We start from the raw sequence: 42,336 nt of genomic DNA, 5'->3' as shown, positions 1-42,336 counted from the left end.
GCGGAGTGTCAGTCGACATCAATGTTGACTGACACTCCGCCTTCGCGAGCAAGCCCGCTCCCACATTAGATCCCCCGCCGCATTCGGGCAGTTTTTTTTTGCCGGCAAATCTTGATATCGATCAATTGCAGATCAGCACTTTGTCCGTAGCCTTCACTGCATGTTGTGGTTTCAAGCTTATTAAAGTCTATATGTAGTGTCTGGAGGCCAAATGCAGAGCACGCTGATCGCAGTAGGATGTAACCGCTTGCACAAACGCGATGGCAGTCAGGTCGCCTTCGATGCCGACAAGATCCGTCAGGCATTGATCGCCGCCGGCAAGGCGACGGGGGAGTACGGCGAGGTTGAGGTTGAAGGCTTGCTCAACGCGGTATTGGCCAGGCTCGAAGGGTTGCCGAGGCTGCATGTCGAGCAAATCCAGGACCGTGTTGAACGGGTGTTGATGGACGCCGGTTTTTTCCTCGCCATGCGCGCCTACATCGTCTACCGCGAACAGCACGGGCGCTTGCGCCGCGACCGCCGAACCATGGTCGAAGTGGCGACCTCGATGAACGAATACCTGGACCGTGAAGACTGGCGGGTCCAGGCCAACGCCAATCAGGGTTATTCCCTGGGCGGTCTGGTGTTGAACGTGTCGGGCAAGGTCACCGCCAATTACTGGCTGGACGAGGTATACAGCGAGGCCATCGGCCAGGCTCACCGGGAGGCGGATTTGCATGTGCACGACCTCGACATGCTCGCCGGTTACTGCGCCGGCTGGTCGCTGCGCACCCTGTTGCACGAAGGGCTCAACGGTGTGCCCGGGCGTGTCGAAGCCGGTCCGCCGAAGCACTTGAGCAGTGCCCTGGGACAGATGGTGAATTTCCTCGGCACCCTGCAAAACGAATGGGCCGGCGCCCAGGCGTTCAGCTCGTTCGACACCTACCTGGCGCCCTATGTGCGCAAGGATCAGCTGAGTTTTCAGGAGGTGCGCCAGGCGATCCAGGAGTTCATCTACAACCTCAACGTCCCCTCGCGCTGGGGCACCCAGACGCCGTTCACCAACCTGACCTTCGACTGGGTCTGCCCGCAGGATTTGCGGGAGCAGATACCCGTCATCGGCGGTGAGGAAATGCCGTTTGCCTATGGCGACCTGCAAGTTGAAATGGAGCTGCTCAACCGCGCCTACATCGAGGTGATGCAGGCCGGCGATGCGAAAGGGCGGGTGTTCACCTTTCCGATCCCCACCTACAACATCACCCACGACTTTCCGTGGGACAGTGAAAACGCCGATCGCCTGTTCGAGATGACTGCGCGGTACGGCCTGCCGTATTTCCAGAACTTCCTCAATTCGGACCTGCAACCCAATCAGGTGCGCTCGATGTGCTGCCGTTTGCAGCTGGATGTGCGCGAGTTGCTCAAACGTGGCGGTGGCTTGTTCGGCTCGGCGGAACAGACCGGATCGCTCGGCGTCGTCACCATCAACTGCGCGCGGCTGGGCTATGTGTTCAAGGGGGATACCAGCGGTTTGCTGCAGCGCCTGGACACGTTGATGGAACTGGCGATGGAAAGCCTGGAGGTCAAGCGCAAGGTGATCCAGCACCACATGGATGCCGGTTTGTACCCGTACACCAAGCGCTACCTCGGAACCCTGCGTAACCATTTCTCGACCATCGGCCTCAACGGCATGCATGAAATGCTGCGCAATTTCACCGGCGACGAGGAGGGCATGCACACCGAGCACGGCCGGCAGTTTGCCCTGAAGATGCTTGATCATGTGCGTGCCACATTGCTGCGATTCCAGGAAGAAACCGGCCACATGTACAACCTGGAAGCGACGCCCGCCGAGGGCACGACCTACCGCTTCGCCAAGGAAGACCTCAAGCGCTACCCCGACATCCTCCAGGCTGGCAGCGCGCAAGCGCCGTATTACACCAACTCCTCGCAACTGCCGGTGGGCTACACCGAAGACCCCTTCGAGGCCCTGGAACTTCAAGACGAGCTGCAATGCAAATACACCGGCGGCACGGTCTTGCACCTGTACATGGCCGAGCGGATTTCCTCGACCGAGGCCTGCAAGCAACTGGTGCGCAAAGCCCTTGGCCGCTTCCGCCTGCCGTACCTGACCGTGACCCCGACGTTCTCCATTTGCCCGGTGCACGGCTATCTGGATGGCGAGCATGAGTTCTGCCCCAAGTGCGACGAGGTCCTGCTGCTGCAAGAGCAGAAGCTCGGCACCGTTCATTGATTTCGATCCACTCAACTGCAAGGAGCTTCACCATGACTGCATCGCAAACATTGCCCCAGGCTCAACGTCAACGCTGCGAAGTCTGGACCCGGGTAATGGGCTATCACCGCCCTGTGTCGGCGTTCAATCCGGGCAAACAGTCGGAGCACCGCGAGCGCGTGCACTTCACTGAAGGCGCGGCACTGGCCGGGCGCCAATGAGTCGAACGCTTCGGGTCGGGGGCATGGTGCCCCTGACCACTATCGACTATCCGGGACAGCTCGCCTGCGTGCTGTTTTGCCAGGGTTGCGCCTGGCGTTGTCGTTACTGCCATAACCCGCAGTTGATCCCGCCTCGTGGCACAGACGAGATGGATTGGCGGCGGGTGTTGGCGTTTCTGCAACGGCGTCAGGACCTGCTCGATGCGGTGGTGTTCAGCGGTGGTGAGCCGACCTTGCAGGACGGTTTGCTCGGCGCCATGGATGAGGTGCGGGCGATGGGGTTTCGCGTCGGTTTGCACAGCGCCGGGATCAAGCCTGCTGCATTTGCCAAGGCGCTGACCGGGGCCGATTGGGTCGGTTTCGATGTCAAGGCGTTGCCCGAGGATTGCCAGGCGATCACCCGGGTCGAGGGCAGCGGAACCGCCAACTGGCGCAGTCTTGAGCATCTGCTGGCCAGCGGTGTCGACTACGAATGTCGCACCACCGTGCATTGGCATCTGTTCGAGCCGGCGCGACTGCTGATCCTCGCCAAGCGCTTGAGCGAACTCGGCGTCAAGCGCTTCGCCGTGCAGCTGGTTCGCACCGAGCGGATGTTCGATCCGCTGCTGCCGAGTGTTTCGGCACAGGCCTTGCTTCCTGACTTATGGGAAGCCATGCGCGAGTTGTTTCCAGCCTTCGTGTTACGGGGGTAACCAAGGCTGAGGTTTAACGTTTAGCAGGGACATCCACCATTAGGTTTTCAAATGCGCTGCCAATCGGCAGGTATCAAACGGGGAGCATTTGATATGGCCAAATTAACCACAGCACAACGTATCGTCATCGGCTTTGCAATCGCGCCGCTGGCATTGATGGGCATGGCGTTTTACGCGTTGCACGATCTGGCAACGCTCAAGGAGCAGGCGGTCGTCATCGTCAAGCAGGACTGGCCGAAGATCGATCCGATCATGGTCATTGCCACCGGTGTGCGCGATAACGCCAGGAACACCCGGGATTTGTTGATCGATAAAGACAATCAGCAAGTGCAGCAGTCAATCGACACCACCAAGAAACGGATCACCCAGGCACTCGAAACGCTTGAGCCGTTGTTCTATTTGCCAGAGGGCAAAAGCGCTTATGCCGCGCTGAAGAAGAATCGCGAAGCCTACGTGGCGGCGTTCACTCAAGTGCAGGTGTTGATCCGGCAAGGGGCCTTCGATGACGCCATGGCACAGCTGAAGCAAAAGGTTGTGCCGGCCGAACGCGAGGTTTATGGCAGCCTGGATCAGTTGATGGCGCTGCAAGGCAAAATATTCGCCGACCGGGAACAGTCGGCGCAGGCACTGTACAGCGATGCCCGGCGCAATATGCTCGGGTTGTTTTTGTTCTGTGTGGCGCTGGTCATCGCCGCCGCGGTGATCGTCACGCGCAGTGTGACCCGGCCATTGGGTGGCGAGCCGGATGATGCCGCACGGTTTTTGAGTCAGATCGCTCAGGGCGACCTGACGATTCAGGTACCCGTGAGCTCAAGTGCCGGCGGCAGCGTGATGATGAACATGCATCAGATGCAGCAAAGTCTGAATGCCATGGTCAAGCACATCGCGACTTCGGTGGACCAGGTCGCCAGTTCCTCCGAAGAGCTGAGTGCGGTCAGCAGCCAGACCAGCAGCAACCTGCAATTGCAGGGGCTGGAGATCGAGCAGGCAGCCACCGCAGTGAACCAGATGACCGCGGCGGTCGATGAAGTAGCGCGCAATGCGGTGAGCACCTCCGAGGCATCGCGGCAGTCCGAGCAAACCGCGCAGCGCGGGCGTGAACAGGTTCAGGAAACCGTGGTTTCAATCGGCGCACTGGCCGATGGCGTCACCGACACCTCACAGCGCATCGAGCAACTGGCGGGCCGGGTGCAGGACATCAGCAAGGTGCTGGAGGTGATTCGCAGCATCGCCGAGCAGACCAATTTGCTGGCCCTCAACGCGGCCATTGAAGCGGCCCGTGCCGGGGATGCCGGACGCGGTTTTGCCGTGGTCGCCGATGAAGTGCGCGCCTTGGCGCATCGCACTCAAGAGTCCACCCAGGAGATCGAGCAGATGATTGGCAACATCCGTCTTGATACCGGCCATGCAGTGACGGCCATGCAAAGCAGTAGCAACCTGGTTCGAGCCACCCTGGAAGTGGCGCAACGCTCGGGGGATGCATTGGACGAAATCACTCGGTCGATCTCGCAGATCAACGAGCGCAACATGATGATTGCCAGTGCCACTGAAGAGCAGGCATTGGTGGCGCGGGAGGTGGATCGCAATCTGATGGGCATTCGCAACTTGTCCGAGCAGGTCTTGCTGGGTGCCCAACATACTCAAACTGCGGGTCACGATTTGGCGCAGATGGCCGGGGCGCTGCACCAGACAGTGGCGCGTTTTAAGGTCTAGTTGATCCGGTGGGTGGTTGTGTCGGAGGCTCAGTTCCAGCCCCAGAATTGCAACCACCAGCCGAACCCTACCAAGCCGATGGCGAGTAACAGGCAAGTGCTGTCCGCGCAGCGACGGACCCGGGAAATGCCTTCGCGATCCAGCCGTTTCCATCCCAGCAACAGGCTCCAGCCCATCGCGGCCAGTAACAAACAGGCCCTGGCCGGTTGTACCCACTCCAGCAACAGCCCTTCATAGCGCAGCAATTTCACCGTTGTGGCCGACAACCCGAGAAACAATCCCGCACCACCCAAGGGCGTGAGTGTCAGCGCCAGGGGCCAATACAGTGCAGGATCTTGCGCCAGTCGAGCCGTCAGTCGCAGAAGAATCATCAGCGCCGTGCCCAACACCATCGAACTCAAACCCAGATAAACGACGATGCTGAAACCGTCGAGCCAGCTGAAGCTGTCGTTGAGCTGCGGGTAATGGGTGAGCAGCCACCAGGGTGCGTTGTCCTGCAGGGCCCAGAGTTGGTCGTGCTCGATTAGCCATTGGGCGAGGGTTTGTTTGAGGGCGACGAACCATGGGCTGACCGTCCACTGAAACGCGCCCATGGCCAGGCCGATCACGCCGAACAGCAGTAAGCGCGCATCCCACGGTGACAGCGTCTGCGCCGTTGCGTGAAGAACCTCTTGGTTGCTGGAGCGAGCGATCAGCTGAACAGCGCCGCGTTGTCCGCTGCAGCGTCCGCAGGCATGACAGTCACTGGCGCCTTGCATGCGACGGATATCGAGCAAGGGTGCGCAGTTGGGCGGCGGCAGGCGCGGCGCGGTGTTGTCCATCCAGCGTTGTTCGTCGACCTGAAAATGCACGGGAGCCAGGCGAGCGAGCAGGGCGAAGACGCCGCTGACCGGGCACAGGTAACGGCACCAGACGCGTTTGCCCCGGGCGAACAGCAACCCGACGACGACCGCGGCGACGGTCGAGCCACCCAGAATCAACAACGCCGCCTGGGCGTAGTCGTAGACGCTGATCAACTGGCCGTAGAGGGTCGTCAGGCAGAACGCCAGGGTTGGCCAGCCGCCCCAGCGCAACCAGCGCGGCACACCCAAGCCTTTGCCGTAATGGCTGGCCCATTCGCTGAGTGAGCCTTCCGGACAGAGAACGCCACACCAGAGTCGTCCGAACAGCACAATCGACAGCAGCACGAACGGCCACCAGATCCCCCAAAACAAAAACTGCGCGAACAGGGTCAGGTTATCGAGCATCCGTACCTGGCTGTCCGGCAGCGGCAACACCGCCGGTACCACCAACAGCAACGCGTAGAACAGTACAACGGCCCATTGCACGGCACGAATGACACGTGCATGGCGACGCATGCCGTCGCCCAGGCGTTGGAGTAAACGATTGTGGCGACTCAGCTCAGGCATGGGACTTTTTCCGCAGCGCGTTGACGCAGCCAACCGCCGACGGCCAGCCAATAACCGGCTAGCACCAGTAACGTCATGCCGCTGGGCGTCGCGCGATAACCGGCAAAACCGGCAAGGAAACCACCCAATCCATGGCTGTCGCTGAGTAATGCGCTGCTGTCCCAAAGCGCATCGCCAACGAGGCTGTACATCACTTCCGGCAAATCCATGGCAAGTAATTGACCGCCGATTCGCTCGGTGCCGCTGACTAGCAATGCCGCGCCGAGCACCAGCAAAACAGCTTCGCTGATAGCAAAGAATCGCTGCCACGAAATGAACCGGCGACTGCTGTTCAGCAGGGCAATGGTCAGCGCAGACAGCACCAGCCCCATTGCGCCGCCGGTGGCAAACAAACCGAGCTGCGGACCCCGTAACTGAGCGCCAGCGCCATAGAGAAAGACCACCGTTTCACTGCCTTCGCGGCTGATGGCGAGCATGGCCAGGAGTAACAGACCTGCGCCACCTTGCCGGGCCAGGTGGCTATCGGCGTGTCGTTGCAAATCGTGCTTGAGCGTGCGCCCGTGGTGGTGCATCCAGCCGACCATTTGCACGATCAGCAGGCTCGCCACCAGCGCGAGTGCGGCCTGGAACCATTCACTGGCTGAGCCGCTCATGGCCTCACCGGCAAACAGAATCAACACCGCCAGCAGGCCCGAAAGCATCAACCCCAGCACGACGCCTGCCCACAAGTACTTCGCCAGTCGATCTCCCTGAGGCTGTTGGCTGACCCAGGCCTGGAGAATGCCGATCACCAACAGCGCCTCAACGCTTTCGCGCCAGACAATGAACATTGATTGATTCATGAAAACTCCGTGTTTGAACGGGTTATTTCGCGAGGATGCCGCCCTCGGGCAGTTGCGGATTGAATTCGTCGAAGAAGGGGTAGTGGCCGGGCCTGAGGGGGTGAATGACCACGAAGGTTGTCACGCCCGGCGACAGTACTTTTTCAACCCGCAATGGCGTGCTCTCGAATTCGGCTGGGCCTTGACCGATATTTTTCAGGATGACCTTGAAGCGCTGACCGGCCGGAACCTCCAGCAAGGCAGGGGAGAAGTGGCCATCGCGCAGGCTCAGCTCATAGCTGGGTAACTCGGCATAAGCCGTCAACGGCGCAACTGCTCCGGCAAGCAACAGCCAGGCAATCTGCAGGCGCTTCATTCAATAGCCGCCTTTTTTACCGATACCGGCGTAGATGAACTCGTAGTGCAATTCGCAGCGTTCAAACCAGGGGGCTACGCCGGTTTCCTTATCGGTATGGCGGCCAAGGGAACCATGACCGCCGGGCGGCAGGACGGTAAAGGTCAGCTGGTATTTGCCCGGACCGAGCAGCTTTACATTGTCGCCATAGTGCGGGCCGTCATTGGCGACCATGGCGTGGAAATCGCCTTTGAGTTCGTTCTCGCTGCCCTGTTTTTTCAGGTTGAACGAGACATTGAGGTAAGGCACGAAACTGCCTTCCTGAAAGCCCTGTCGATTGTCCGCCGTGGCGCGAATGTCGGCTTCCAGATGCACATCGGAATCCGCGGTGGCCCGCATCATTCCGGCAGGCGCCATCTCGATCGGCTGCAAATAAACCGCCCCGACTTCCAGCCCCGGACACAGTTGGGGTTCCCCGATTGGGTATTCCTTGGCCTGAGCCAACGGTGTGAGCAAGAGCAGGGCGAGTGACAGCGAAAAGGTCGTACGCATGATGTCTTCCTGGGCACTAACGAGTAAGAACCCGAGTGTAGGAAGCTTTCCTGCGAATAATAATGATTGTTATCAAGTTTTCAGCGATTAAGCCTATGACTGGGAGCGCTTTCGAAATCGCTCGGCGCGGTCGACGCAATCGTTCATCTGCGCAGCGGCGTGAATCGTCAGAGGATGCTGGGTGAAACCGGGCCGGGGTGAAATGTAGTCGGCCATTTCGCGGGCGATGGCCAACTGCTGATCCGAACCTTGCGTCAGTAACGCGATGACCAGGTTTTCCAGGGCAATTACGCGGACACGAAGGTGGACCAGTTCTGCATTGGTCAATTCGGGGGGAGAGGAAAATGCTTCAGCATCGAGTGATTTTTCCGCGACTTCATCATCCCAGGTCGACAATCGAACAGGGCTCTGTTCTCCGGCAGGTGTTTTTTTACCAGGCATAAGAAGCATCTCCAGGTGTTTTTATGTGGCTGCCCAAGGGCCGGAAGAACGCTATGACGTAACCGATTTCCCGGCAGAACAAAGCTTAGCCGTACCTTGATCCGTATCAAGGTCACCTTTGCGCGAGGGGTGTAGGTTGGAGGCACATCCTAGCGACAAACCGGGGATCGACATGGCCAAGAATTTTCCCATCAGCCCCAAGCATCCCGAGCGCATTTGCTGGGGCTGCGACAGATACTGTCCAGCCAACTCCCTGGCGTGCGGCAATGGCTCCGACAGGACAATGCATCCAGCCGAAATGATCGGAGACGATTGGTATCTGCATGGCGACTGGGGTATTGATCCGTTGATCGCGGTAAAAGACGTGACGGACGATCCCGGCCTAAAGGGCTGAGCACCCCTTTAAACATAGAAACCACCTGACGGAATTTTTTTTGAAATCAAGGGGTTGCCAGCCTCGGGAAATCAGTACATAATTCACGCCATCGAAAGCACTGACCGCTGAAAAAGCTCTATGTTTTCAAGGAGTTAGATCACGAATCTTGCTCCAAGTTTGTACGCGTTTGGTGTTGTGCTACATGACATCAGATGTTTGAGGCCGAGTAGCAAAATGGTTATGCAGTGGATTGCAAATCCACCTACGCCGGTTCGATTCCGACCTCGGCCTCCACTTTAAACGAGCTCCGTAGATCTATGATTTACGGAGCTTTTTTATTTGCACTGTCCTGCAAGATTTAGTCTTGAAAAGGCCAGTCGCAAACTTGCTTCACCGGAGCGGGATGTATATATTTCCCCCTCTGCTGCACAGGCGTCAGAGCTGCCAGATCGTTATTTGACAGTCTTCAGACTGCTTCACCGCGCTACCGCCCGAATGGCGAAACTGGTAGACGCATGGGACTTAAAATCCCCCGCTCGTAAGGGCGTGCCGGTTCGATTCCGGCTTCGGGCACCAATAGTATGATTTCAGATGTTCCCGTAAACACCTGAAACCTAGAGAAACCGGCCTTGTAGCCGGTTTTTTTGTGTCTGAATATCCCCGTATGTTCCTGTACAGCCCCACGATTTAGGTATAGGTTTAGGTATATATCGGTTCGATATCGAGGCGTATACCTATGGCGCGCACCGTAACCCCCCTTACTGACCCCAAATGCGAGGCCGCCAAACCCCGCGCAAAGGACTACACCCTGTTTGACGGGCAAGGGCTTTTTTTGCTTGTAAGGGCCACCGGCACCAAGGTCTGGCGCTTCAAGTATAAAAAGCCAAGCGGTAAGCCTGGTCTGGCAACGTTCGGCAACTACCCGGCTCTCGGTCTGAAAGCCGCCCGCGCGCGTCGAGCCGATGCACTCGAGTTGCTGGCGCATGGCCAAGACCCCATCGAGAGCGCTAAGCAAGCAAAGATCGAGGCGGCCAATGAGGCGGGGAACACCTTTGAGGCGCTGGCCCTGGAATGGCACGCCAGCATGGCCGGCAAATGGTCGAAGGATCACGCGGTCAGGGTGCTGAAAGAGATTGAGGTTGATCTTTTCCCCATGCTGGGCAAACGCCCCGTATCCGACCTGAAAACCCGCGACCTGCTGGCCTGTCTGAAGACGGTAGAGAAGCGCGGCGCGCTTGATGTGGTTGGGCGACTGCGTCAGCGCATCGCCGGAATCATGCGAATCGCCGTTCAGCGCGATTTCATCGAATACAACCCGGCGCTTGATCTGGTGGGCGGGACTGCCACCCGCAAGACCAAACACCGCCCGGCCTTGCCCCTTGAGCGGTTGCCGGAGTTGTTGCAACGCTGCGAGGCTGACACCGGACGACCGCTTACCTGTCTTGCTGTAAGCCTCGCTCTACTGGTGTTCATTCGTTCTAGTGAGCTGCGCTTTGCCCGCTGGTCTGAGTTCGACTTTACCCGGAGCATGTGGACGATTCCGGGTGAACGGGCACCAATCGAGGGTGTCAAGCGGTCGCACCGAGGAGCCAAGATGGGGACTCCGCATCTTGTCCCGTTGTCACGCCAGACGCTTGAGGTGCTGGAACAGATACGCCGGCTGAGCGGTCGTTTTGAGCTGGTACTGCCAGGAGATCACCACCACTGGCGGCCAATGTCAGAGAACACCGTAAACAAATCACTGCGCCGCATGGGGTACGACACCAAGATAGAGATTTGCGGGCACGGTTTCCGCACTATGGCCTGTTCCGCGTTGGTCGAGTCCGGCCTGTGGTCGCGTGACGCGGTTGAACGGCAAATGAGCCACCAAGAGCGCAACGGCGTGCGCGCGGCCTATATCCACAAGGCTGAGCACCTGGAAGAGCGTCGACTGATGATGACGTGGTGGGCTGACTACCTGGACGCCAACCGGGAAAAGCACATCACGCCCTACGAGTTTGCGCAGCATAAGGTCAGTGTTGGTGAGCCCAGAGCTCTAGGGGCGGTGGGAACATGATAAAACCTGACATGCTGCCGATCATTGAAGCGCACCTTACGCAATGGGATTGCGGGGAAAGTGAGTACACGCGGGACTTTCTGGCCGGGGTCATCCTTCGTGCTGAGATTGAACGAGCGCCAATTGATATTGACCTCGCATTTGAGTTGCCTTGTCAGGAGCTGGCCGGGCGAGCTCTTGACTGCTTGGTAAAGACCACCGGGTACAGTCCTGACTGGTTCGAATCATTGAGCGATTGCCAACACATGAAGTTTTCCAGCTTCGGCTTTCATTTGCCCAAATATGTCTGCTCGCTGCTGGATGTCCGATCATCTTGTCTATTGGTGCTAGGCCATATCGAAGAAGCGCGACAGTTTGATCCAGACAGCCATGCCGAGTGCGCTGTTGAGGAGGTTCGAGAGCTGATCAATCGGTTGGAGTCACTTGAAATGGCAGTAGCGGAGCGCCATTTTTTGCAAAAGGACCTGCACTCCACCGTTGAAGCTGAGCAGGCAGTCAGGTCTGAGATTGCCCAAAAGTACAGGCAGAAGATGGAGACGGCCCGCGCCGGACGAACCGCCCTTCACGATTGGGCGGCAGTCGCCAAGCTGGAAGCGGAGTTGTTGGCTACCGGCAAGTCGCGGCGCGAGTTCGCAAATATCATCGAGCGGCGTTTAAAAATCCCGAAATCAACCTATCGAGAGTGGCGGCGTAAACAAACGACGGGGTAATTATTTGGCCGTTGTTTCGATAACTATCTTGTGAGCGTCACCCATACGGAGGCGCTCAAATGCACCCTGCAACGACTCCCGCAAAAGCTCTAATCCGCCAGCCAGCGCTGTGCCGCTGGTTGGACCTATCCCGCTCGGGCTTGGACAAGCTCCGCAAGAAAGACCCGACCTTCCCGAAGCCGATCAAAGACGGCGACACCCGCCAGGCTGCTGCGTATTACGTCGTGGCTGAGGTGGAGGCATGGCTGCGCGCCAAGATCGAAGCGAGGGACGCAGCATGAAAATGGCCGCCTTTGCGAAGAAAAATGGCCTCGAACTGATGCAGGCTCAGTCAAACCGAAATGCGCGCTCGAGTGCCCGGTTGGTAAACCGTCGCGCAGCTGTCTTCAAATCTCCATTCGGAGCACCGCCCTTGAAGCACGATGCTACGTGCAACTCGTCCGCACTCCACAGTCGCGCCACTGACTTGCGCTGCAACGAGTACGCCGTCGGCCTGCTGCCCCACTTGGTCCTGATCTCTCTGTGCTGGTTTTGCGAGGTACAACTATGATGCCCGCCGACAAGCTGTTGTCGCGTCTAAATAAGGTGCACCCCCTTAAACCAAGCCAGTGGGTCGCCTGTTGCCCGGCTCATGATGACCGCAATCCGAGCCTGAAGATCACGGAAACGGGAGACGGCACTCTATTGTTGAAATGCTGGGCTGGCTGTTCGGCGGCGCAAATTGTCACGGCTATTGGCCTGGAGATGCGCGACCTGTTTCCTGATGGCGGCCAGCGCTCCTCCCGACAAGGGCCCAGTCGTGCGGCAGTTGAGCACGAGCGTTACATCGTCGCGATTGGCCTGTCCCTGCAATCTCGAGGCGAGAAGCTGCCGAAGTCAGATCTAGACCGCTTGGAGTTGGCACGTCGCCGTCTGGCTCAACGGGAGGAGCGTGTATGAATGCAAAGGCACAAGACCGTTATGGCGACCAGTGGGCCGAGGTTGACCAGCGTCTGCACAGCACAACGCCGTTCCGGTTCGTCGCCGCCTGCGACATGCCGGTGAAGCCTGTCGCGTGGCTAGTTCGCGGATACATCGAGGAGGATGCGCTTGCTGTAGTGTACGGCCCTCCCGGCAAGGGCAAATCCTTCTTGGCCCTGGATTTGTCGTGCTGCATCGCTATGGGTATCCCGTTCCACGGGCATGATGTGAAGCGGGGAACAGTGTTCTACATTGCGGGCGAAGGCCACAACGGGCTGGCGCGACGTTTGCGAGCATGGGCACAGCACAATGGCACCGACATGCCGGCACTGTTATTCGTGTCCGATGCCCCCACCGACCTATCCAGCGCTACCAACGTGGCGAAGGTAGCCGAGTCGGTTCAGCAACTCGCAGACGCAACCGGCGAAGCCCCGGTTCTGATCGTTATCGACACGATGGCCCGCAACTTCGGCGGCGACGAAAACAGCGCAACGGAAGTTGGGCTGTTTGTGCGCAATGCCGACGCGCTACGTCGACACTGGAAGGCTACTGTGCTGATTGTCCACCATAGCGGTAAGGATGGGGAAAAGGGCGCGCGAGGGTCTTCCGCACTGAAGGGGGCCGCTGATGCCGAGTACGAAGTAAGTCGGAGCGACGTAGACAAACTGATCCGACTGACTCCGCGCAAGATGAAGGACGCAGAAGAGCCGCTGCCGCTCGCCTTCGAGCTAGTGGGGGTGCCGGTGTACGACGATAGCGGAAGTTTGGTTGGCGGCGCGGCGTTGAAGTTGACTGAGTACACCGCACCAGCTCCTGCGACGAGGCCGCAGGGGAAGAACCAGCAGAAGGCTCTGGACGTCCTGAACGAGATGTGGGGGGAGGTCACCACCCGGCTTGCCAAGCAGGGCCGAGAAGATCATCCGATCAACATCCTGTTCGATGACTGGAAGGTGCGCTGCGAGGTTGCCGGGCTGGAGCGCAACCGCGCCAAGGAGGCGTGTGAAGGCTTGCAGAAACGTGGAATAGTTGAGCGGGACGGACCCCATGTCCTGGTAACTGAGTCTGTCCGAAGAAAACGAAACCCTTAGGGACTTCGGACTATTCGGACGCCTACAAACCTTTGCCTTTCGGGCATATCGGACAGTAATCGGAGGTGTATCGAAGGGGAGTCGGACAGGTCGATGAATTACACGACCTCGAGGAATTTTGACTATGACCACCTTGGACTATTTGCGTCGGGACCTCCTAAAGGTAGAAGCCAATGGCGAAAACGTGCGTTGGCGCCCCGTCGAGCACATCTGCTCTGCCAGAAGCGGCCAATGGATAAACTGTCTAGCATGTCGGCAGCGTTGTTTTATTTACCGCATACACTCATCTAACAATTTGGCCTTGCCATCCGCATCGTGTTTCTTCTCGAATAATGTCGTGTCCGCCGTGACCACCGTCAGGAAAATACGGGGACTTTTTATTTTTTATTCAGATCAATAAGAGATATTTCATATTTTTTCTCCATATGCCTTATGACTTTTATCAGTGCCTTGTAAATATATAGATGATTCGCGCCAAACTTATACTTCCCAAGGATCAGGTTATCTGTAGTAAGGTGATCTGGAATATGTCGCTCCTTTTTCTCTAATAGTGGGGATGAAAAAGTAACTGGGTATCTGAAAAATCTACCTTCGCCGTCCCATACACCCCATGAACTATAATTTTGAATATTGCCGTTGTAGCACTCGGAAGCGATTATCTCTTCCATTTCTATAAGTAAATCGCGAAATGGTTCAACTTCACGAGAAATGTTCCTTATGGTTTTTATTTCGCTTAAATACTTTTGGAAAGTGTCCCAGATGTATAAGTACTCGCTACTAGAAAGCTCTGAGGTAACATCTGTTTTGGCGGCATTAATTAATCGTTTTACCGTTATCTCGTCAATTTCCTCATCGTGATAGCTTGTTATGGATTTGTATGCCTCTATCTCATCTTCGCAGAGATCAAAAGTATCACTCCATGAGGAGTTGTCGTCATGATTGCAGTAACCCTGTATTTCCCTTGCTATATCGTCCGGAATGCCATCGAAAAGATGTATATATTTATTGTACGCTTCTATTTCTGTTCTTATCTCCATCTCTTGGTCGTGTGTTGAATAGCCATTATCAATATCGTAATACCAGTAAACGTATTCATGTATCTTTTTTAGTATTTCGTCTGGTGGCATCGTGTAAGTCTCCATTGAGGAAAAGCTACAGTTGAGCGGCATGCAGCGTTTATTGCGGATGTAGTTGCATTGAGAAAGTGATAAGCTCACGTTGCTTGATTAGTATAGACGACAAATCTAACAGTGCACGTAGATATGAACTTTCTTGACTGCTTCTGGCCGATTACTGCCTGTCACGAAGGGCAGCCACCGCCCCATAGTTGTCCTTCGCAGAGGGCAGTTCACGACCAGAAGCAGGCACTGGTGATTAACAGTTAGCGCCCCCCCCCCAATGGTCCCAACTGCTGACAAGCGACCGTAAGCGCAGCTTTGGGACGTTCAGTTCCTCTAGAGCGGCGTCGAGCCTATTACTGACGGTGGCTAAGAAGATGGTTATTCCAGGACAGTTCAGCAGACCTGTGCTGGCTTAATCGAAACTTCCCTAGTACACCTCAGCCAGATTAAAATTACATATACCGCCTTTTGCCTGCCTTACCTATATCTAGCGACACCACGTCGTTGAAGGCCAATTCTAAAGCGACACTGCTACCTTGCTGATCGATTAAATATGAATAGGGATTCAAGCCAATTCGAAAGATCTCTTGATGATGAAAAAACACCCTTCGTGGTCACGACTTTTTATTGACATCAATATGATATCATATGTATGTTGAACCGCCGACCAACCGACGAATGGTGTTTCGTGAACACAGAGCATAAGTTAAAGAGCTTGACTGAACTGGAAGTCCAGATCGGAAGGCGCATTGCAGAGTTTAATGAAAAACGCGCTAAAAACCAAAAGAGCAACCAGTTGTATTCACTAGGTCAGATACTCCTGAGCTCTCTGACTACTCTGCTGATAGCCGTCAATACTAAAACATCCATTTTCTCTATCACTGTAGCCACTCTGATAACTAGCTCGTTGGCTAGTCTGGCCGGCCAGCTTCTGAGCAAATATATGTATGAGGAAAGGATGGCTATGAATATTGCTACAGTTTGCGCTCTGTACGAACTAAGTCACACAATTACCATGGATAAAAAGAAGGAAGAAGATGATGAAGAAAATCATAAAATAACACTTGATAAAGTCGAGTCATATCAAGATCGATACCAGCGGATTTTGAACGCAGCGAATGGACAGTGGCAAAAGCACATACAGAAAAGAAAAAGCAAAAGTAAATGAAAAAATTTTCTAAAGTACTTACGCTAAACAAACTGCATATTATCGATAATGTTATTGGCTCTGTCGGTAATGGCAGCCCGCAGGCTGACTATTTCAATATTGGCTCCCCCATTGGGAATCCGCCTCTTCTCAGGGGATCAATTGTTATAGATATGAATATGCTGTTCTTAACTGATAATCGTCAGTATTTCAAGGCGGGTAGTCCTGTTGATACAGGGAGTCTTAAGTTCGGGTTTCTTAAGCCAAATTTTGACAGGGACCTCTTCCTGCAAATGGTAAGTTGCGATTATGAGAAGTTTCACGCGCTGACAGTAGATCTATTCAGCCTGCCCAGCCCATCACTGGAAAAACTAAATTCTCACAGAGCCTGTAACTCTTTAAAACCTGTCATTGAAAAATATTTTTCTACTGCCGTAATAGATTTCATGTACAGCGAAACAAATCCTCATGCTTGGCTCTTTGAGTTCTGCCTAGATGGCGGCTACGCACTTACAGAAAAGCATATAAAGAAAATGTTTATACCTAATACATACATGTTCAACTCCACAATTAGAAAGCTAAGCAGTATACTGAAGGGTAAGATCGTTACGTATAATCCAAAATATGGAATAGAGGGGCGCGAGACTTGATGCCAAGATTTTATGTGGTTGGTGCCTACGAAGATTTCAAGCTTAATATTTTTCCTTCACATATATCTCCTATTGTTGCGGAGCGCCATATGGGGCAGTATCGCCGATGGGCGTATAAAATTGAGGCGCCCTATAAAATTATACCTACCCACGCAGTAGGGAGATTTTATAGTACGCCTCAGGAAATGTTTCCCTATATGACCTATAGCCTCATTTCGCCAGTTTTGCTAAGGCAGGATTCCCAAATAGTCGCGATTTCGAAAGATAAGTTACTTGTTGAGAGTAGCAGCTTTAAGCTATGTCGAAAGATATTTGTCGAGGCCGTAAAAAACATTAAAGAACCGGGGTTTTTATATCGATCTCTTCTGTCAATGAAAAATTCTTTTAATTAAGCTCGGGTTGGTTTTGGCTTGTGTGTAGCATGTTTTCGCAACTGACTGTTGGGTTTTCAGCAACAAGCAAAAGTAACCAGGAACGGGTAGGGGGTTCGAGGTGAAATCTGGGGTTTAGCAACAGAAAGTCATCCCCCTCTCCAAGCCTTGCAAGTAATAGACAGGCTTGTTGATGGGCAATCCACACATATCGATGTAGCCACTCGCATATTTAACAGGTGTTCTGATAATGGTGTGAAATATTATATCGGTAAAGCGCTAAACTTTTGCTCAAGCGTCCGCTTTTGGCCGATTCTGTTGAAAAAGTCGGCCATGGTTTGCGCATCAGAAAAGTACGCATCCGAGATTGAAATCTTTACTTTTGGCAGAGACATCTGGACTCGGATTCCACGTAGCAGCGTGCAAAATAGGCGTTTTCACCAGTCAATGATCAGGCAGTTTGGGCAGACCGACTTTTTCAACAGAATCGGCCGGTTGCTGCCTGTCGCGATGAGCGGTAAACGACCCAGTGCGGCCGGTGACGACAGGCAGAAATCGGCAAAAAACAGATGTCGGCGCGTATTTCGTTGATGTGTTTTATATGGTTTCAGGCATTGCGCAAACCGGACTCATCGAGGCCGGCTGCCGACTTCAGCATCTTCAAAATCACCAAGGCAAATGCCCGGCTCTTAGTCTCGTTATCCAGCACTTCCAGCGACAGTTTCTCGTGGTCGGTCATGGCATCCAGCACGGTGTCCAGAACACGCTTGGGGAACAAGCCGTGCATTACTTGATCCACCGAGTGGTTGTTTACCTGAGCCATCACATCTTCCTGGCGGCTGATGCGCTGGGCGATGCCGGTAAGGAACTGCAGCTGGTCGTCATCGCTCACCTCGGCACCGAAGATATCGTTCAGAGCCTCGATGATTTCCGACAATCGCTTTTTCTCCGGGTCATGGGGCTTCCCGCTGCCCACGTCACTGCCAGGTTTGAGGGTGTATTCGCCTGTTTCCTCGTTCAGGCGTAGCTGGTGCTCGGCGCGCTTGCTCAAGCGGTAGTGACTCAGCTGCAGCTCGCCCACGTCCACGTCGTCTTGTTGCAGGCGATCCACGCGCAGCAGGGGGTGCAGGTGCTTGGCGTACACGCAGAGCTGCTCCAGTTCGCGGTCTTCATAGGGCACGATCTGCGAGAGGAACTCATACAGGCGCACAAAGCTCTGCAGATTCTTGCGGAACAGGTCGAGCTGATCGATCTGCTCACCGGCCTCTTTCAACGCATGCTCGGCTTTTTTCAGGCCGCTAGTGTCGCCGTTAGCTTCGGCTGTGCGCTTGAAGTCCAGCGCCTGTTGGCGCGACTCCACCGAGAAGGCGTAGCGCTTGGCAAAGCGCTCCTTTGCCGGAGTGCAGTAGTAGCTGAGCTTGCTAGCAGCCGCCTTGGGGTCGAAGAAGGCTATGGCGAATGCCTCGACCTCCTGCCACTGATAGATTCCCTCTGCATCCAACTTCTTTTGCAGGTCATAAATGATCTGCGGGTCGGTTACATCGGTCAGCTCGGCTTTGGTGTAGTACGGCAGGAAGGCGTCAAGAATGTCCTGCGGCTCGTTGAAGAAGTCGAGAATGAAGGTTTCCTTGCTGTCACCGAAAGTGCGGTTCAGCCTCGACAGGGTTTGCACGCAGTCCACGCCTTGCAGCTTCTTGTCCACGTACATGGCACACAGCTTGGGCTGATCGAAGCCAGTCTGATACTTGTTGGCCGCGATCATCACGTTGAAGTCTTGGGTGTCGAATGCCACTGCTAGGTCGCGGCCATTCAAGCCGGGGTTGAGCAGGCTGCTGCTTTCCGTCACCTCTTCGGGGATCACCTCATCCGATAGCACGCTGCCGGAGAACGCCACCAACGGGTGCACATCGTTGTAACCCATCTGCTGTACATAGGCTCTCACCGCCAACTGGTAACGCACTGCTTCCTGTCGGCTGCTCGTCACCACCATAGCCTTTGCCTGGCCATTAAGCAGATTACGGATATTGGCACGGAAGTGCTCGACGACCACCTCAACCTTTTGACTGATGTTGTATGGATGCAAACGCACCCAGCGCGCTAGCTTGATGCGCGCCTTCTTGCTGTCCACCTCGTCGTCTTCGCCATCCGGGTGGGCGATCTTCCAGGCGGTACTGTAGGTGGTGTAGTTGCGCAGCACGTCGAGGATGAAACCCTCCTCGATAGCCTGGCGCATGGAATACAGATGAAAAGCCTCCGGCTTGTTGCTGGAACTGGCCGGCAGCGTGGAGTCGGCCGGGCGACCGAACAGCTCCAAGGTCTTGGCCTTGGGCGTGGCGGTGAAGGCGTAGTAACTGATGCGCTCATTCGGTTGGCGCGCCTGTACGGCTGCGTCCAACAACTCTTCGGCGCTGACTTCCTCGGCGTCCAGCGCATCGCTGCCCAGAATCTGTTTCAGCTTGCTGGCCGACGAGCCAGTCTGCGAGGAGTGCGCCTCGTCGGCAATCACTGCATAACGCCCACTAGCCAGCTTCGGGTACTTGTCTAGGGCATCGAACAGAGCAGGAAAAGTCTGGATGGTGACGATGATGATGCGCGTCTGCTCAGCCAGCGCCTCAGCCAGTTGTTCGGACTTGCTCTGGTTACCGACATCACGACTGATCGGTTTGACCACGCCTTGGGCGTGCTCGAACTGGTAGATGGTGTTCTGCAACTGACTATCCAGCACCGTGCGGTCGGTGACCACGATCACCGAGTTGAACAGGCGCTGGCCGGCGGCGTCATACAGCGAGGCCAGTTGATGCGCCGTCCAGGCGATGGAGTTGGACTTGCCCGAGCCAGCGCTGTGCTGGATTAAATAGCGCTTGCCTGGGCCTTCGGCGCGAGTGGTGTTAACCAACTTGTTGACCACTTCCCATTGGTGGTAACGGGGGAAGATGATCGTTTCCTTGGTAACCAGCGTGCCGTCGAAGCCTTCGCTGGTTTTTTTGTCCAAATGTAGAAAGCGCCCCAGCACCTTGAGCCAGGCATCTGGCTGCAAGAGCCGTTGCCACAGGTAGCCGGTGGCGTACTGGCTATCGTCGGCAGGCATTGGATTGCCGGCACCGCCTTCCTCACTACCGAGGTTAAAGGGCAGGAAAAAGGTGTCCTTGCCCGCCAGTTTGGTGGTCATTGCCACCTCATTCTGCCCTACGGCAAAATGCACCAGCGCGCCACGCTTGAAGGTCAGCAACGGCTCGGGCTTGCGCGTCAGCGGGTCTTTTACCGGGCGGTCGTAACGGTACTGGCGCTTGGCGTTTTCCACCGACTGCTTGAACTCGCTTTTCAGTTCCAGCGTGGCAGTGGGGATGCCGTTGACGAACAGCACCAGGTCCAGCCGTGGGTTGTAGCTTTGCCCGCTGCTGCCAGCCTCACGCGCATGCGGCGAATAGGACACCTCAGGCACCACCCGCAAGCGGTTGCACTGGTAGCGCTTGAGGGTGTCCGGGTTCATGCCGTGGTCGGGCTGAAAGCTGCACAGTTCCACTTTTACCGCCGGCAGCTTGAAGCCGTGGCGCAGCACATCCAGAGTGCCGCTCTGTTCCAGCTCGCGCACCAGTTTCTGCACCAGCACGTTTTCCGGGTTGTTCGGATTGGCCTTGGCGAACTTGTCCCAGCGCTCCGGCCAGGCATCCTTGAAGTAACCCAGCAGGTCTTCGGTGTACAGCGCCGTGCGACGGTCATAGCCACTGGCAGGGCCAGTCAGCCAGCCTTGGGCGACCATTGCGTTGAGGATGTCCTGCTGGAACTGCGCTTCCTTGCTGTCAGCCATATACGGCCTCTTGTTCTAGGGCGGGGGCTTGCGCGCTGGCCGCTGGCTGCCAGCCGCGCACATCGATTTTGCCGGTAACGGCGGCGGAGATTAAGGCGGAGCGGCGTTCTTGGAGTAACTGTATCGACTCTAAAGACTGCGAAAGTAACGCATCAAACCGTGCATTCGCTTCATCGACATATACACAGATCGAATCTTGCTCGCTTGTGGAAGGGAGTAAGACCGGAAGATTCTCAAATCCCTGCTGATTCACATACACCAATGTGGCCGAAGTACCAATTAGCTCAAAATACTCCCTCGACAGAGAGACAATGCTCCTTAGATACTCCGCCCTAATTTTTCTAGGCACAAAAGCCTGGAGTTGCTGGTTTATCACCACATCAACAGAGTTAATTGCAACTATTCCAAAGCGCCCAACACAGCTAGCAATGACAGCCCCTTTCTTTAGCACCTTAGAGCCCGCCTCTTCAGCTGCCAGCTGTGTGACTTTATGATTTGTCGCTGAGATGTATCCGCCGTTCATGTCCTCCATCGTTACCCACGCAACACCGTCGCTGTCATTGAGCTCGGGCTTGTTTCGTTGAGGTACAAATATGTCAGCTACAAGTTTCGCCCTGCTTACCACCCAATGTGCCGGCACCTCGCCCAGCCACTCCACCCCGGAGTCTTTCATCGGCACCGTCGGGTCGAGGCCTTTGGTGACGGCGTGGGAGATCACGGCCTGACGCTTTTCCTTGAGCAGGTCGATTAGGCGCTTCTGCTCTTCGATTAGCGCGTCGATGCGGGCGGTTTCGTGGTCGAGAAATGCACTGATCGCAAACTGCTCGACATTAGTGGGAAAGACAAAGCTGAACGCATTCAAATCCGACAAATTAAGGACACGCTGCGCGGTACCTCTGCACACCAAATCAATAAAATGGGTAAATGCGCGGGACTGGAAAATCCAACATAGATATCGAGGGAGAGTATTGCTATCGAGCTGGATTCGAGCAATGGCTCGAGATAAATTCACACCGACGAGCTTTGGGCCAATCTCAAATGCCTTTCCTATTGTTCCGACCAGCGACAGTACAATGTCACCCTCCCTGACAATAGTGCGCGAATATTGAGAAGAGAGTTCTGTACTTATGGTTACAAGGCCTGAAGTATCAATGAATTCATGCTCCATGTCCGTAATTCGCAACATTGGAACGCCATCAGGATCGAAATCAGGCACCAAAACTCCATAGCATGGAGGCTCTCGAAAAAAGTAACCCAACTTCGAAACAACCCAGTCGGTTGGTACCTCTCCCAACCACTCAACCCTCGAGTCCTTGTACGTGGGATACGCAGGAATACTCATGCGGACAGCCCCTCGATCATTTGCTTGATGCGATCGGTGCAGGCTTTCAGGTCACGGTCGATCTCGGCCAGCGGGCGCGGCGGCTGGAACACGTAGAAGTGGCGGTTGAACGGAATCTCAAAACCGACGATTCCGACCTCGCCGTCCTGGGCATCCGTCTTGCTCTCATCGATCCATGCGTCCGGCATATGGGGAAGAACTTCGTGCTGGAAGTAGTCGTACACCGACTCGCCTAGCGGTACGTTCTCGTTGTCGCGCAGTCCGGCGTCTGCTTCCGGTTGGCCCTTAGTGGTACAGATGTCTGCCTCGGGGTCACGCTCGCTCAGGGCGTTAAGCAGGGCTTTCAGCTCTGGCGCGCTTAGATTGACGTTGTGCTCTGCCAAGGCTTTTTTCAGTATTTTGCTGAACCGTTCGCGGTTGCGGTGCAGCACACTGGCATCCATTGATTGCAGTGCGCCTAACAGTTGTAGCTGGGCGGCGCTGTCAAGCTTCTGGATAGCCTTTTCTTCCAGCACTTTTTCGAGGCGCTCGATGCTAGTTTGGAAGTTCAGGCGCAGCGGCCGCTCGACGGTGATGCGGCGGTAGCCGAAGGCGTCGATGGCGAAGATTTTGCTCTGCGCGGTTTGCTCGAAGCAGCCATACAGGCGCACCAGCTCGCTGATTTGATCCTCGGTGATGTACTGGCGCTTGCTGCCCAGCGACTTGCGCATTTTGGCGAAGAGCTGGCTGCCATCGATCAACTGAACCTTGCCCTGGCGCGCGGCGGTCTTGTGGTTACTGAGTATCCACACATAGGTGGAGATGCCAGTGTTGTAGAACATGTCCGTGGGCAGCGCGACGATGGCTTCAACCAAATCGTTCTGCAGCAGGTAGCGGCGAATCTCCGACTCGCCCGAACCGGCACCGCCGGTAAATAGCGGTGAACCGTTGAGGATGATGCCGATGCGCGAGCCACCGTCGCGCGGGTCACGCATCTTGCTGACCAGATGCAGAAGGAACAGCAGCGAGCCGTCGGACACGCGTGGCAGACCGGGGCCGAAGCGGCCGTCGAAACCTTTGTGACTGTGCTCGTCGGTGATCTGCTTTTGCACCTTCTTCCATTCCACGCCGAACGGCGGGTTGCTGAGCATGAAGTCGAAGTGCTTGTTGGCCAGTTGGTCATTGGACAGTGTGTTGCCGAGCTTGATGCTGGCCACATCCTGGCCCTTGATCAGCATGTCCGCTTTGCAGATGGCGTACGACTCGGGATTCAGCTCCTGGCCGTGCAGGGAGACGCTGACCTTTTCGCTGATGGACTGGATGTACTCATCACCCTCGGACAGGAAGCCACCCGTACCTGCCGTTGGGTCATAGATTGTGACGATGCTGTTGGGCGCGAGTTTGTGGTCCTGATCGGTGATCACCAGCGAGGTGGTTAGGTGCACGATATCGCGCGGGGTGAAGTGTTCTCCGGCGGTTTCATTAGAGCTTTCGGCGAACTTGCGAATCAGTTCTTCGAAGATGATACCCATACCGAAGTTGCTGATGCGCTCGGGGCTCAGGTCGGTGGCAGCAAACCTTTGCACCACCTGATAGAGCAGGTTAGCGCTGGCCAGCTGCTGAACAAAGTCTTCAAAGTGGAAGTGTTCGAATATCTCGCGGGCGTCCTTGCTGAAGGCCTGCACGTAGCTCATCAGGTCGGCTGGGGTCTGCGTATCGGACAAAGTGCCGAGGGTCAGCGGCGAGGCGTTGAAGAACTGCAGGCCACCTGCTGCACGCAGCATATACATTTCACGTACGGTGTCCGGGCGGCCTTCCTGGGCGTAGAACTCGTGAATCACTGCGTCCTTGGTTGGCGCCAGCACACACTCCATGCGCCGCAGCAAGGTGAATGGCAGGATGATGCGACCGTACTGAGACTGCTTGAAGTCACCGCGTAGCAGATCGGCAATCGACCAGAGAAAGGCGGCCGTCTGGGAATGATTTTCCGTATTCACGCAACAACTCCTTGGAGTAGGGACAAAAGAGTAAGTCTAACACCCGAGTGTGCCCATCAGGAGCGTCCGCTTTTGGCCGATTTTTGCCTGTCGTGAAGGGCTGCATCCGACCCAAAGTGTTCGGTTAGGGTCGACTGAAAACGGCCAAGCGCTGCCATCTAGTGGTATCGAAATGTCGAGCCTTGCTCTAGACGATCAGATAGCAAGCAGTCCGGTGCCTGAATTTGGATAAATGACGAGTGCGGCAGACCGCACTAAGTGGACTGCCGCACTCGACTAACACGTTACGACTTTTTCGGAGGGTAGTTACCGCGGCCATCACCTGACTTTTTGCCGGTCGTGCTCGGTAGATTGGGGACTACCGGGCGTGGGGCGGGGGAGGGACGGCTGGGGGCTTGTGGTTTCTTGCTCATCTTGAGTTTCTCCAGAGCTTGGTTGGCTAGAATTGCCCGCTTACTTGCAGGCACCTTCGACTCGGCAGGCGCAAGTGGTGGGGACGTGGCATGGGTGGTCCTTGCAGCGCATGGCCTGTGCCTCGCAGCCGCCTTCGGGGTAGGCGCCGAAGTGTTGCTCGTACAGCGCCACCGTGTGAGCGAAAGCGCTCTTCAGTTCCTGGTAGTCGTCTTGGCTGTAGATGCCGAAGTACGGGTAGTGGTCGATGAAGCGGCCGAAGACCTGGAAGCAGTTCTCGCGGTAGGCACGGGTGTCCAGAATGTGTGCATGCCAGACAGCATCGACCTGCTTGCTCGGCACCAACGCGACCGTCGGATACAGGCACTTGAGTGTCAGGAAACGGCGATATTCCAGCTCCGACGCGTCCCATTGTTCTGTGCTCATTTCGGCTTCGGACGAAGCGGTGTACTTATGCTTGAGACGCAGGAAGTCCAGTTGGCTGACCTGCATTTCCAGGCCGTTGGCGGCGAGCAGAGGTTGTTTCAGGGCAATAATTGCAGTCATGAGTGTGTCTCCAGTGAATTAAAGGAATCAGGGCTTAAGAGCCCGCCTTCGCTTCAGTTCACGCTCGAAACACTGGCGACTGACCAAGCTATACGGCGAGTAGCCGTACATGCTGGTCAGGTAGAGCAGGCGCCAGTCGCAACCGAGCTTGAAACGCACCAGTCCGTTGCGGCAGCGCACGCGCTTGCCGCCAAGAGCGGTGAAGGGAATGCCGGCCCGCAGGGCCTGATCAATTTCGATGGCCTTACCTTGATGGCATGGACTGACCTGGTGTGGGCAGTTCGCGAGGATGTGTTCGATAGTGTTCATGGTTGGCTCCTGTCTGATGACGGAGCCAGTATTTATTTGTTGATTCCACTACCAAGTCCTTTCATCGCCAGGTGTCGAGCAGGTCGTCGAAGGCCCTTGCCTCCTCATAGGCGGTCAGGATCATCTGCCGATATTGCAGCAGCAGCGGGTTATCGGTTTGTAGGGTCGCTGCCACGGTGTGCGCCTGCCCCAGATCACCGTTGAGGTAATGCACCATCATGCTGTCGCCCATCGACAGTGCGGCCGTCTGGCAGGCCATGGCCTTGAGCAGATTGCCGCCGTAGTCGCCCAGGCCCATCTGCGGCAGCGCGTTGTCGAAAGGGTTGGGCAAACGCTCCAGCTTGAGGTCGGCCGCCGATTTGAGCATACCGAGCAGGTCCACAAGTTGCTTGTTGATCAGCCCCAGGCTGGCCACCGACTGCCGTTCCAGCAGCAGGCTTCCAGCCCAATCGGCGTGCTGTCGGCGTAGCGCCGGTTGATTGAACAGGCGGATCACAGTCTTGGGGTCGCCGAAGATGCCATGCAACACAATGGCATTATGCAGGCCGTCCAGCTCACTGCGCGGTAGTGACCAGCGCTTGCGTCCGCCTTCCGTGAAGCTGATATCTTCCTCGTTTAGCTGGAGCACCCCAGCCTGCTTCATCGCCTTGACCAGCGTATTAACCGCGTTGCGTAGGGCCTTGTGGTGGGCGAGTTGGATGCCAAACAGGCGCTCCACCGCCTGTGGCAGGGTCAGCCCTTGTTCAATAGCCACAAGCTGTTGCCAGTAAGTGGTCGACATCCTGTACACCGGGCTGTTCATGCGCGCGCTTAGCGATGGTGTTGGCCTGCTCGCGCCAGTCGCGGTTTTTGCACTGGTAATTACGTTGGTACTCGTCGAGCACGCCGCGGCAATAGCCGGCACGCATGGCTTCGGAAAGCGAGGTTGTTTGCGCGGCGGCAAAGCGCAGTTGGTCGTGCTTGTCGTAGATATTCACCAGCTCGGTACAGCTCTCAATCAGCCGGGCCGGATCGGTGCTGGCAAGGCTGAGTTGAATGGGCAGGCTCAGCAGCGTTAGGGTCAACAGGGGCGTGAGGGTTTTCACGGGCTGACCGCCTTGTCGGGAGTCGGGGAAGTGCTGGGCACCTGGCGCGCGTTCTCCGTCAACGGTTTGGGCTGTTCGGCAATACGTGGTTGCGTCGGTGCGCCCAGGTACAGGGCCAGTAATGCGAAGGCGAGACTCAGTATTTCTTCCTCCTTGTTGGCTAGATTCAGCGAGTCAAGTGCCTCTGCGGACCCCGTAAACTCCAGGTTTGCCCAGACGATCATCCCTACGGCGAGCAGGATGCCCTGCGCGGTCAGCCAGCGCCCCAGGCCAAGCCAGAAGCCATAATCGAAGTGCCGCGCGTAATGGCAATGTCGCCAGGTCAGCGCCAGCGCCAGTAGCATAAAGGCCCATTCATGCAGGGCCATATCGGCCAACCCTTCGCCATACTCGAAAATCAGAGCGAAGTAGTCGGCTATGGCGATTAGCCCCAGCAGCCAGAGCCCCAGGTGCTTCAGCCCTTCGAGCAGGCCACAGGCAAAGCGTGCCAAGCCAGTATCGACCCGGGCGAACAGGGAGAGTTTTGGGTTATCCCGCATGGAACATCCTTGTCGATTAATGGAGATCAGGCATGGTCTGCTCGACCATGGCATTGACTAGGTGCTGATGCATCTGACGAGTCTGGCTGAAGCGGGCCTTGAGTTGGTCTCAGAGTGGCATCCTCAATAATTTGAACTACTCCGAAAAGCATCGGGCAGCTCACCAGTGAATACCGGCATCAATCTGCAAAGCGTGTTGGTCAAGTCCGATGCAACGGCGGATGCACATGCTAGATAATCTAGTACTCGAGCGGCCGGTCTGCCACCCCGCCGTACTTCTGGAGGTCCACATCTTCGGTCAGATCAAAGCAATCTAACTATTGGTCTTTGGCGTGGCAGTGCTTAAAGCGCTAGCTAGTGTTTGTATATCTCTTCTCTTCTCTTCTCTTCTCTTCTCTTCTCTTCTCTTCTCTAGTCCGCTTTTTGTCCATATCGGGTGCGGACAGATTGCGGACGTTTCGCTTATGGCCTGATCCGTTGTCCGGCACTTGGCCCGTAGCCCGCTATTGTCCTATAAGTAAGGCAGGGCAAGGGTTCCGGTGGTTTCGATTAGTCAACCAACTTCGATCATGGCGCGCCCAGAAAACTGATCAGATTGTCGACCATCTCGACGCTGTAGCCTTCTAGATTTCCGTCAACCAAAAGCGTATTGAAAAGACACTAAACGGAATGTAGTCAGCCAACCGTCGGAAGTCGGTCCGCATGCAATGCGGACAAAATGCGGACAACCTCGCGGTATCGAACTCTTCGCTATGAAAAGCAGTGGACCACTACGACCGGATCGAACATTACTTAACAGTGAGCTCCTGTAGGCATACGACGTCAGCCCTCGATAGAGACATGTGCCGAGCTATCTGACCAGTCACTTCAGTGCGAGCTGCGATGCTATTCGCCTCCAAGCGTCAGACGGACTGGAAGCGGATGAGCGGCCTGCTGCTTGATAAGGTCATTAGGGAGAGGGGGGACCAAAAGTCTGGAGCGTAGATCTCAAGGACCGTTCTCTGCCCGTTTCAATCATTAATTCGTAGTTTTTTAGGGAATCGCCGTCTTGGGCGAATTTGGAGGAATGCTGGAGGTGCTGCGTAAAAAGAATTAGCGTTCGCAGTATCGGCGCCCACACGCCCAAACTATTTTTCCATCTCTTCCATCCCAAAACGGGGTGAGTAATGATGATCACAAGCGTCACCCGGTGACGGCAAAACGGGGGGGGCACGATAGGCGACCGGCGGGAGGCGGAGAAGATAAGGGTACTTCCCGTTTTAGGTATACGTTTAGGTATACGTACTGAGATTAATAATAGATGAAGCCAGTAAAATAGCGGCCTGTAGATGGTATGTTCGACCCCGGCTTCGGCACCATGAATATCAAGGGCTTGCGCTTAACGGCGTAGGCCTTTTTCGTTTCTGATTGGTTTTTGTCCGGGTTGTTCTTCGTGTGCCACTCAACGGCTGCTGGCCAATGGTTGGCTACCCAGAGTACTTTGCAGGCCGGCATCAACCCCGCCTCGGGTCCATCCGCCAAACCCGGAAAAAAATCGATTACTGTGAACATAAGTGATCCTCGCCGGCTGGCGTGATTCGTTGAAGTGGGGTATTTGTGTTCGGCCCGGCATGGAGCCGGATCAGGAGATCGAAATGGTGTTAGTGGATAGGCCATACCCAGTTGTCTATGAGCATCGAGGCGTTAAAGCGAAGATTGATTTCGAATGGGATAGCGACAGTGATTCTGTGCCAACAGGACTTAGAATCGCTGTAGAGAACAAAGAAAGCCGGGTTGAAGCAATCCGTGAAAATGCAAAGTACAACAGCTTCAATGAGGCGTTAGCTCGCGGTAAAGCATTGGCGAGGCTAGACATCGATTTGACTCTTGGGCCTGATCTTTCGGCTTGAAAACAGTACTCAACGCAATAGGTGAGGGTGGGTCAGGCGGTGATCCGCTCGCCGATCACCGTGGTGGTGAAGCTCACCGAGTACTCGGTCACCAGTTCGAAACTGCCGCCGCAGGTATCGCACTCCATTTTTTTATCGCCGTAGTCCTCCGATTCAATGTGGATGACTGTGGCGCAGTGCGGGCACTTACACTCGTCTTGGCAGCGATAATCCCACTCGTTGTGTTCGCCCTCGGCGACCTTTGCCAGTGCCAGTGCCGCGGCTTTGGCCTGGGCATCTTCCGCATCTTGGCAGGGCTTGCAGGTCCAGCCATCAGGGGGGCTCCATGGCGTTTCTGTCAGCTTTGACCGGTGAATGCTGCACAGCCGGAAAACGTCGTGCTTATCGCAAACGCTGTAGTTCCACTGTTCGCCTGTGCCGTTGCACTTCGCGCAGCCAGAAACCCAGTACCAGGCGCTGTCGATACGCTCGGCGTACAGACCTACCTCGGGCGGGGCCAGGCGCACTTCAGGAAGACCATTGCGATGTGGCTTGCCGTGCAACGCGTGATTCCAGATGTCGGTGCTGCCGGAGCGCAGGCGCTCCGTCCATTCGCCGGAGATTTCCGGAATCAGGATCTTCGTGTTCTTGTCCATGGCGTATCTCCAGTCAGGCGTCGCCCTCCGTGACCGGATGCGACAGTGGTGGGGGTATCTATAGTGGCTGGTTGCTATAAGATTCTCGGCCATCACATGGCCATGGCCGCTAATCAAAAAGGATTTATATGAAGCTGAAAATTACCGCGCTTAGCCTTCTGGCTGTCTTGGCTGGCTGTACCACCGCAGGACCCTACGTCACCAACATTTCCAGCGATGGTCGCAACGGCCTGAACATCGAGAAGTGTGCGGTGAAGATGAACGCATTCATGGGTACTGTTAGCACCGCAGAGTGCACTACTCAAAATTTGCAGCTAAGTCGCAGTAACTGAAGTCGGATCGACGATTTCGTCTTCGGGCTCGCCAGGGTCTTTTGCCAGCGTGCGCAGGCTCTGGGTGCGGAGCGAGCGCGACACCTTTTCGGTGCGGCGGTATCGAAGCCGGCGGCGACAGATTTCGCAGCAACCGCTGATGGATGTCCTGTTGATTGTCCCACTGCACCGGGATGTGCCAGCAGTGTCCGAAGCGCGACGCACATGATCAAGACCCAAACGACAGGCGAAAAAAAACCGCCTTTGCGGGGCGGTTCTTTTGTAAGCCTCAGGTTGCGGCTGAGGCTTGGTGCAGCTCACGGACAACACTAGCGTGGGCGCATAATATTAAGCTTTGCTTATCCGTGCAACGTTATTTTGCTTTGGTTGATTTCCGTCATCTGAAGGTATCGGTAGCGAATTTTGGTGCTCAACGCGTTAGCTTGAACCTGACAGAAATAACGTTTTAAGAAAACGTCATCCCTTTGCCTTGGAACGTTAAAGATCAGCCATAGCGCTTGAGTTTCTAGGTTAATATGCCGGCGCTCACATGCTGGTGCGGCTGTGAGGTTTGGCCGGTGTCATAACAGTTTCACGCCCTCTGACACGGTTTTGCACCCGTGCCGGAATGATGGTTTGGGGGGGGGGCTCAACCGGCCGCCTCACGGACAACATTAGCGTGTATGTCCGAAGGCACGCGTGATCCGGTAAGTACACTGGAGGTTTGGCCGCCAACCTGGAGGCCAAAACGTATGAAGCTTTTGCTGCGTACGCTGAGCCTCGTATGGAGATTGTTGAAAGCGTTTCGCTTTTACGAGTTCCTGCGAGACCACTTTGACGACCTGAAGTAACGGTCGTTAATGTGGGGAAAAGCCCGTTTCAGTTTCGGCTGAGGCGGTTTTTTTGTCTTGAATAAGCTGTCAAAAATATGATTTATGACCCGGATCATTCTCTGATGCCTGTAAGTCATTTCGTCGGCATCTGTAGGCGTTGACGTGGGCATGCCACTAGAGCCGGATCCGTTACCGCATCTTCTAGACGCAACACTCGCAGAGATGGCGGTTACCGGCTTCGTTCCGGGCACAATGCTCTGGCAACCCTCAAGTACAAGCACGGATATCCCGCGCATCCTGATCATCAACGCTTACAGGGTGGCACGAGATTGAATCTGTGCCCTAAGTCTCGGAGCGCTGGTGACGTGCTGAAGCTGATCCCCCGTTACCGTTCTCATCTCCGCCGGTAATTTCTCCAATGGGCTCGATCAGTTCGGGGCCTTGATTTCGAACATTGCCTACAGCTCGGTTCACTGGGTACCACTCAAACGCCTCGGTGGGCTCGCCCTGGAACAGCACAATTTCCTCGGCGCGCTCCTTCGGCATGGCGGGGACCAGCCATTCGCGAGCGAGCTCGGGAGACAGCGTCACCGGGCGGCGGTCATGAATGTCCACCATACCGCCGGCGCTGTCTGCGGTGATGATAACGAAGCCGTCATGCTCGCTCGGTTCATGCTCGGCGACGGGGTACTGACCGATTGCGGCACACAGGATTGGCGTCTGGTCACGGTGGCGAATCAGGTAGGGCTGTTTCTTTGGTCCGCCTTCATAAACCCACTCAAACCAGTTGTCGATGGCGATGATCGCCCGGTGGGGCCAGATCGCTTTAAAGAATGGGCCATGGGCTACTTTCTCAACTCGAGCATTGATCGGTGCGATGCGATCTTTGGCCCAGTGTGGGCGCCAGCCCCAGCGAACCATATCGGCCCGCAGAAACTGACCTTCTTGGTGAAAGAGGGCCAGTTGCGTAGTCGGTGCGGCGTTATAGTGCTCGAAAGGCTTGTCGCCGGCATAGTTGATCAGTGCGTTGGGAATGCTGAGCGCCGCGACGAAGTCGTGAATTCCCCGGTACTGTGAAAGGCGTCCGCACATGGTTGAACCCTCCGGCTGTACATTCAGGGTAGACCAGTGGCCGCCGCCTTCGTTACAAACCCTCAGCCTGCGCAAGTCGGGCAATCTTCACGTCTCACGTCTCACGTCTCACGGATCACGGATCAGGCGCACAGCGCCAACCGCCAGCTGGAATGAATGTGCCAAGTGAAGACATGACGGCTTCATTGGCGAAAATATCCGCGGCAAACGGGTCCACCGATGCTGGCAGCAGGCATTGGCCAGTTTTGGCGGGGAGCGTTGAGCACTCGATTTTCCATGGGGTTTCCCCGGCGTGATGCCGGCCAAAAGACAGTTCGCAGGCGAACAGGGAAGCAAGGTTTATTGAGCTATCGGATAGGCTGAACGTTTCGCGCAAATGAATGCCCGGTGTCAGTGGTGTGGGACGGCTGGCGGCGAACAGAAAATAGTCCCCGGCCAATAACAGACAGCCCTGACGCGATGGCTCATCCATCGCTTGCAACCATTGGCCACGACAAGCGCCGAGGGAGTCAGGCAAGCGTTCCCATATTTCGTAGTAACTTTCGTCCAGAGCGGTTTCGATCAGGCGCTCACTGGTTTCAAAGTGCATGCGGCCAATGTCTTCAGCGCCACTAGCCGGCTGATAATCCATTTTGCGATGCCATTGGCAAATGTCGGCGTCTATCTGGGTTACCCCGGCAAAACCTTTCTGTTCACACAACGCCCGATGTTGAGAGTGGCTGAGTTCTTCGAGCGCCAGACTTGGGAGCGGGTAGGGGGGGATTCGCAGGTCGGCAAACAGTCGCGGTGTCTGTAGCCAATGCACGACCGTTTCGCTGTCCGAAAGCCCCGAGCGGTGCTGGATCAAACGCCGCTTCCATACGCCAAGATAACATTGTGCAACCTGATGCATTGATACTCCCTGTGTTACGCGTCGCGTTTGGGCAGACGCCTTTAAAAAGCCCCTGAGAGCGACAATGTTTTCATCGACTCAGTGGTGTCTCCCTCACTTCGACCATGACGTCGACCAACGATCGAGTAATCCGAAGAACCACTGATGCATACGGGCGTAATAGGCTTCATCCGAAATTGAGGGCATAGGCAGTGGCGACTCGGCAGCAAAACGGCGGTTGAGTGCATTCACAATTTGCGGCGTCCATTCCGGGTGAAACTGCAGTCCAATCATCCCATCGCTGACAGAGTAAGCCTGGTTCTCCCAGTCTGATCCCCTGGCCAGATGCCTGGCCCCAACCGGCAGCGCAAAACCGCGTTCGTGCCACTGCAGCACCTGCATGTTTTGCCCGCCATCCTCACCATCCCCAATGAACTCTACCTCGCACCATCCCCCCTCAGGGTGGTCGATGGGGGCAACCTGCGCGCCAAGCCGATCAGCGAGCAGTTGCCCGCCCAGGCAGATACCGAGCACCGGCTTAGCCTTGCGCAGCAAGCTGCCAAGCCAGACCTTTTCCTGCTCCAGCCAAGGTGGGCAATCCGCCCCTACCACATTGAAGGGGCCTCCCAACAACACGTAGGCATCGTAGTCTTCGTGCGTCGGCAACTGCCCTAGGTCACCGCGAAACAGTTCGATGGCGACATCACGACGCAGAGCCCATTCGGCCAGGGCGCCAGGGCCTTCTTCTGCCAGGTGCTGAATGCAAGCGATCTTCTTCATGCGGCGTCCCCGAAAATAGCCAATACGAACTCCAAAGCGTGCATGGAAAACTCCTTACCGCAGGTCGGGACAAAGTGGATTATGCGTATCAAACCCAGCATCGCCTCTCCTTGCCGAGGCGAAAAACGTTCGCTATTCTCCGCGATCAAACTTGCTTTTCAATCCACGAATATTCATCAATCATTGAGTAAATGGAAACATTCGATCTAGCGACCCTGCGCCAATTCCTGGCCCTTGCGCGCCACCAAAATCTGTCCGATGCCGCTTGGGAACTGCACTTGAGCCCGAGTGCTCTGTCCAAGGGGCTGAAGAGACTGGAGCAAGCCTTGCAGACCACGCTGTTCGACCGCCAAGGGCGCAATCTGCGCTTGAATGCCGACGGCGCGCGCTTGCTTGATCGGGCTGCGGCGCTGATGGCCAGTGCCGACCAGATGCGCAGTGAGTTTCTAGGGACTCGCGGTAGTTTCCACTGCCGGATCTCCGGGCCGGCGCTGTTGCAGCTGAATTGGGGGCGGCGGATAGCCAGTTTGATCGGCGAACGTTTTCCCGGCGCTCAAGTGGCTTTCGGCAACGAGAAGGAAGACGAAGCGCTCAGTGCCTTGGCCCGCGGTGAGGCGGATCTGGCACTGGTAACCACGGCAGCCCTAGGGGCGCTCGACCCGCGCCATCGTGCACTGAACATCGGACTAACCCGCTTTGAAGTGGCTGTCGGCGCAAACCATCCGCTCGCCCTCTCAGCCAGCGGCCCGCGCGCCACGGTGACCGAGGTTCTGAAATACCCCTTCGTGGTACCTGCACAGCCGCCGTTTCGCGGACTGCAAGGTGGGCCGGCCACCGACGGTTGGCGTGACGATCAGCAACCGCGCATCATCCGCTACCGCAGCGATGACCTTCTTTTGGTCGACGGCCTTGTGCGTGCGGGTTTGGCTCTGGCTTACCTACCGGACTATGCGCTGGCCGAACTTCAGCTGTTGCGACTCGATCTGACTGACAACCCGTTCTCCTGCACCCAACAGGTGGTGCTGGTTTATCGCCCCGGCACCGCCAGCGGTTGGCTCAATTATGTGGTTGAGGCTATGAAGTCCGAGGCGGGTACCTAGTCCCGTACGAATCGCTGCGCCATCACCCGCAACAAACGATCATCCTCTCCCGCGGCGCCAATCACCTGCAGCCCCACCGGCATCCCCCTTACCAGCCCCACCGGCAGGCTGATCGCAGGCAGCCCGGTGAGATTCCAGGCACTGGTATGGCTGAGCAACGCGGCGCGCACATCGATGTCCTGCTCACCAACCCGGACCTCGCGCGCATCGACCGCTGGCGCGGTAATCGGCACGCTGGGCGAGACAAGAAAGTCATAGCACTCGAACAAGCGAGCCATCGCCACCTTGAACCGTGCTTGGCTGGCTTGTGCGCGGATGTATTGCCAGCCCCTGACTTCACGCGACAATTCGAGGCGCTCGCGCACCTCCTGCTCGAACGTGTGCGGTGCATCCTGCATGCGCTCGGCATGCACATCGAAGGCCTCGGCGCGTTGCAGCACCAGCAAGGTGTCTTTCATTCCGGCCGCCAGTGGTTCCAGTTCAGCAGTATCCTTTAGCGCCTCGCCAAACAGCTGCTGCGCCGCCTGGTATGCCTGTCGATCCAGCTCGGCGTCGACCGGGCCGAAGCTGCCGGTGGTGATCCAGCCAACCCGCAACGGTCGAGGGGTGGCCTCCGGCGCACAAGCTCGCCCAGCCACCACTTCGAACAGTAGTCGTGCATCCTCGACGTGGTTGGCGATCGGGCCCACATGGTCGAGGCTCGACGCCAGCGGGAACACCCCTTCCAGCGGCACACTGGCAAACGATGGCTTGAAGCCGACCACTCCGCACAACGCCGCCGGAATACGGATCGATCCGCCGGTGTCGGTGCCCAGCGCCAGCGGCACCATGCCGCTGGCCACCGCAGCGGCGCTGCCAGCGCTGGAGCCGCCAGTGATGCAACTGGCATCCCAGGGGTTACGTGCCGCGCCTTGCAGCGAGCGGTCGCCGGTCGGGCCGTAGGCGAATTCGTGGGTCAAGGTCTTGCCGACAATCACCGCACCGGCCTCGCGTAGACGTTGCACGCACAGCGCATCGCGGCTCGGCTTGAAGCCTGCGAAATGAGCAGAGCCGTAGGTGGTGACATAGTCGAACGTGTCAATATTGTCTTTGATCGCCACCGGTATGCCGTGCAGCGGGCCCAGGTCCAGGCCCTGGGCGAACAGCTCGTCGGCCTTGCGCGCCTGGGCCAGCGCCACGGGTGCATCGACATGAACGAAGGCGTTCAAGGTCGGATTCAGGCGCTCGATGCTGTCCAGGGCTGCTTGGGTCAGCTCGACGCTCGTCAGGCTGCCCGTGCGCAGGCGCTCGGCCAGCGCGATGACTGATTGACCAAAAAAAGATCCAACGTGAGTAGGTTCCGCCAGGCTCATACAAACAACTCCATCAAACTGCTGCGGATAAAGGGGAAGGGCTGGATTGCCGACTGCCGGGACGCACCATCAGCATCGCGCTCATGCCCAGTGCAGTGGCTACCGCCGCTGCCACGAACATCGACGAGTAGCCATAGCGCACGGTCAGGTAGCCGGTCAGCATTGGCGCGATGAACGAAGCGGTGTTGGCGATGAAATGGGTCATGCCGCTGTAGGCACCGACCCGGTTGGACGGCGCGGTGTCGATCACCACGGCCCAGTAAACCGAGTTGGGCAGCGCGTTGAGGGCGTTGGCCAGGGTCATCAGGGCAATCACACCCCATACGGTCTGGGCCTGCGATACCAGTATGAAACAGAGCGTGGTCAACAGCAGGCAGGTCGCGGCCAGCCAGCTGCGTGCCACCTTCAGGTTGCCGGTGCGGCGCAAAAGCAGGTCGGAGATCTTGCCGCCCAGTAGCACGGTGAAGCAGGCGCCGGTCCACGGAATCATGCCCATGTACCACAGCGACGACAGGTTGTAGTGGAACTCGTCCTGCAGGTATTTGGGGGTCCAGGTCAGCAGCAGGAACGTCACGTACACGAACGAGAAGTAACCGACCGCATTGAGTAACAGATCCTTGTTCTTGAAGAAATGCCATACCGGCGCAACGCTGGTGGTCGGGGTTGAAGCATTGGCTGCAGAGGCGCGTTCCCGTCGCAGGAAATCGAGTTCGGCCTTGGACACTCGCGGGTTCTCATCGGGGGTGTTGGTGAAGCGCGTCATGAAGAAAATCAGCAGCGCCAGACTGACCACGCCCAGCACCACGAACATGCTGCGCCAGCCGCCAGTCAGGGTTTGCAGACCTACCGCTACCGGGGCGGTGAGCAGCGCGCCCAGTGGTGTGCTGAGCAGTCCAACCGAGACTACGAAGCCGCGCTCCTTGGGCGTGGCCCAGTTGGCCACGCTCTTGTTGATCACCGAGTAGGCCGGGCCTTCGGCAAAGCCGAACAGCACGCGGATAGTGGCGAAACCGGCCATGGCCGAGCCTCCCATGAATGCCAGCCCGAGGTCACCGGCAAACGCGGTGGCGATCTCGAAAATCGACCAGGTGGCACCCGCAATCAGCCAGATGCGCTTGGCGCCAAAGTGGTCGGCCAGGATGCCGCCCGTCAACGCCCCGAGGATGTAGCCGTAACCGAAATAACCCAGGACCTTGCCCCAGTCGGCCTTGTCGAAACCGTACTCCGGGAGAATGCTCGCCGAGGCATAGGCAATCGCGCCGCGGTCAATGTAGTTGAGCAGTGCCATCAGCATGATCAGGAAGAAAATCTGGTAGCGGAAAGACGGAATAGCTGCGCTCTTCATAGGGATCTGACTCTTCAAAATGATGGCAGAAGTCAAAAAGTCGGCCGCGTCCGGCGTATTTTTATTGTGTTACCCAAACGTTTGGGTTGCCGAAATGTAGATACAGGAATAGCTTTAGTCAATCGTTTGGGTAAAGGTTTTTTTTCCGGGAAGGAGGCCTGATTGAGGTAGAATCGCGCGCTGAATAATGCACGGTTGGAAGACTCTCAAACATGCCGAATCAATCTCGTCCCGCCACCCTGAAGTCCATGGCGACTGCACTCGGGTTGCACGTCTCCACGGTGTCGCGGGTGCTCAATGGCGACCCGACCGGGGTCGAGCGAGCGGCGTCGGCTGAGGTGGTGGAGCGTATTCGTGCGCTGGCCAAGGAGCTGGATTATCGGCCGAACACGCAGGCATCCAACCTGAAATTGCGCAAAAGCCAGGAGATCTGCGTACTCATGCCACGCCTCACCGACCTGGTGATGGCGACCATTTATGACAGCATCGACAGCGCGGCGGAGGAGGCCGGCTACCTCACGTTCGTCTCCAATACCGACGACCTGCAGCCGCGCCAACTGGCACGTGCCGAGCACGCCTTGCGCCGCTCAGTGGCCGGGCTGATCGTGGGCGACTCGCACGTGGGTGAAAACCAGCCCTTACTCGATCTGCTCGCACGCAAGCACATTCCCTACGTGCTGGTCAGCCGGCAGATTGCAGGGCACCTCTCGGCGGCCAGCGACGACGAATTGGGCGGCTGGTTGGCGGCCGAACATTTGTATCAGCTGGGTTGTCGCGATGTGGCGATCCTGGCGGGTGAACGGCATGCGTCCACCGGGGCTGATCGTACCCGCGGATTCATCCGCTATTACCGTGAACAAGGCGTCGCCCTGCGCCCGGAGTGGATCCTCAATGGTCCTTTTGACAGCCACACCGGACACCGACAAGGCGAGTATCTGCTGGGGCTCAACCCACGCCCTCAGGCGTTTTTCGCGGTCAACGACTTCCTTGCCATTGGCCTGATGGGCGCCGCCCGCGACAAAGGGTTGCAGCCGGGCAAGGACATTGCCGTCGTCGGCTTCAACGACATCCCGCTAGCCAATGAACTCATCGTTCCACTGACCAGCGTGCGCCTGCAGATGGCACAGATGGGGCGGCATGCGGTGGAGTTGCTGCTCAAACGCATCAAGGGAGAGGCCGCAGAGTCGATCATCCTTGCGCCGCAGTTGCAGGTGCGGGCGAGTTCCTCGCTGTTGCGCCGCGATAATTGAGTCGGAGTTAGTCAAATCAAGTGGTCAGGCGCTGACCGATTTCGCCCCAAAAATGTCGATCAACTCTGTCAAGAAGCTGCTCACCAGCTCACCAGCTCACCAGCTCACTCTGGCGAGTCGAGTGTCGAACCGCTGCATGAAAGACAACCTCATAGCGCAACTGCTCAGGGTTAAGTGAGTGCAACTGCCCTAATGCTTCATGCTTGGCACCGTAAAACTGCGGCAGAAAACCCAAGTGTTGGCCCGACAGGATGAGCAAAGCGGCCCCGTCCATACTGTCGGTAAGTGCCGTCAAACGTTCAATGGACGTAGGAGTCGACTGAGACGGCGACCGAACTGGCCGGGCACATTCGAGACGTCAGCAAGGTACTGGACGTGATCCGCAGCATTGCCGAACAGACCAACCTGTTGGCGCTCAACGCTGCCATCGAAGCCCCCGTGCTGGCGAACAGGGGCGTGGGTTTGCGGTGGTGGCCGATGAAGTGCACGCGCTCGCCCACCGCACCCAAGCCTCGACCGTAGAAATCGAAGGCATGATCAGTACCGTGCAATCGGGCGCTAATGGGGCCGTCACTGCCATGGGCAAGAGCCTGTCGCTGGCCACCAACACCCAGGAACTGGCCCAGGTCGCCCGTGAGGTGGACCGTAACTTGCTGAACATCCAGGACCTCTCGACCCAGACCGCTGCGGATGCCAACCAGACCAGCGCTTCGAGCCAGGAACTGTCGCGGCTGGCCGTCTCCTTCAATGCCCTGGTAGCGCAGTTCAAGCTTTAAGGTCCTGAGGACGGCTTCACGTCGGCCACCGGTCCATGGTCATTCCGCCTGGCTTCTACCAGGCATGTCAATGCCGTGCTGATGCACCCGGCGATACAGAGTTGCCCGGGAAATGCCCAAAGCCTTGGCGGCGGCGGTGGGTTTCCAGCGGTGACGCACCAGGGCATCGAGCAGTGTCTGGCGTTCCGGGCTCGCGCAGCAATCAACGGTGGCGCCGGCGCTTGGGCCATTAAGCCGGTGGCCTTGCAGTTGTTCGGGCAAATGGCTGACCTGAATCAGGTTTGTATCGCACACCGCGCAGGCATAACGCAGCACGTGGCGTAACTGGCGAACGTTACCTGGCCAGCGGTAGCCAAGCAGGCATTCCAGCGCCGCGCCTCCCAGTTGCATGGATTCTGCGCAAAGCGTCGATTCCTCATCGAGAATCCGGTTGATCAGCGCCAGGCGGTCACTGCGTTCGCGTAGCGGCGGTAACTGGAAGCGGGCTCCACTCAAACGAAAGTACAGGTCCTCGCGAAACTCGCCCGCAGCGACCAGTGCTTCCAGATCGCGGTGACTTGCGCAGATGACCTGAAGGTCGATCGCTTTGCGCCGTGAAGCGCCCAGTGGCGCCACTTCACCTTCGGCCAGAACCCGCAGCAGGCGGGTTTGCAAGGGCAGGGGCATGTCGCCGATTTCATCGAGAAACAGCGTGCCGCCGTCGGCTTGCTCCAGCAGACCTTGCATGCCCTTGCTCGAGGCGCCCGTGAAGGCACCGGCGACATAGCCAAATAATTCGCTTTCGATCAGGTTCTCCGGGATCGCCGCGCAGTTCACTGCAACGAACGGACGCTCACGGCGCTGGCTGGCCTGATGTAACTGACGGGCGAAGACTTCTTTGCCGGAGCCGGTCTCGCCCTGGATCAGCACCGGCAGGTTGCGGTCTTTGACCCGCACTGCAAGGCGCAGGCTTTCTTCCAGTCGCGGATCGAGCTCGGCGGGTGTCAATACCGGGCGCGATGGGTTGCGTTTCACCCGACGTGGCCCGCGGAGGCGCCCGTGCAGCGCAGGGTGACCACCTTGGCCGTGAAGCACGCAGAGCGATTCGTCGCTGGCCCGATGCAACAACTGCTGATCGAACACCTGGCCGATGTGTTCCGGCAGTTGGCCAAAGCTTTGCAGCAGCAATTGCCGCGCCGCTGGGTTGAGTGCCTGCAAACGGCCGTCATCATCCCAGGCGAGCAAGTAATCGGGTTGGCTGTCGACATAGCCCGGGCTGTTGTGGGCGCGCAGCACCCAGTAACCCTGGGCACTGTTCATGAAAAACGCCTGTTCGATTTCCCGTGCGCTCTGCACCACCATCTGCCGGATTAAATGTTGGGAACGGCGGTCGTCCGGGGAACTCACCGCGGACACGTCGAGCACTCCGAGCAATTCGCCGCGCGGGTCGAAGACCGGCGCGGCCGAGCAGGTAAGGCCGATGAACGCGGCGCGAAAGTGATCGCGTTTGTGCACCGTGATCGGTGTTCTCGCTGTCAGCACCGCAGCCACGCCACAGGTGCCTTCTTCGCCTTCTGACCAGCAGGTGCCCAAGTACAGACCGGCTTTACGGCAGTCATTGCGGATGGAGGTTTCCACGCGATAGTCGATGGTCTGACCCTGGGCATCGGTGAGCAGCACGCAGTAGTTAGCGTCACGCACGCGACCGTGGAGGCGGGCGACTTCTTCGCTGGCAATGCGCAGGAACAACTCGGAGCGCTCGCGGCACTCCTGCAACACGTTCTGCGAAAGGATCCGTGGCCCTTGCAATGAGCCAGGGTCCAGATGGTGTTGCTCCATGGAGCGGCGCCAGGAGTCGAGTATCAAGCCCGGCACAGGCAACTGCGGCAGGTGTTCGGCATTTTTCAAAACACGGCTGACGCAATCCACATGCGCCTTCGAGTGTGCGGAAAGCATTAAGGCCTCCGGTTCTATCTTCTTTTAGTTGTGCGGCTATTAAGCGCCGTTCATTGGCCCCGGACAAGCGTCAGGTCACTCACGGCTGGTGGTGAGACGCAACGTCTCACGGTCTCGCCGCCACCTCGTGCAGCCTGACATGACGCGTCTCATTCGGGCTTGATTCCGAGCACCCTCAGGTTCTCGCTGGAGCGCTCTACGACGGGGTTTTGCAGGTGTTTTTGCAGATCTGGCACCGGCCTTGCTCTAGCTCTGGCAACCAGCCCGACTGGCAACCCAAAAATAAAAAGAGGTGCCCGATGTCCTGCCCAGCCCCTTTCCCTGTTCTGCCCGTGGTGGCGACATGAGTCGTGCGCCGCTGACTGTCGGCATCATCGCCAACCCGGCATCCGGTCGGGACGTGCGGCGCCTGACCGCCAACGCCGGGCTGTTTTCCAGCACCGACAAGGTCTCGGTGATCCAGCGCTTGCTGGCTGCGTTTGGCGCCACCGGCATCGAGCGGGTGCTGATGCCCACCGACATGACCGGCATCGCCGCCGCCGTGCTGAAAAACAGCCACGGTCGTCAGGCTCGCAGCAGTCACTGGCCGGCCCTTGAGTTCCTCGACCTGACCCTTCGCCAAAGTGTCGAGGACACCCGTCACGCGGCGCGCTGGATGGCCGAACGCGGCGTTGCCCTGATCGCGGTGCTGGGCGGCGACGGTACTCACAAGGCGGTGGCCGCCGAAGTCGGCGACATTCCGCTGCTGACCCTGTCCACCGGCACCAACAACGCCTTCCCGGAACTGCGTGAAGCCACTAGCGCCGGGTTGGCCGGCGGGCTGTTTGTCAGTGGGCGGATCCCGCCCGAGATCGCCTTGCGCCGCAACAAACGCTTGCTGGTGCGCGAGCCGAGTCGTGGCCTGTGCGAGATGGCCCTGGTGGACGTGGCGGTGTCCTCGCTGCCCTTCGTCGGCGCCCGGGCCATCAGTCGCGGAGCCGATCTGGCCGAGGTGTTTGTGACTTTCGCTGAACCGCAGTCCATTGGCATCTCGGCCCTTTGCGGCTTGTGGTTTCCCGTGTCACGTCAGGCTCCGGGCGGGGCCTGGATGCGCCTCGATGCGCAATCTCCAGAAGCACTGCTGGTGCCTTTGGCTCCCGGCCTGTTGCAAGGCTGCGGCGTACTCGCTGCCGCAAGCCTTGAACCCGGCGTCGCTCATGGTTTGTGCCTGGCCAGCGGCACCCTGGCTCTGGATGGCGAGCGCGAGATCGAATTCAACGCCC

The 42,336-nt window shown here is 57.1% G+C and carries 38 protein-coding genes, 2 tRNA genes and 4 pseudogenes (1 of these 44 only partly in view); 21 read left to right on the top strand and 23 right to left on the bottom strand.

All coding sequences use genetic code 11. From position 1 onward, the window contains the following. The first annotated feature begins 211 nt into the window (after nucleotides 1–211). The 5 genes and pseudogenes from KW848_RS29550 to KW848_RS32580 form a co-directional block, all read left to right on the top strand. A complete protein-coding gene (locus KW848_RS29550; RefSeq protein ID WP_134102506.1) occupies nucleotides 212–2,227 on the top strand; it encodes a ribonucleoside triphosphate reductase in 2,016 nt (671 codons plus the stop codon). 32 nt (nucleotides 2,228–2,259) lie between these two features. Then, nucleotides 2,260–2,427 carry an anaerobic ribonucleoside-triphosphate reductase gene (gene nrdD / locus KW848_RS29545; protein WP_008153595.1) on the top strand — a complete coding sequence of 56 codons (168 nt, stop codon included), beginning with the start codon at nucleotides 2,260–2,262 and terminating at the stop codon, nucleotides 2,425–2,427. Next, a complete protein-coding gene (locus KW848_RS29540) occupies nucleotides 2,424–3,119 on the top strand; it encodes an anaerobic ribonucleoside-triphosphate reductase activating protein (protein ID WP_192408299.1) in 696 nt (231 codons plus the stop codon). The genes nrdD and KW848_RS29540 overlap by 4 nt, the downstream gene beginning before the upstream one ends. A 51-nt stretch (nucleotides 3,120–3,170) precedes the next feature. Further along, nucleotides 3,171–3,740 (top strand): annotated as a pseudogene (locus tag KW848_RS32585) (MCP four helix bundle domain-containing protein); the annotation flags it as partial. Between the two features lie 336 nt (nucleotides 3,741–4,076). Further along, nucleotides 4,077–4,832: pseudogene (locus tag KW848_RS32580) on the top strand (methyl-accepting chemotaxis protein); the annotation flags it as partial. Nucleotides 4,833–4,861: 29 nt separating this feature from the next. On the opposite strand, the gene KW848_RS29530 reads toward KW848_RS32580, so the two are convergent. From KW848_RS29530 to KW848_RS29510, 5 genes are all read right to left on the bottom strand, one after another. Continuing rightward, on the bottom strand, nucleotides 4,862–6,241 hold the full coding sequence (locus tag KW848_RS29530; protein WP_218538925.1) for a 4Fe-4S binding protein: 1,380 nt from the start codon (nucleotides 6,239–6,241) through the stop codon (nucleotides 4,862–4,864). Further along, on the bottom strand, nucleotides 6,229–7,083 hold the full coding sequence (locus KW848_RS29525; protein WP_218538924.1) for an FTR1 family protein: 855 nt from the start codon (nucleotides 7,081–7,083) through the stop codon (nucleotides 6,229–6,231). The genes KW848_RS29530 and KW848_RS29525 overlap by 13 nt, the downstream gene beginning before the upstream one ends. A gap of 22 nt (nucleotides 7,084–7,105) precedes the next feature. Continuing rightward, complete coding sequence (locus tag KW848_RS29520; RefSeq protein ID WP_218538923.1) at nucleotides 7,106–7,438, bottom strand: cupredoxin domain-containing protein; 333 nt, start codon at nucleotides 7,436–7,438, stop codon at nucleotides 7,106–7,108. Continuing rightward, nucleotides 7,439–7,969: an iron transporter gene (locus tag KW848_RS29515; protein ID WP_074877111.1), complete on the bottom strand. Its 531-nt coding sequence runs from the start codon at nucleotides 7,967–7,969 to the stop codon at nucleotides 7,439–7,441. It lies immediately after the preceding gene. Nucleotides 7,970–8,062: 93 nt separating this feature from the next. Beyond that, complete coding sequence (locus tag KW848_RS29510) at nucleotides 8,063–8,410, bottom strand: hypothetical protein (protein ID WP_218538922.1); 348 nt, start codon at nucleotides 8,408–8,410, stop codon at nucleotides 8,063–8,065. Between the two features lie 172 nt (nucleotides 8,411–8,582). Between KW848_RS29510 and KW848_RS29505 the strand changes: the two genes are divergently transcribed. The 8 genes from KW848_RS29505 (at nucleotide 8,583) to KW848_RS29470 (ending at nucleotide 13,600) form a co-directional block, all read left to right on the top strand. Then, nucleotides 8,583–8,804, top strand: coding sequence for a DUF3079 domain-containing protein (locus KW848_RS29505; protein ID WP_140678200.1), 222 nt, complete (start codon nucleotides 8,583–8,585; stop codon nucleotides 8,802–8,804). A 202-nt stretch (nucleotides 8,805–9,006) separates the two neighbouring features. Continuing rightward, a tRNA-Cys gene (locus KW848_RS29500) sits at nucleotides 9,007–9,080 on the top strand. Nucleotides 9,081–9,275: 195 nt separating this feature from the next. After that, nucleotides 9,276–9,362, top strand: a tRNA-Leu gene (locus KW848_RS29495). A gap of 160 nt (nucleotides 9,363–9,522) precedes the next feature. Then, the gene (locus KW848_RS29490) at nucleotides 9,523–10,842 is read left to right on the top strand and encodes an integrase arm-type DNA-binding domain-containing protein (protein ID WP_218538921.1); all 1,320 of its coding nucleotides are present in this window, start codon (nucleotides 9,523–9,525) and stop codon (nucleotides 10,840–10,842) included. Further along, complete coding sequence (locus tag KW848_RS29485; protein WP_218538920.1) at nucleotides 10,839–11,552, top strand: hypothetical protein; 714 nt, start codon at nucleotides 10,839–10,841, stop codon at nucleotides 11,550–11,552. Before KW848_RS29490 ends, KW848_RS29485 begins: the two co-directional genes overlap by 4 nt. Before the next feature lie 59 nt (nucleotides 11,553–11,611). Continuing rightward, a complete protein-coding gene (locus KW848_RS29480) occupies nucleotides 11,612–11,833 on the top strand; it encodes an AlpA family transcriptional regulator (protein WP_218538919.1) in 222 nt (73 codons plus the stop codon). A gap of 265 nt (nucleotides 11,834–12,098) precedes the next feature. Further along, on the top strand, nucleotides 12,099–12,491 hold the full coding sequence (locus tag KW848_RS29475) for a virulence-associated protein E (RefSeq protein WP_218538918.1): 393 nt from the start codon (nucleotides 12,099–12,101) through the stop codon (nucleotides 12,489–12,491). Then, nucleotides 12,488–13,600 (top strand): helicase RepA family protein, encoded by a 1,113-nt coding sequence (locus KW848_RS29470; RefSeq protein WP_218538917.1) that lies wholly within the window; start codon nucleotides 12,488–12,490, stop codon nucleotides 13,598–13,600. The genes KW848_RS29475 and KW848_RS29470 overlap by 4 nt, the downstream gene beginning before the upstream one ends. A 377-nt stretch (nucleotides 13,601–13,977) precedes the next feature. On the opposite strand, the gene KW848_RS29465 is transcribed toward KW848_RS29470, so the two are convergent. Next, a complete protein-coding gene (locus KW848_RS29465; RefSeq protein ID WP_218538916.1) occupies nucleotides 13,978–14,727 on the bottom strand; it encodes a hypothetical protein in 750 nt (249 codons plus the stop codon). A gap of 709 nt (nucleotides 14,728–15,436) precedes the next feature. On the opposite strand from KW848_RS29465, the gene KW848_RS29460 reads away from it, so the two are divergent. After that, a complete protein-coding gene (locus KW848_RS29460; RefSeq protein ID WP_218538915.1) occupies nucleotides 15,437–15,889 on the top strand; it encodes a hypothetical protein in 453 nt (150 codons plus the stop codon). Next, nucleotides 15,886–16,518 carry a hypothetical protein gene (locus tag KW848_RS29455; protein ID WP_218538914.1) on the top strand — a complete coding sequence of 211 codons (633 nt, stop codon included), beginning with the start codon at nucleotides 15,886–15,888 and terminating at the stop codon, nucleotides 16,516–16,518. Before KW848_RS29460 ends, KW848_RS29455 begins: the two co-directional genes overlap by 4 nt. A 978-nt stretch (nucleotides 16,519–17,496) precedes the next feature. Here the strand turns inward: KW848_RS29455 and KW848_RS29450 are convergent. The 9 genes from KW848_RS29450 to KW848_RS29410 form a co-directional block, all read right to left on the bottom strand. Beyond that, nucleotides 17,497–20,697, bottom strand: coding sequence for a type I restriction endonuclease subunit R (locus KW848_RS29450; RefSeq protein WP_218538913.1), 3,201 nt, complete (start codon nucleotides 20,695–20,697; stop codon nucleotides 17,497–17,499). After that, nucleotides 20,690–21,913, bottom strand: coding sequence for a restriction endonuclease subunit S (locus tag KW848_RS29445; RefSeq protein WP_218538912.1), 1,224 nt, complete (start codon nucleotides 21,911–21,913; stop codon nucleotides 20,690–20,692). Before KW848_RS29445 ends, KW848_RS29450 begins: the two co-directional genes overlap by 8 nt. A gap of 122 nt (nucleotides 21,914–22,035) precedes the next feature. Further along, nucleotides 22,036–24,015, bottom strand: coding sequence for a class I SAM-dependent DNA methyltransferase (locus KW848_RS29440; RefSeq protein ID WP_218538911.1), 1,980 nt, complete (start codon nucleotides 24,013–24,015; stop codon nucleotides 22,036–22,038). Nucleotides 24,016–24,468: 453 nt separating this feature from the next. Then, nucleotides 24,469–24,972, bottom strand: coding sequence for a hypothetical protein (locus KW848_RS29435; RefSeq protein WP_218538910.1), 504 nt, complete (start codon nucleotides 24,970–24,972; stop codon nucleotides 24,469–24,471). A 27-nt stretch (nucleotides 24,973–24,999) separates the two neighbouring features. Next, the gene (locus KW848_RS29430; RefSeq protein WP_218538909.1) at nucleotides 25,000–25,281 is read right to left on the bottom strand and encodes a hypothetical protein; all 282 of its coding nucleotides are present in this window, start codon (nucleotides 25,279–25,281) and stop codon (nucleotides 25,000–25,002) included. A gap of 61 nt (nucleotides 25,282–25,342) precedes the next feature. After that, nucleotides 25,343–26,062, bottom strand: a complete 720-nt coding sequence (locus KW848_RS29425) for a hypothetical protein (protein WP_218538908.1) — start codon at nucleotides 26,060–26,062, stop codon at nucleotides 25,343–25,345. Then, the gene (locus tag KW848_RS29420; protein ID WP_218538907.1) at nucleotides 26,025–26,366 is read right to left on the bottom strand and encodes a hypothetical protein; all 342 of its coding nucleotides are present in this window, start codon (nucleotides 26,364–26,366) and stop codon (nucleotides 26,025–26,027) included. The genes KW848_RS29425 and KW848_RS29420 overlap by 38 nt, the downstream gene beginning before the upstream one ends. Then, nucleotides 26,363–26,905 (bottom strand): hypothetical protein, encoded by a 543-nt coding sequence (locus KW848_RS29415; RefSeq protein WP_218538906.1) that lies wholly within the window; start codon nucleotides 26,903–26,905, stop codon nucleotides 26,363–26,365. Before KW848_RS29415 ends, KW848_RS29420 begins: the two co-directional genes overlap by 4 nt. A gap of 1,290 nt (nucleotides 26,906–28,195) precedes the next feature. Next, a complete protein-coding gene (locus KW848_RS29410) occupies nucleotides 28,196–28,456 on the bottom strand; it encodes a hypothetical protein (protein ID WP_218538905.1) in 261 nt (86 codons plus the stop codon). 2 nt (nucleotides 28,457–28,458) lie between these two features. Between KW848_RS29410 and KW848_RS29405 the strand changes: the two genes are divergently transcribed. Beyond that, a complete protein-coding gene (locus KW848_RS29405; RefSeq protein ID WP_218538904.1) occupies nucleotides 28,459–28,794 on the top strand; it encodes a hypothetical protein in 336 nt (111 codons plus the stop codon). A gap of 32 nt (nucleotides 28,795–28,826) precedes the next feature. On the opposite strand, the gene KW848_RS29400 is transcribed toward KW848_RS29405, so the two are convergent. Continuing rightward, a complete protein-coding gene (locus KW848_RS29400; RefSeq protein ID WP_218538903.1) occupies nucleotides 28,827–29,429 on the bottom strand; it encodes a hypothetical protein in 603 nt (200 codons plus the stop codon). Between the two features lie 128 nt (nucleotides 29,430–29,557). Between KW848_RS29400 and KW848_RS29395 the strand changes: the two genes are divergently transcribed. Further along, nucleotides 29,558–29,761 carry a hypothetical protein gene (locus KW848_RS29395; protein ID WP_008153686.1) on the top strand — a complete coding sequence of 68 codons (204 nt, stop codon included), beginning with the start codon at nucleotides 29,558–29,560 and terminating at the stop codon, nucleotides 29,759–29,761. Nucleotides 29,762–30,915: 1,154 nt separating this feature from the next. Here KW848_RS29395 and KW848_RS29390 read toward each other — a convergent pair. The 3 genes from KW848_RS29390 to KW848_RS29380 all read right to left on the bottom strand — a co-directional run bounded on the left by KW848_RS29390 (nucleotide 30,916) and on the right by KW848_RS29380 (nucleotide 33,316). Further along, nucleotides 30,916–31,665 (bottom strand): SOS response-associated peptidase family protein, encoded by a 750-nt coding sequence (locus KW848_RS29390; RefSeq protein WP_218538902.1) that lies wholly within the window; start codon nucleotides 31,663–31,665, stop codon nucleotides 30,916–30,918. Nucleotides 31,666–31,780: 115 nt separating this feature from the next. Next, entirely contained in the window at nucleotides 31,781–32,557 is a 777-nt protein-coding gene (locus KW848_RS29385) for a hypothetical protein (protein ID WP_218538901.1), read from the bottom strand. 93 nt (nucleotides 32,558–32,650) lie between these two features. Continuing rightward, the gene (locus KW848_RS29380) at nucleotides 32,651–33,316 is read right to left on the bottom strand and encodes a type 1 glutamine amidotransferase (RefSeq protein WP_218538900.1); all 666 of its coding nucleotides are present in this window, start codon (nucleotides 33,314–33,316) and stop codon (nucleotides 32,651–32,653) included. A 191-nt stretch (nucleotides 33,317–33,507) separates the two neighbouring features. On the opposite strand from KW848_RS29380, the gene KW848_RS29375 reads away from it, so the two are divergent. Then, on the top strand, nucleotides 33,508–34,416 hold the full coding sequence (locus KW848_RS29375) for a LysR family transcriptional regulator (protein WP_218538899.1): 909 nt from the start codon (nucleotides 33,508–33,510) through the stop codon (nucleotides 34,414–34,416). Here the strand turns inward: KW848_RS29375 and KW848_RS29370 are convergent. Together KW848_RS29370 and KW848_RS29365 are read right to left on the bottom strand one after the other, a co-directional pair. Next, a complete protein-coding gene (locus tag KW848_RS29370) occupies nucleotides 34,413–35,768 on the bottom strand; it encodes an amidase (RefSeq protein WP_218538898.1) in 1,356 nt (451 codons plus the stop codon). The genes KW848_RS29375 and KW848_RS29370 overlap by 4 nt on opposite strands. 13 nt (nucleotides 35,769–35,781) lie before the next feature. After that, nucleotides 35,782–37,113, bottom strand: a complete 1,332-nt coding sequence (locus KW848_RS29365; RefSeq protein WP_218538897.1) for an MFS transporter — start codon at nucleotides 37,111–37,113, stop codon at nucleotides 35,782–35,784. 212 nt (nucleotides 37,114–37,325) lie between these two features. On the opposite strand from KW848_RS29365, the gene KW848_RS29360 reads away from it, so the two are divergent. Further along, the gene (locus KW848_RS29360; RefSeq protein WP_218538896.1) at nucleotides 37,326–38,363 is read left to right on the top strand and encodes a LacI family DNA-binding transcriptional regulator; all 1,038 of its coding nucleotides are present in this window, start codon (nucleotides 37,326–37,328) and stop codon (nucleotides 38,361–38,363) included. A gap of 24 nt (nucleotides 38,364–38,387) precedes the next feature. On the opposite strand, the pseudogene KW848_RS32015 reads toward KW848_RS29360, so the two are convergent. Further along, nucleotides 38,388–38,691, bottom strand: a pseudogene (locus KW848_RS32015) (LysR family transcriptional regulator); the annotation flags it as partial. A 47-nt stretch (nucleotides 38,692–38,738) separates the two neighbouring features. Between KW848_RS32015 and KW848_RS29355 the strand changes: the two are divergent. Continuing rightward, nucleotides 38,739–39,139 (top strand): annotated as a pseudogene (locus tag KW848_RS29355) (methyl-accepting chemotaxis protein). Nucleotides 39,140–39,178: 39 nt separating this feature from the next. Here the strand turns inward: KW848_RS29355 and KW848_RS29350 are convergent. Beyond that, the gene (locus KW848_RS29350) at nucleotides 39,179–41,074 is read right to left on the bottom strand and encodes a sigma-54-dependent Fis family transcriptional regulator (protein ID WP_218538895.1); all 1,896 of its coding nucleotides are present in this window, start codon (nucleotides 41,072–41,074) and stop codon (nucleotides 39,179–39,181) included. 343 nt (nucleotides 41,075–41,417) lie between these two features. Between KW848_RS29350 and KW848_RS29345 the strand changes: the two genes are divergently transcribed. Beyond that, a protein-coding gene (locus tag KW848_RS29345) for an ATP-NAD kinase family protein (protein ID WP_218538894.1) crosses the window boundary here: on the top strand, nucleotides 41,418–42,336 show its 5' portion. The gene runs 140 nt beyond the window's last position; 919 of the gene's 1,059 nt are visible here — the first part of the coding sequence; the start codon lies at nucleotides 41,418–41,420; the stop codon falls past the right edge of the window.

This window comes from Pseudomonas sp. PDM25 (genome assembly GCF_019219045.1).
GTDB lineage: Bacteria > Pseudomonadota > Gammaproteobacteria > Pseudomonadales > Pseudomonadaceae > Aquipseudomonas.
Note: the sequence above shows the minus strand (reverse complement) of the source record. Positions and strands in the feature narration are given on the sequence as shown.

Coding starts and splice junctions, on each gene's coding strand:
- KW848_RS29550 (WP_134102506.1), top strand. CDS start 212: ATGCAGAGCACGCTGATCGCAGTAGGATGTAACCGCTTGCACAAACGC.
- nrdD (WP_008153595.1), top strand. CDS start 2,260: ATGACTGCATCGCAAACATTGCCCCAGGCTCAACGTCAACGCTGCGAA.
- KW848_RS29540 (WP_192408299.1), top strand. CDS start 2,424: ATGAGTCGAACGCTTCGGGTCGGGGGCATGGTGCCCCTGACCACTATC.
- KW848_RS29530 (WP_218538925.1), bottom strand. CDS start 6,241: ATGCCTGAGCTGAGTCGCCACAATCGTTTACTCCAACGCCTGGGCGAC.
- KW848_RS29525 (WP_218538924.1), bottom strand. CDS start 7,083: ATGAATCAATCAATGTTCATTGTCTGGCGCGAAAGCGTTGAGGCGCTG.
- KW848_RS29520 (WP_218538923.1), bottom strand. CDS start 7,438: ATGAAGCGCCTGCAGATTGCCTGGCTGTTGCTTGCCGGAGCAGTTGCG.
- KW848_RS29515 (WP_074877111.1), bottom strand. CDS start 7,969: ATGCGTACGACCTTTTCGCTGTCACTCGCCCTGCTCTTGCTCACACCG.
- KW848_RS29510 (WP_218538922.1), bottom strand. CDS start 8,410: ATGCCTGGTAAAAAAACACCTGCCGGAGAACAGAGCCCTGTTCGATTG.
- KW848_RS29505 (WP_140678200.1), top strand. CDS start 8,583: ATGGCCAAGAATTTTCCCATCAGCCCCAAGCATCCCGAGCGCATTTGC.
- KW848_RS29490 (WP_218538921.1), top strand. CDS start 9,523: ATGGCGCGCACCGTAACCCCCCTTACTGACCCCAAATGCGAGGCCGCC.
- KW848_RS29485 (WP_218538920.1), top strand. CDS start 10,839: ATGATAAAACCTGACATGCTGCCGATCATTGAAGCGCACCTTACGCAA.
- KW848_RS29480 (WP_218538919.1), top strand. CDS start 11,612: ATGCACCCTGCAACGACTCCCGCAAAAGCTCTAATCCGCCAGCCAGCG.
- KW848_RS29475 (WP_218538918.1), top strand. CDS start 12,099: ATGATGCCCGCCGACAAGCTGTTGTCGCGTCTAAATAAGGTGCACCCC.
- KW848_RS29470 (WP_218538917.1), top strand. CDS start 12,488: ATGAATGCAAAGGCACAAGACCGTTATGGCGACCAGTGGGCCGAGGTT.
- KW848_RS29465 (WP_218538916.1), bottom strand. CDS start 14,727: ATGCCACCAGACGAAATACTAAAAAAGATACATGAATACGTTTACTGG.
- KW848_RS29455 (WP_218538914.1), top strand. CDS start 15,886: ATGAAAAAATTTTCTAAAGTACTTACGCTAAACAAACTGCATATTATC.
- KW848_RS29450 (WP_218538913.1), bottom strand. CDS start 20,697: ATGGCTGACAGCAAGGAAGCGCAGTTCCAGCAGGACATCCTCAACGCA.
- KW848_RS29435 (WP_218538910.1), bottom strand. CDS start 24,972: ATGACTGCAATTATTGCCCTGAAACAACCTCTGCTCGCCGCCAACGGC.
- KW848_RS29430 (WP_218538909.1), bottom strand. CDS start 25,281: ATGAACACTATCGAACACATCCTCGCGAACTGCCCACACCAGGTCAGT.
- KW848_RS29425 (WP_218538908.1), bottom strand. CDS start 26,062: ATGTCGACCACTTACTGGCAACAGCTTGTGGCTATTGAACAAGGGCTG.
- KW848_RS29415 (WP_218538906.1), bottom strand. CDS start 26,905: ATGCGGGATAACCCAAAACTCTCCCTGTTCGCCCGGGTCGATACTGGC.
- KW848_RS29410 (WP_218538905.1), bottom strand. CDS start 28,456: ATGTTCACAGTAATCGATTTTTTTCCGGGTTTGGCGGATGGACCCGAG.
- KW848_RS29400 (WP_218538903.1), bottom strand. CDS start 29,429: ATGGACAAGAACACGAAGATCCTGATTCCGGAAATCTCCGGCGAATGG.
- KW848_RS29395 (WP_008153686.1), top strand. CDS start 29,558: ATGAAGCTGAAAATTACCGCGCTTAGCCTTCTGGCTGTCTTGGCTGGC.
- KW848_RS29390 (WP_218538902.1), bottom strand. CDS start 31,665: ATGTGCGGACGCCTTTCACAGTACCGGGGAATTCACGACTTCGTCGCG.
- KW848_RS29385 (WP_218538901.1), bottom strand. CDS start 32,557: ATGCATCAGGTTGCACAATGTTATCTTGGCGTATGGAAGCGGCGTTTG.
- KW848_RS29380 (WP_218538900.1), bottom strand. CDS start 33,316: ATGAAGAAGATCGCTTGCATTCAGCACCTGGCAGAAGAAGGCCCTGGC.
- KW848_RS29375 (WP_218538899.1), top strand. CDS start 33,508: ATGGAAACATTCGATCTAGCGACCCTGCGCCAATTCCTGGCCCTTGCG.
- KW848_RS29370 (WP_218538898.1), bottom strand. CDS start 35,768: ATGAGCCTGGCGGAACCTACTCACGTTGGATCTTTTTTTGGTCAATCA.
- KW848_RS29365 (WP_218538897.1), bottom strand. CDS start 37,113: ATGAAGAGCGCAGCTATTCCGTCTTTCCGCTACCAGATTTTCTTCCTG.
- KW848_RS29360 (WP_218538896.1), top strand. CDS start 37,326: ATGCCGAATCAATCTCGTCCCGCCACCCTGAAGTCCATGGCGACTGCA.
- KW848_RS29350 (WP_218538895.1), bottom strand. CDS start 41,074: ATGCTTTCCGCACACTCGAAGGCGCATGTGGATTGCGTCAGCCGTGTT.